Here is a 57,671-nt window from a genome sequence, read left to right as displayed (position 1 = left end):
GAAGTAATCAATAGTATTTTAAGCGGACTTCGTTCGCATGGCAGCTGTGGTATTGTGGGGGTTGCAAAACTACCTTTAGAGCTGGAGATGAATTCTTTTGTTGCAAGAGGCCTTCAGATTAAAGGTATAGTAGAAGGGGATAGTGTACCGGATGATTTTATTCCTGCACTTGTACGCTTGTATCAAAACGGGCAGTTCCCATTTGACAAACTCATTAAAACCTATTCTTTTGAGGATATCAACAGGGCTATCGAAGACTCGGAAAAAGGAATTACCATTAAACCGGTAATTAAGATTGGTGAATATGGCAGATAACAAGCTCCATTTAGATAGGTAAAAAAACGGCGTTTATAAAGTGCCGTCATCTGCAAAGGAGTAGTACTGCTCGGGTGTAATTATTAAGGAATCAATCAGGGTAATATCCAGAAGTTTACCCGCTTCACGGATTTTTCTGGTGATTTGTTTGTCAGCTTCACTAGCTAATGTTCTGCCTGATGGGTGGTTATGGATTATCATTAAACAAGTAGCATTGGCTTTAAGGGCTGCCGAGAAGATAAGTCTAAGATCTACAACGGTACCTGTTATACCGCCTCGGGAAATTTCATAAATTCCTAAGGCTTTATAAGACTGGCTGAGTAAGAGGATTTTAAATTCTTCAAAAAGTTCTATTTTATCCATATCCCAGGTGGAGAGCATAAGCTTATAAGCGTCTTTGGAAGATTTGATTTGAGGTCTGTCAGAGGCTTTTACTTTGGTTTTGTAGATTAATTCAATTTCTGCTACCATTTGCCAGTTTTGATTTGTTGTTTCCATGATTTCTATAGTTTAGATTAAAAATTATAGCACCATCGGAAGGGATAGCGGAGCAAGCGCAAAAAGCAACGCAATAAAGTGCGGTTTTTACCGCACATTTATGGGGGAATTTTTTGAAAGCGAACCGCTCGCTATGCCTTAACTTTGTGATGGAATTTACCGATAAGAAGATAGTATTCCACTGATCGGTTCTGGGACAAACTTAATTTTGAATACTAAAATGGAATTATGGAAAAATCGATTTTACTGCATTGTATTTCCCCGGAGGAATTAAAAGGAATGATTCGTGAAGTTATCAGAACAGAGGTTTTTGAATCTAAAAATCCAGCTGATAGAGTATATTCCGAGATCTTACTAACCCGTTATGAAACGGCAGCTTTGCTCAGAATTAGTTTAACAAGTTTATGGAAGTGGACCAAAGACGAGAAACTGCCCAGTTATGGAATGGGAAATCGTCGGTACTATAAGAAGAGCGAAGTATTACAGTGTCTGAAAGCTTTTTAATTTTTTAGATTTCTACCTAACTTTAAGAATTAAAAGTTTCAGCTTAAAACAATATTAGACAGCTTGTAGGAAGCAGTCTAATTTATTGTGTTACCAGAACTTTAAAGTAATGAGAAAAGCGAAAACAGAAACAATTATTCCGAACATAAAAATATTGTAAGTAACTCTGAGTAAACTGTATTTTCTTTTCAAAACTAATCCATGGTAATATAAATCTTTAACCATAGAATCGTATAAATATTCACTGTCATTGAGCATTTGATGCACGGCCCAATTGTAATCTTCAAAAGAGGTTTTGTAAAAATTGCCGAAAAACAAAAGATTTAGTTTTTTTTTCTCTACTTCCGTTCTGCTGAAACCTGCTTTGGTTATGCTGGGTCTGGTTGTGAGAATAGCAAAAATTATTGAAGTCACACTAAATGTAATTAGAATTAGTGCTGGAATAATTAAATGTGCGTTGGCAGGCCTGCCTAATTTTGGGAAAAGGATAGATAGAGAAACCGAGATAATTATAGTATTGACAGAAAGCAAAATATGAGCTTTATTGTCGGCATAACCACTTAGTTTGTATTGGTTGTTAATTGTTGTTTTGAACATTGTATCAATGCCTTTACCCGGTTTCTCGGTTCTAAAAACTTTATTTTTTTTCTTAGATGCTGCCAGAAGTAATTCTTCTGATTTTTCTTTTTTTGAGCTACTGCTTTTCATTGTGCCACCTGAGTAATTTAATCTCAATTCAATGTTTCATTTAGGTCATCCAAATGGCTGGATAATCTGTATGGGCAGGAGTCTGAATGTAAAACAACTCTCCTTTGAAATCCAGATCAATCTTTTTGGTATTTGTAACCCTTACCGCATCATCTATTTCCAGAAATTGACCATTGATGATTCCTTTACCTTGTAAGATGTAAAATGTATAGCTGCTATTTTGCTCTAACTGCAGATTAACTTTTGTCTGGTTTTCAAAGAGCAGTTTTTTTATTTTTAATCCGGGAGTTCTTGAAATGGCTTTACTGCCATCACCTACATAATTTATCGTGCTGATTTGATTTTCTATTTGAGGAAGAAAATCATCACTTTGATAATCCTTATAAGTAGGCCTTTCATATAATGTTTTATTGAAATCCGGGTCAAACCAGATTTGAAAGCCTCTTGATTTTTCCCCAAGACGTTCCTGGTGCTGAATACCTGAGTTACATTGGAAAATTTGGAAATCCCCTTTTTCCAACGATGTCCATTTCTTAGACTCGGTATCATAATGCGTGATTTCTCCTTCGAGAACAAATGTCATAATTTCAAAACCTTTGTGGGGATGCAGTGGAAATTCACACGGATCAATTGTCACGGCGTGACTGAAATAAAATAAATTTGAATACGGTTCTACCTCGGGAGTTGTTCCGTAGGCTACCGGTTTGTTTGCTATGAAATTGCCGTCATAAAGAACCCTGTTGGATTGTTCTGTTTTTTTTTGAATTTGAATCATTGGTTGTATTTTTTAAAGTATATTTTCTAATATTTATAAAAGTCACCAAACCTGAGCTAGAAGATTTGATGACCTTGACAAACAAAATAAACCTAAGTATTAAGTATCTCCATTTCTGCCTTTGGAATGAGTGACCACACCATATTTACCAGCATAAAAATCATTGTATGCTTCACTGATCTCTTCCTTACTGTTCATGACAAATGGGCCATAGGTTACAATGGGTTCATCATAATGTTCTCCTCCAAAAACTAAAATATCAGTCTCTGCAATACTATTGTTGCTAAAGATAATTTCTGTACCCTCTTTTTCAAAGACTACCAATTCTCCTTCGAGTAATTCCGTATCATTAATTTTTGAATTTCCATTGGGCAGGAATGCTGCATACTCCATAACACTTTCTGTGGGCATGGTAAATGATTTTCCGGCTTTCAAAGTAATATGATATAAAAACTGCTTGGAAAAAGTTTTTACTTTTGAAGTTTCACCGCCATAAGACCCAATAACAATTTTAAAAACTCCACTATCGTCGGACAGGTTTATTTTTGGCAAATCGGCATCCTGAACGGCCATATAGTCGGGTTGTTCTTTTTTTGCATGGGAAGGGAGATTTATCCAAAATTGCAGCCCCAGCAGGAGCCCTCCATTTTTTTGAAATTCCTGTGAAAAATTTTCATCATGGATAATTCCGTTGCCGGCTTTCATCCATTGTCCGCCTCCGTCGTTTACAACACCATACTGATCCCTGGAGTCATAATGTTCAAACTCACCATGAAGCAGGTAGGTAAATGTAGCAATCCCTCTGTGCGGATGCGCGCCATGCCCATCTGGTTTTTGCGGTATCCTTGGAGGATAATTTACTTTAGAGATATAATCTAAAAAAACAAAAGGACCGACAGCTTTTGTTTTTTGATTGGGAAGCATTCGGAAAATAACCATTTCGGCGATGTTTGCACTATGACCACGATAGGTGTATTCAAATTTTTTTTGCATTTTTTTTTAAAATTATAATTTCATAAGTGCATTCCCTGCGGGCCATCATATCCTTCTACAATGACAAGAGCGCCTTCTGAAATAGCCCTACGCATTTTAGCCGCGTTTTGATATTCAATGGAATCATGATAATCTACAGCATCCCGATAGCTAGGAAACTCTACTACAATCTGTTTCGCTCTTGAGCTTCCTTCCTGAATTCTCTGCTGGCCGTGCATTACTAAAAAAACGGCTCCATACTTTGTCATTACTTCTCTGTTGGCATCTCTGTATCTTAACAGACCGTCCATGTCGAAAATATTATTATTTGCGATCCAATATCCTTTTGCCATTTTGTTTATCTTTTAGAATTTAAAAGTGATTTTATACTCTTGCTTAGAAAGTAAATTAAGACGACAGCTGCTATTAAATGCATAGCACATAAAATTAATGCATACCCCACAGTCACATTTGGTATTACAGTAAAGGGGCTTAAAAGGGATAACAGAACTAATATTACCGCTACTATTGTAAAAATTATAAACCCTTTATTTGTGAATTTTTCGATTAGAAAAAAAAGAATACTTCCAATAATTATAGGAATAATAGAAGCCATAATTACAGGAACTACTGTAAGGGGCTCATTGGGATTTGGAAATATATTGTCCGAAATAATCCCGGCACGATGAAAGATAAAAAACAGAATGGCATTAATTATTGCAGCAGCTCCGGCTGCATAAAGTCCTGCTATGATTGACTTTTTGAAATTTAGTTTTGAATTCATTTTATATTTATTTTGTATTTATTTAAAATATTTGATGATTGGTGTCGGATTCTGATGTGTTTTTAAAATTCAACTCCTAAAGCTAACGTTCTGGTACTTTGTCATGATTTTCCAGTTTCTAAAGTTCTCTTTAGTGATCGCGATTATCGGCAGGAGAAATGAAAAGCCTAATAAAAGTAAAGCTTTCCATTTTTTTAAATTCAAGAATTATTGAGCAAAGGCACCAGATGCTATTCCCTCTGCTTTTTGTCCTGCAGGTATAGCCAGATTAGGATACAATTCAAAAAGAACACCAAATGTAGTGGTTATAATTGCTCCCATATCGCGCATACGATCGTAGGTTACCGCATCGGCAAGTGTGGTTGTACTGCCGCTGGCATCTGCTACGACATACACTTTATAACCTGCTTTAATTGCTGATGATACGCTGTGGAACAAACAAACATCAGTAATAAGACCTGCCATGATAAGATTTGGACGTCCGGTATTTTTGACGGCACTTACAAATGCTTTATCATCAAATGCATTTAATGTTCCGGCTCTTTTTATTCTGCTTGCATAAGCTTTCGGAGCCGCTTTTTGTATTTCAACAAAGTTAGTCCCCAAAAAATCCAGGTTCTCGCGTGTACTTGTAATAACCAACGGGATTCCAAGCTCTTCTCCTAATTTTGCAAGCACAGCGGTATTAGTTGTAATTGTTTTTGCCGGAAGGCTACTTGCCATTGCAAGGACTCCTGGTTGATGGTCTACCAATACAATCGCGGCATTAGCAGGGGTAATTTGTTTTTCGGCCTTAGCGTTTTGAGCTGATAGTTGTGTTGAAAATATGATTGCTACAAGTAGCACTGCGATTTGAAATATTTTATTTTTCATTTATAGTATTTTATTAATTTAAAGAAATAAGGGATTATCGAATTGTTATTGGATGGCATATGATGATGCTACACCCTCTGCTTTTTGCCCTTCTTCCGTTGATAAATCAGGATATAATTGGAAAAGAATACCAAAAGTAGTGGTGATAATTGCACCTAAATCTCTCAAACGGTCATAGGTTACTGTGTCACCCAATTGAGAACTTGTTCCTGAAGCATCAGCTATCACGTGTACCTGATAACCTGCTTCTAATGCTGAAACAACACTGTGATACAAACATACATCGGTAAGTAATCCTGACATTACAAGATTTGGACGGTTTGTATTTTTTACCGCTTCAACAAAACTTTTGTCATGAAAAGCGTTTAATGTACCTGCTCTTTTTATTCTATTTGCATACGCTATAGGTGCTGCATTTTGAATTTCAGTAAAATTGGTACCTAAAAATTCGATATTTTCTCTGGTACTTGTGATTACCGTTTTGATTCCAAGTTCTTCACCAAGTTTGGCAAGTGTAGCAGCATTGTTAATTATCGTTTTTGAAGGAAGGCTTGAAGCCATTGCAAGAACCCCGGGTTGATGATCAACTAAAACAATCGCAGTGTTAGAGGGAGTAATTGCAGCATTTTTTTGATTTGATGTGCTCATTTTTTTCGTTTTTAAATAATTAAATTAATTACGCTTTCTTAATTTGTCATTATCTTTTTGATTTTGACATTACAAAATTGCAACTCCCTAAGACTAAAAAACGATGACCTTTGATAAAAAAAAACGTTGACAAATGTCAACGAAAAAAAAATAAAAGGATCTTTTTAAAGCATTTTACCACGAAGTGTTTCTTATTTAGTATTGCCCAATATGAAGTGCTAATCTCTGTTAGCTGCTAGGTAAAATTGGAGATAAACCTAAGTTCTAAAGCTGGGATTAATTAGTATAAATTTGTTCTTAGAAATATACCGTAGTTTTCTTTGAAAAATCTGTCTCTGCCGTAGTAATCCAGATTTGCTGCCAGTCCCATTTGATAATCCTTGTATTCCAGCCCCAGTCTTAACTGCAAGTAGCTTCTCTGGTGTGTGTCTTGTTTTATGTTTTGGTTGTACATGCCTTGAATCCTGCTGTATAATTTCACGCTGGCAGACAATTGTGGCTTATATTCCAACAGTGATAATAATGAAAAGTTTCTGTCATCTGAAAAAATATAAGTAGGGGTAATGGCAAAAAGCCATTTTGGATTTACAAAAACGTATTGGACACCAACTGTAGGTGCAAGCCCTGTAGCCTTGCCTACATTTAGTCCGGCGGTTATTCCAAAACCTTTATAGAGATCATAAGCGAGCTGCGAATTATTGATAAAATCTAAATTTTCGGCATTTTTGGTGTAGTTACTTTCAAAGGTTGAAACTGAAAAAAAAGAAAGTTTTTCACTGTGAGGTAAATGTTTATTAATAACGGATTGCAATCCAAAACGATTATTCCCGATAGTTAATTCAATTGGAATAGGAGGCTGTTTTTTTTCCTGTCCTTTTGCATTTAAAGTTGTTAATAGAATAAGTAAAGCTGATACAATAGTTTTCATTTTCATACTGTTTGGTTATGATCTGCAAATATGTAGTGGGCCAACAATAAAAAACGATGATATTTGATAAAAAAAAACGTTGACATATGTCAACGAGAGAAAATGAAAATTGAAGCTTTTACTTATGTTTTTTTGCGAACACGACTCAGTGTTTCTTTGGTAACACCCAGGAAAGAAGCAATTATATGCTGAGGGAAGCGTTGTAAAAATTCCGGATAACTCTTTTCAAGTTCCATATATCGTTGTTCAGCGGGTAAAGTTGTATAATTTTTTAACCTGTTTAATAGGGCAAATGAATGCTTGTAATTCATATTAATCCTGGCCTCCTGAAATGCCGGAATTGATTCCAGTATTATAGAATCTGCTTTTGAAAGCATAAGTACATCGGTTTCTTCCCAAGCATCAATAAAAAAAGGAGATGTTGTGAGCTGTACAAAACTTTCACGATCTCCGGCCCACCAGTTTTCTATGGTCAGATTAACAATATGTTCAACCCCTTTTTTATCAACAGTATATTGTCTCATAGCGCCTTTTGTAATGAATGCCATATATTTACACACGTCACCTTCCTGCAGGAGGTATTGTCGTTTTCGAAATGTTTTTGGAATAAAGATTTTCTTAATCGTATTTATCTCTTCCTCAGTAAGTGGTGTTACAGAATAATTTTTGAAATATGCCAAAAGCGGTTCGTGCATAATAGTAGATGATATTGGTTGAGCAACTAATCTACAAAGTTATCAATTCTATAAAAAAAAACTAACGATTTATTAACTGTGAAAGATAAAACAGAAAAAAGCCGCCTCCATAATAGAAGCGACTTTTACTAAAAAAAATCTATTTAGAATTTTCCGTTATTATTTTTCCAGTTTTCTTTTGCGGCAATTGGTTCAATTACATCCCAGTGTTCTGCAATTTTTCCATCTTCTACACGGAACAAATCATAAAAAGCATTGTAATCTTTACCAAAGTGCCCTTCACTAACCACAAGAACAAAGTTACCTTCGCCAAGCACCTGATGAATTTTATCGTATTTTAAAAAGATTCCCTGTTTGCCAAGAGCTTCAAGTGTGGCTCCAAGTCCTGATAGCTGGTCAGGAATATTTGGGTTATGCTGAATGTAATTATCTCCATTAAAGTAAGAAGCCAGTTTTTCCATTTTTCCGTTTACCAGAATATCATCAACAAAGTTTTTAACGAGTGCTTTGTTTGCGGCTGTTATGTCAAGGTCTTTAATTTCAGTAGCTCCGTCAATCATAGTATGCCCGCTGGGATTTGGCTTTGCGGTTTCTTGTAAGTTGTCCCAATGTTCAACTATTTTTCCATCTTCAAAACGGAAAATATCAAATCCGATTTTTGGTCCGAAAAAATTATAATCGGTATGTGTAAATACATAATCTCCATCCTGGAATGCTCTTACTGTATTTACTTTTGCTGATTTAGGAGGCAATGCCTGCAATAAATCGCCAAAGCCTGCAAGTCCATCGGCAACACCCAGATTGTGCTGAATGTATTTGTTTGGGTTGATATACCCTACAGGAGCAGCAGCACCTGTTTCGATTGCTTTAAGTAATTCAACTACTTTCTGTTTGTTGGTTATTTCCATTTTTTTATTTTTTTTAGTTTTTGAATTGGTTTTGTTTTGCGCCGTTGCTGATAATGCTGTTATTAAAATTAACGCTGCGCTAAGAATTATTCTTTTCATTTTTACAATTGTTTTAATGTGCCTTTTAGGTTGGTAAAATTGTTATCAGGATCAGTTATGTTGGTATAAACAATACCATTTTCAAAGTCTTCCAAATGTGTTACAGTCGTACCTGATTTTTCTTTCCAATAGATCATATAGACATTGGGTCTGATTTCTGTTTTGGTGATTGATACTGTTTCAAAAGCCCCGAATTCTTCATTGGTCAGCGCTTTCCATGTAAGTTGTGTTTCACTCTCAAAACTTAGTTCGAAGGCAAAATCTGCAAAATTTGCATGGAATTTTTTTCCGATAATTTCAATGGTATTTGACATTGCATTTGTTTTAAATTGACAATGCAAAGCTCAGCCAATTGCTAAAATTGGCAGCGGTAGAAATAATCCTTTATATGATACTTTTAGGCCGAAGTATGGCTTTCCCTAAATTCGACAGGGGTGTTATTGGAGTGTTTTCGGAAATATTTGATAAAATTAGTAGGCTCTTCAAAACCCAGCTCATAGCTGATTTCTTTGACATTTTCATTGGTGTGTGCCAGAAGTCGTTTGGCTTCGAGCATTACCCTGTCATCAATTATTTCTTTGGGTGTCTTGCCTAAAATTTTTGTAGTAGCCTGATTGAGTCTTTTTTCAGTAATAAGCAATTGTTTGGCGTAACTGCTCACTTGTTTTTGTGTTCTGAATGCCGTTTCTAAAAGATCTTTAAAAAGTACCATATAATCAAAATCTGCTCCTTTTTTTATTTGCGTAAAATTTTGTTTCTTAATCTCCCTCTCTGAGAGCAGGAGTAAATTATGGAGGTAGTTTCTCAGGATATCCGATTGATAATTATCTTTTTCTTTTTTGAATTCTGTTTCCAATAATTCAAACAGATCATTAAAATCAGAAGATATTTCCTTGAGTTCAATTTGTGAAACCGAAAGTAAGTTATTGAATAAAAGATTGGATTGCAGGGATTTTGAATCCAGCGGAGTCTTGCAAAAAAAGCTATCGGTAAACAAAAGCACCTTGCCATCGAAATCTCCATTCTTATCAAACTTCTGAACAGCATCTTTGTTTAAAAAAAGTACTGAGTTGGGCTTCACTTTTACGGGATTGAAATCAATAATATGCGTTGGACTCCCTTTTTGAAACCATAGGATATGGTAAAAATTTGTTCGGTGAGGGGCTGTTAACGTATCAACAAATTCACGATAGAGCTCTGCCATGCCAATGATTTCAAACTCTTGAGCGAGTCCTGATTTGAATTCATATTTCTCGATATTTGATGTCATTGGATGGTGGTAAATTGAATTGCAAAGTTATTAAAATTTCGAGTTCTTCTTAGTTTTGTATTTCAAATGACTGTTTTGAGTGGTTTTAGCGTTTTCTGAAAGAAACCTTGTCAGTATTATTTGATAAATTAAACTTTTCCCGAAAATATTTTAATAGTGTGCTTTTTTTATAAACATTTAAAAAAAAAGCCACTTAAAAAAGCAATTTCTGGGAATATCATAATTTGAGTTTTTATATTTATATGGTTTTTCCTGTGAAAATAAAAAACCTTGATTTTTGAGTTTTTTGTGCAATCAAAAATTTAATTACATTAGCACACAGAAAATAGAATTTCTGCTCTTTTTCCTAGCATATTTACTTTTAAAAGTGTGCTGCTGTCCCAATTAATCAAAAGAAAATTATAGAATTCGGATACTTGCAAAGAGGTTAAACTCTGTAGAGTAACTCAAATGGTTTTTTATATTTCTTATTTAGCTGAAAGGTATTTAGATTGTTGAAAATCTAATTTTTAATTGGACTTAAATATAAGGTTTGCTGTTAAGATTTTAAAATAAAATGAACAAAGATCATTCAAATACGGTTTCCGATGATGTGTTATTAAAACACATTTGTTTGCATGATGATCATGGTTCATTTACTATGCTTTATGATCGCTATTGGAATAAAGCTCTCGCCATTGCCTATAATTTAACCAAAGACAAATCAGTTGCTAAGGATATTGTTCAGGATGTGTTTATTAGTTTTTGGAACCGTCGTACAACGCTTGAAATTAATAATTTTGATTCTTATTTGGCCACGTCTTTAAAATTCTCGGTATTTTCTCATTTTGAAAAAGAACGCAGAAGACGAATTATCCGCGAGGAAAAACTGGAGATTAAACAAGAAGCAATTCTCGATGAGCAGATTGAATCGATGTTTACTACTGATTATTTTTCAAATCTCCTGGAGCATCTTCCTGAAAAATGCAAATTAGTGGTGCAGTACAGTCGAATAGAAGACATGAAAAATGCTGAGATTGCCAAGACTATGAATATTTCAGAGAAAACCGTTGAGGGGCATTTAACTAAAGGACTTAAAATTATTCGAAATAAATTCAGATATTAAAAAAGACCGTATTCTTCACATTATCAGGTTTTTTTTTGCTTTCTGGTAATGATTATTTAAATAAAAAATAACTTTTTTTTTACCTGAGCAAGGGTAATAGATCTTCTTAAAGGACTTAACTATAGAAACATGTACAGCATTAGCTTGTACAGTCTAGAGCATTATTATGAGTCCTGAAAATATAGAAGAATTAATTCACAAATATCTTACCGGTAGTGCCACTCTCCAAGAGCGGGAGTTACTGAATGCTTGGTATCAAAAGCAGCAAACTAATTCTCAGGAGTGGATTGCTGATTCTTTTGACGAGGAGCAAATTATCAAGAAAGAAATGTTTGCTGAAATTAATGCTGCAATTGCACCTGCAAAAGTGCGCAGTATTCGTCCTGTATATAAATATATTGCGGCCGCATCAGTAATTCTGTTAGTAGGATCCGTAACTTTTTTTCTCAATACTTCAAAACAGACAATTTCCAATGATGCTGCTGCAGTTGCGGCCACTAGTTTGCCCGGAGGTACAAACGGAGCTGTTTTAACATTGGCTAACGGAGAAAAAGTGCAATTAAGCTCCACTACTTTAAACAAAACCAGTTTAGGAAAAGCACCGGGAATCAGCAGTTATAATGATAGTATTCTAAGGTATAAAGATCTAAAAAATCAGGCAAGCAAAGAAATAGCTTACAACACTTTAACAACACCTTATGGCCGCCAGTTCTCACTGGTTTTATCAGATGGAACTAAAGTGTATATGAATGCAGGTTCAACACTTGAATATCCTGTTGTTTTTCAAGGTTCTGAGCGTTTAGTCAAACTTACAGGAGAAGCCTATTTTGAAGTGGTTCACAACAGTAAGGTTCCTTTTAGGGTCAAGGTGAAAGACCAGATAATTGAAGATATCGGAACGGCGTTTAATGTTAATGCCTATAATGATGAAAGGCTGGCTTCAGTGACCCTTGTAGAGGGAAGTGTAAAAGTCAAAAAGAAGCAAAGCGAAGTTATTATAAATCCAGGCCAGCAGGCTGTCACTAGTGAATCAAATAATGATATAGCCGTAAAAGAGGCTGATTTTGATTCGGCTCTTGCTTGGAAAAATGGTCTGTTTCATTTCAAAGACCTTCAGTTAGATGTAGTGCTCAAACAAATTGCGCGCTGGTATAATCTGGAGATTGAATATCAGGGCGGAATTCCTTCTAAGACTATTAATGGGGAAATTTACAGGAATATGGATGGTGTACAAGTACTGGCTGTTTTGAAAAATTTGGGAGTAAATTATAAACTCGAAGGAAATAAACTAATTGTAAAAAAATAGGGGATAGTAGTTTTTCATTTCGGCATAATGACCTTGAAAATTATGGAAATAGTAGTTGAAGAATATAGTTTGGTCTTAATCGTAATTCAAGTTTTACATCTTGTTTTTTGGGTCTTTGTTATTTACTTTTTAACAAAAATACTACGAAAGAAATTATCAAAAAAAAATAGTAACATAAAATAGCAATTGTATGATATAGAGATTTTTAATTACAGATTAAAACTATTTATAAAAAAGAACCGCAATAGTGTTGGAACCACTATCACGGTTTTCAAATAGGATTAATTAATTTCCTGCAAGAGGAAAAATTATTAACCATAAGTAATCAAAACCAAAATTAATGAAATTTATTTATCAACCTATAATTTATCGGCCTATTTTAGGCGGTAAAATAGTAAGTAATCCTTTTGGGGGCCTCTTAGGAAAGATAGCTTTAATGCTATTTCTGTTTCTGTCCTTTCAAAATTTAAATGCTCAGAATGCTGGAACAATTAATTTGAATTTCAAGAGCAAACCCTTACCAGCAGTACTTAAATCAATTAAGAACCAATCCGGTTATGTCTTTATCACCGGTGATGTCGACTTAAATAAATACTATATTACTGTACAGTTAAAAAATGCGACAATCGAGCAAGCCTTAGATGCCTTTATGGGGAGCCAGGGACTGGACTATAAGATTGTGAATAAAACGATAGTTATTACTAAAGCTCCGGACAGGAATACCAAAATAGATACTAACTCAAATGTTATTCCAACTTTGACCGGACAGGTATTAAGGCCGGATGGTTCAGCATTCCAAGGAGCAACAGCTTCAATTAAAGATACTTATATGGGGGTTGTTACCGATGATGCTGGATTTTTTGTTCTAAATGATGTACCTGTAAATGCAAAAATTGTGATTTCTTTTATGGGGTTTACCGATAAGGAGATTGCTGTGGCAGGCAGATCGGAACTTCCTGTCACAAAACTGGAAGAAAAGGTAAGTGCATTAGATGAAGTTAAAGTACTGGCTTACGGTATTACCACCAGTAATCGATTTGCTACGGGCTCTTCTGTAAAGATCACCAGTAAAGATATTGAAAAACAGCCTGTAGGCAATGTGATGCAGGCCTTGCAGGGAAGAGTGGCAGGCCTTGTGATTAATCAGACCAGCGGATTGCATGGCGCAGACATTAATGTGGAGATTCGAGGACAAAATTCTATGGATGCCGGAGGGATTAATACCAATACGCTCAAGAATGTACCTTTATATATTGTAGACGGGATTGCTTATCCGGGCGCTGCTATCAACCAGCAGTCATCAAGTAAAGATTCGAATGGAAATTATACGTATCTCTCGGGCCCAAATGGAAACGGAAGTCCATTGTCTGCCATCAATCCAAAGGACATTGAAAGTATTGAGATATTGAAAGATGCAAATGCCACTGCAATTTATGGCTCAAGAGGAGCCAATGGTGTTGTCCTGATCACAACCAAGAAAGGAAAAGTCGGAAAACCAACTGTTTCTGTAGATTTCAACAGTGGTATATCAATTGTAAATACCAGTATGGAAGCGCTAAGTTTAAGTGATTACCTGACCCTGCGAAGACAGGCATTTGCCAACGACAATAGAACACCGACAACAGGTAATGCGCCGGATTTAACATTATGGAGCCAGACAGAGGGGCAGGATTTTAAAAAACTTTTAATTGGTGATCCGGCCAAGACCTATTCTACCAATCTTTCAGTATCGGGAGGGAACAATGGATTCACCTTTATGCTTTCGGGTAATTACGGCCGAACAGGTTCTGTTTTTGATGACAACCGCTCCTCAAAGAACTATGGATATCATTTTAACTCCAGTTATACAAGCCCTGATGAGAAGTTTGTGGCCACGCTCTCTTTAATGACGGGTGTTAGTGACAGTAATTTGGCAGGTGCTAATTATTACAGGAATGTATATTCATTACCGCCCAATTTTCCACTATATAATCCCGATGGATCTTTGTATTGGTGGTCAAAAGGCATTCCTAATATTGCAAATCCATTGTCTAATCTTAACAATACCTACGAGAATAAAATTAATTCAAGTAATACCAGTTTGAACTTGAGATATAATATCAATTCGAATTTAAACGTATCGGTCAATGGAGGATTTAACAGGTCACAATCCACTCAGAGCTCTTTAAGTCCGAGTACAGCCGGAAATCCAAGTAACCCTTATTTTAATCCTGGTGCTACGTATTCAGAATCTGTTAATCAAAACATTGTCGTTGAGCCACAAATTAATTACAGCAAAACCTTAGGTAAAGGTTCATTTAGTGCACTGGTAGGGGCAACCTATCAGCAGACAACAAATGAACAGCCCTTTTATGTTGTCGCCTCAGGATTTCCTTCAGATTTATATTTGTCGAATCTTTCCATGGCAACAGATTATACGGTTCGTAATGGAAATAATTCCTATAAGTATGCGTCTGTTTTTGCAAGTGTGAATTATATGTATAAAGAACGTTATATTATTAATGGTAATTTCAGGCGTGATGGCTCGTCTAAGTTTGGATCCAATAATTTATACAGCAACTTTGGATCCGTTGGAGCAGCCTGGATTTATACCAGTGAAAAATTCTTAGCGGATAGACCTGAATGGTTCAGTTTTGGTAAGATTAGAAGCAGCTACGGGGTTGTGGGCAGTGACAATGTAGAGAACTATTCTTTCCTATCCACCTATGTCAATAACTCATCAAGTATTTATTACTCTGGAATTAAAGGTGTGGTTCCTTCAAGGTTAGCAAATCCAGATTACCAATGGGAATTATCAAAAAAGTTAGAAATAGCGGCGGATTTTGGCTTTTTCAAAGATCGTTTGCTGCTTAGCTTTGCTTATTATAACAACAGGACAGGGAATCAGTTGTTAGATTATCCTCTGCCAACACAAACCGGTTTCAACTCTTATGTTGCCAATCTTAATGCCACAGTTGAAAATTCGGGAGTAGAAATCGTTGTAAGCTCTACCAATATAGAAACCAATAAGTTCAAGTGGTCTACTGCAGCCAATATCAGTTTTGTAAAAAATATACTAGTGTCATTCCCTGGACTCGATTCATCACCTTATGCCTATAATTATGTGGTTGGAAGACCAACAAGCTCTTTGAATCTTTTGCACTACACAGGAAATGACGCGAACGGCAGACCTACATTTGAAGATGTAAATAAAGACGGAATCATTACTCCTGCCATAAAAACAGATACAGGTGTTGGAGATCAGGTCTATAAAGGGAAATCAACTCCTGATTTTTATGGTGGACTTGCCAATACCCTTAAATATGATAATTTTCAACTTGACTTTTCTTTTACGTTCACTGTTGGGGCTAAGAGTCTTGGAATATTATCTGAACTGAACACACCTCCGGGAAATCTTGCCAATACGCCAAAAGCAGTAGTGGAGGCTATGAGGGATCTGGGATTGGAAAAATTGTATACCACTAATGCATTTTCCACTGACTATAACCTGCTTAGGAGTTCTGATGCCTTACTGCAGAGTAACTCTTATGCCAGATTAACCAATGTAGCACTGTCCTATAATTTTCCTGAGGAGCTTGCCAAGCGGATGAAAATGTCAGGGATTCGTGCTTATGCACAAGGGCAAAACCTGTTTTTAATAAGTCTTTCGGGAAAAAAGTATTCAGGAGTGGATCCGGAAACCGGCGTGACATCAGTTCCACCGTTGCAGGCTTTTGTTGCAGGATTGCAATTTTCATTTTAATCAATAAAACAACACTAGTATGAGAAATTATAATTTCATTTCATATAAAAACATATGTATTGTCTCACTGCTATTGATGACGGCTTTGCTGTTTGTAAGCTGTGATGATTTGGTGGAGATTGATCCTCCTAAGACAGAGGTACTGGATACTGATGTGTTTAAAACTGATGCAAGTGCAAATTCGGCCTTAGTGGGGATGTACAGTAGTATGGTCACGGATGCCAATATCCTCAATATTGGGTTTGGAGCCAGCCTTTCTGCTGATGAGACTGATCCGGTGAATGCCAATGATTTTATGTACGTTAATTTCGGGACAAACGATTTAACTTCTGCAGATTTTGGAGCTTCAAATTATTGGGACCGTCTGTATAAAGTAATCTACCAGGCCAATAGTATTATCGATAACAGCACAAAATCAACAGGTATGAGTGCTGCAGGAAAATCAAGTCTTATCGCTGAGGCAAAATTTACCAGGGCGCTCAATTACTTTTATCTGGTTAATATGTTTGGTCCGGTGCCGCTGGCTGTAAGTTCAGATGTCAAAGTGACTATGGCCTTAGCTAGAGCTTCCACTGCGGATGTTTATACTCAGATTATTTCTGATTTAACTGATGCCGAAGCAAACCTTCCTAGTGATTATAGCAGTTATGAAGGTAAAAGGGACAGACCTGTTAAAAGTGCGGCCAGCGCTTTACTGGCCAAAGTGTATTTATATACAGGAGACTATGTGAATGCAGAAAAAAAAGCTGCTGAAGTAATCACCAATTCGGGCTTGTATGAATTACTGCCTAAAGAACAGATTGATAATGTTTTTTTAAAAGACAGCAGGGAAAATATTTTCGGATTAAACACAGAGACAGAGACTGGACATTTTCTAACTTATGAGGACTATTATTATCTGTATGGTTCCCTATACAATAGTTCCGGGCCTGTTTATGTTTTGACCTCTTCGCTTGCCGGTGCATTTGAAGCCGGAGATCTCAGAAAAACAGCATGGACAGGTACATTTAATTTTGATGGCACTGACTATTATTACAGTAGTAAATACAAAAGTGCTGACGGAACAAGTTCTGCTTTGGAATATTCGATTGTCCTGCGCTTATCTGAATTATACCTCATAAGAGCAGAGGCCCGGGCAATGCAGAATAATAGTGCAGGTGCCAGAGATGATTTGAATGCCATTCGTAATAGGGCCGGACTGGCGGATAATGAATCTGCTTCCCAGTCGGATCTTCTCGATGCCATTATACAGGAAAAAAGAATTGAATTATTTCTGGAATATGGCAACCGATGGTTTGACTTGAAAAGAACCAAACGTGTTGATGCCGTTATAGGGGCTCTGAAACCAGGCTCCTGGCAATCTACCGATGCATTATATCCTATTCCTCTGGATCAGATTAAAAGGGCCCCCCAATTAACACAGAATGATGGCTACTAGTAAAATTCAGTTCTGAATTTTATTTTTCAAACCCTATAGAGAGTTTAAAGAGAGGTCATGACTAATTGCATAGAATCTTTAGGGATTCTATGCAATGTTCTACAGAAAACTTAAAAAAAAAGAAGGTAGATAAAGCAGCCCAACGGCGTGCAGGTGTATTACTATGGTCTAAATATTACCTTTTTTTTTGGAGTATAACTATTTAATAAAAAATTAAGAAGCAGTAACAATAACCGCTTAAAATATCTTTTGCAAGCAGCTTTAATCAACGTACCGATTCCTGATTTGGACTGGTTCTACCGTTTGATTAAAATTTATTTGCTACAAACAAATTATTATGAAAAATTTCAAAATTAGCCGGAACTTTCTGGTAACCTTACTGTGTATTGTAGGGATCAACAGCACTTTTTCACAGACTGATAAAAAAAGTTCTAAAAAAGAAAAAGCAGGTAAAAATGCCTCTAAAACCGACTCGATTCCGGACTTCAATAAACCACAACCCTATGACAAGGTCATTTCTTCTGACGCCAAACTTTCTAAAGGGGTGTTTGTTGTTGCCAAAGTAAAAGAACGTTATTATTTTGAGATCCCCAATGAGGTCTTAGATCGTGATTTCCAGGTAACCAGCCGCATTGGTAAAGGACCTGCGGTGTTTCAGAAAGTACCGGAGGGATCTGCGGGAAAGCTCTTGGAAAGCACGCAGATTCGTTTTACTAAAGCCCCGAATGATAAATTGTTTGTAAAACGTTTTGTGTATGATCAGGTCGCAACGGACAGTTCTGATAACGGACTTTACAGGACGCTAAAAGTAAATGACCTGCAGCCTGTTATGACGGCATTTGATATTAAAGCCTACGGTAAAAACTCTCTTGTTATTGATGTCACGGATTATATCAATAGCGATTTGGGAATTTTTACCGGTAAATTGAAAGATATATTTCAGACAACTGCGTTTCAGGCAGACCGCTCTTATATCAATAGTATAGAAGCTCTGCCAACAAGTGTGGAAGTATTTACGGTAAAGACTTATGAGGATAACAATAAATCTTATCTGACCACCGAAGTAAACACCTCTTTTTTATTACTGCCAAAAGAAACAATGCGCATCCGCTATTCCGATGAAAGGATCGGATACAGCACCCTTCTCAGAACTGATTTGGACCAAGACCCCCAGAGAATTAAAAAAGTTGAAATCATAAACAGATGGCGCTTAGAACCAAAGGTTGAAGATAAAGAGCGTTATGCTAAGGGTGAACTGGTAGATCCACAAAAACCGATTGTTTTTTATATTAATCCAACAACACCGAAGAAATGGGTGCCTTATATTAAAAGGGCGGTAAGTGACTGGCAGGCGGCTTTTGAAAAGGCGGGTTTTAAAAATGCGATCTATGCCAAAGAAGCCACTATCAGCGACAGCATCTGGAATGCAAAAAACGGAGGTTTCAACACCATTAATTATGCTCCGAATATGGGCAGTGACATATCGCAAAATGTCACCATTGATCCTCGAAGCGGTGAGATACTGCAGGCCAATATCCAAATCAATCACAATGTACTTTTTGCTCTGTACGGCACCTATTTGGTGCAGGCAGGCGCCATTGATAAAAGAGCCCAGAATAGAGCATATAGTGATGATTTGATGGGGGAATTAATGCGTGTAGAGCTTACTGCCCAAGTGGGTAGTACATTGGGTCTGTTAAAAAATGCCGGCGCGGCATCCACTGTTGCCATTGCAAAACTCAGGGATAAACAATGGACTTCCAAACATGGCATCAGCCCTTCGATCATGCAGAATACATTGTTTAATTATGTGGCACAGCCTGAAGATAATATTACAGAAAATGGAATTCTCGGACGCATTGGCGATTATGATAAATGGGCCATTTTCTGGGGATATAAAATTCACCCTGATTTGAAAAATCTAATACAAGAACGTACTTATCTGCGTCAAATACTCACCGACAGCCTTAAGGTAAATCCTCAATTGTATTATGGTGTGCAGCCTAAAGATAATGATCCTGTTACTGATCCAAGAAACCAGACTAACAGTTTAGGTACTAATACTGTTGAATCTAGCAGGTTAGGGATTAAAAATTTAAAAATAATATTGTCTAATCTGCCAAAATGGACCCTGAATAAAGAGGAATTATATGCTCCAACGGGCGGTCAGATTGGATATAGTTACGGATATGTGGTATCCCAGTACCGCACCTATCTGGAGAATGTATCGAATATTTTGGGCACCTACTATTACAATCCTCACGATTCGGGATCAACCCAGAAGACATTCAGCTGTGTGCCTTTAGAGGAGCAGAAAAAAGCGATGACTTTTTTAACAACTGAAATATTTGACAAACAGGGACCACAGTGGCTTATAGATGAGAACATCACCAAATTGACAATTGATATCCCTTATAATAATGATATGTACAGCATTGGTGCAAACCTGCTGGTACAGGTAATGCTTGATTTTAAAAAACTAAAGAAAATAAACATTATTGCAGAACGATTTGGAGCAGAAAACACCTATTCGCTGGTTTCCTATTTAAATGATCTTGACAAGGGAGTTTGGTCGGAATTAAATACCCCGCAAAAGGTAAGCAGTTATCATATGCTTTTACAAAAAATGTACCTAAAGGCAAGCAATGTCATTCTTGATACTCCCCGTGATATAAATAGTGCCACCACTATTGCCATTACAAGAGGTCATCTGCTTGATCTAAAACAGAGGGTTATGGGTACTTTGAAGATCACTACAGATAAAAATTCAAAGACGCACTATTGGGATGTAATAGCAGAGATCAACAAACTGACAAATCCAAAAAGAGTAATTCCAGCGCCTGCCTTACCTGCTAATCCAGAGGCGAAGAAAGCTCTTCATCAAGGGGTAAGTGAACTGGAAAAAGAGTCTGTTGAATATTAAGTTAATCTTGAAACAAATTATTATGTTACGCAAAAATATTTTATACGCGCTTTTAATTCTACTGCCTTTTTATTTATCGGCTCAGGTAATTCCACCGCCTTCATCCCCGGGTAATTTACCTAAGGTAGCTGTAGACCCTGTACCTTTTGAGAAGCTTATCACCCCTGAATCAAAAAGCGTTATGGGGATGATAAATGTTTATACAGTAAAGGACCGTTATTATTTTGAAATCAAAGACTCCATTTTAAACAGGCCTATATTGGTATTGAATCGTATTGTGCAATCTTCTGCTGCCATAGACAAAGCAAAAGAAGGCTATGCCGGCGAGGAGATGGGAGAAAACACGATAATGTTTCGCAAAGGAAATGATAAAAAGATTTTTATAACTTCTTTTATCACCAATGACCGTTCATTGGATTCCAGCGAAAATGGATTAAAAAGAGAATTGGACCTTAATAACACGCCGGGGATTTTAATGTCTTTTGATGTCAAGGCCTATGGGGCAAAAAAAAACTCGACTCTTATTGATGTAACAGATTTATTATCGGGGAACAGCCGGATTATATCAGGCGCGTCTTTTAATGAAAAAGCGTTTCAGCCTGATAAATCCTATGTGGATAAAATCCAGTCTTTTCCCATCAATACAGAAATCCAGGGATACAAAACTTATGGAATAGGGTCAAAAGACAGTACTATGACTGTTGTTTTAAATACTTCATTTTTGCTTTTACCAAAAAAGGCAATGCACGAGCGTTATAATGACCCAAGGGTAGGATACTTCAGCCCCTTTAATTTTGACTATGATAAAGATCCGAAATTTGCTTCTATGGTCGCTAAAATTTCACGCTGGAGATTAGAGCCAAAACCACAGGATATTGAAAAATATAAACGGGGAGAACTGGTCGAGCCAATAAAACCAATCCTTTTCTATATAGATCCGGCTACACCTAAAAGGTGGGTACCTTATCTGATAGCAGGTGTTAATGACTGGCAGGCTGCGTTTGAAAAAGCGGGTTTTAAAAATGCTATCAAAGCAATCGAAGTTTCCCAAAACGATACGGACTGGAATATGAATGATGCGCGTTACAGTGTCATTGTCTATATGCCTTCGCTTGATGCCAATGCTATGGGGCCATCTGTTATGGATGTTCGAAGCGGTGAGATAATTGCCTCACATGTGAGCTGGTACCACAATGTTATGACCCTTTTGCATGATTGGTATTTTTTGCAAGCCGGTACCATTGATAAAAATGCGCAGCATCAGGAATTCAGTGAGGAACTCATGGGACAGCTGATCCGTTTTGTATCCTCGCACGAGATAGGGCATACATTGGGGCTCGCTCATAATTTTGGTTCTTCTTCAACTGTTCCCGTTGAAAAGCTTCGCGATAAAAAATGGGTTGAAGAGAATGGTCATACCCCTTCGATAATGGATTATGCCCGATTCAATTATGTGGCACAACCCGAAGATAATATCTCTCAAAAGGGAATTTTCCCCAGGATAGGGGACTATGATAAATGGGCTGTTGAGTGGGGCTATCGTGTGTACCCTGATTTGAAGGATAAGAGGGAGGAAGCGAAATTACTTTTCAAAAAAATTACAGATACCCTTAAGGTAAATCCAAGACTGTACTTTGGTTCGCAAGAAATTTTTGGGATAACCGATCCGCGTCGTCAAAATGAAGATTTGAGCGATAATGTCATGGTCGCTAATTCTTATGGGATTAAAAATCTTAAAAGGATACTGCCTAATTTGCCTGAATGGTCTAAAATGCCTACAGATCAGTTTGGTGAAAGATCGGGGAACGGTTTAAAAAGAAGCTATTCCGCTTTACTGTCTCAACTCTCATTGTACCATTCCCATGTTGTCAATACCATAGGTAAAGGATATTCCACTTATACGGCAGTTGGTGATACAACAAAGGTTTTTAGTCTTGTTCCCAAAAGCAAGCAGAGAGAAGCACTGGCTTATTTAAACAAGCAGGTTTTCCATGAGGAACCAATCTGGCTGCAGCCCGATAATGTCCTTGATCAGGTTTGGATGCCGACAAAGGGTAAATTAACACAAAATATTGCCGGTAACATACTGCGTGATGTTTTAGACATGCAAAAAATGATGAATCTTGAAAGTGCTGCATTACTATATGGTGATAAAACCTATACACCACAAGATCTTTTTAAAGATTTGGACTATGGGGTATGGCCCGAACTTTCAACAGGTACAACGGTAGGCAATTATCATATGGCCTTACAGCAGCAATATATTTCATCATTGTTACTCGCCGTAACTACCCCTGCAGTGAATAATATTCCACTAAGCGGGGTGATCAGAGAACAATTATTGTCTTTAAAAAATAAAATTAAAATGACTTTACCAAAAATTAAGGACACCGCGACAAAATACCACTACAATGACATTTTGTTGCAAATCGCTTCTGTAGAAGAGGAAAGCATTAATTAAGATATTATGAAATTCGGATTTTTCATGGTTTTAGATTTTTTTGAATTAGTAAAAAGAAAAAGAAAAGACTTGTAGATAGTAATGGAAATCCTAAAAGAGCTGTTCGTAAGGACAGCTCTTTTTAATTTTCTATTAAGAGTTTATGTTTCACTATTTAGAGCTGAAAATTTGTGTTTTTAGTAAGATTTTAGTTAATATTGTAAGGGCCCTAGGATATTGCAGAGCTATAAATTAATTTAATTCCTGCTGCATTACTTTGAGTGTGCTTGCTTATTTATTAAGACTCTTTATAAGTGATTGAAAATTAGATCCTGAGGAAAACCTTGAACCAAAAACAATTTTAACCAATAGTTTTATAACAACCGATTAAGACTATCTAAAGCATTATTGCATCATTATTACTATGTCTAATTTTAAACTTATAGCCATCAGAGCACTGAATGGATGTGATAAAAATTTCAGGAAAAATCTCCAGGAAGGGGAATTCTATAAATTCTATAATCAGTATGAATTCTTAAACGACAGTAAAAAGCCACTGAAAAAAGGAGAAACTGTTGTGGAGGTGATTTCAAAAGAAGATCATCAATCGGATTTATATTATGTTGAAACACTTGATAAAAGAGAAATAGCTCTAAATATTTCAGCAGTTGCTGGAAGAAACGGCTCTGGTAAAAGTACACTGGCTGAGCTTTTCTTTGCTGCTATCTACATCTTTTCCCTGCGTACTAAAATTATGAATCATAACACAGATAACCTCAATTACCAATTGGAGGAATTGGAAAAAGAGCGTAAAAAGTTGAGTACAGAAAGTCCAGGTCAGAGTATTAACGAAGAAATTCAGAAGCTATTAAAAAACGACAAAGAAAAACTTCCCAACTTTGAATTTTTAAAATCCCGTTTCTTAGCTTATGAAGAAGAGCGGAGGTTATATGATGATAAAAAACAAGCACTGAATGATAAGGAGTTCCAGATCAATTCAGAACTTAAGGAAATTCAAAGAGTCAGCAGTCAATTAAAAGCGGAGATTATATTTCAGGCATCACATACTATATTTTCTTTAGTTGTCAATGATAAACTTAACAATGGTTTTGAGATTTCTCTGGTGGGAAGTGTGGGAGAGGAAACGGATCCTGCTGTGAAAACAGTGATACGACAAATAAAAATAGGGAAGATATTTGATATTAATGTTCTTATTTCAAAACTGTTTTTTTACACTATTGCTATAAATTATTCCAATTATTCTTTAAATTCTAATGTCATAGGAGGCTGGATCACTTCGTTATTTCATAAAAATGACGGGTACAAGACCCCTGTTGTTATTAATCCTATGAGAACCGATGGTCGATTTGATGTTAATGAAGAAAATCACTTTGCTAAATATCGTCTGCTTTCCAATCTCTTAAGCAGCTGCAAGCAGAGTACAGACGGTAAAGATCTCCCGTTAACAGAAATACAGTTTGTAAAATCCATTCACTTTCGATTAAATGAAAAAAAGATCGAGAAGTATAGAATTGTTGATACCGGAAATTTTTTAAAAGGGAAAGATGTAGAGCTTGAATTGATTAATCAGGTTTATGAGCAATTTATTCCAGGTCAAAAGATTGGTACGATCAGAACAGATTTAGATGAGGGAATATTTACTTTGATCAGTAATTACCTTCTTCAAAAAATGGTTAAGATTTGCAAAACCTATGATGGTTTTGTTTATCCAACTTCGATAAAAGAGGCAGGTGTTTTAGCAGAAAAAATTAAAGAAGATGACACTCATATAACCTTTAAGATAAGACAGGCAATCCATTTTATCATTCATACTTATGATAGGAAAGGCAGTCCCAAAAACTTTTTGGATTCAGATAATAAACTTGTAGAATCAGTAGTATTTTCTCCCAAAGAACTATTAGAGTGGATGGAATCTCCTGATTATGGAGATATTATCAATCATCTTCCTTCGTCAATGTTTTTGATTGATATCGAATTGAAAAGTAAAACAGGTGAACCTTCCTTTTTTGATCTTATGAGTTCAGGTGAACAGCAGTTTATTCATGTTGTACAGAGTGTGGTTTATCATATCATTAATCTTCAGTCGATCTCTAATTCAGAAGAGAGATTATCTTATACGGCGGTGAATATTTTATTTGATGAAGTCGAACTTTATTTTCATCCGGACCTGCAGCGCAAATTTATTAATGAGTTAAGGAATTCGATTGGCAATCTGTATTTGAAAGGGAAAGGAGGGATTTCATCGATTAATATATTGTTTCTAACGCATTCACCTTTTATTTTATCAGATATTCCTTCGAGTAATGTTCTGCTTCTTGATCGCGATGCGGAAGGAAAAACTATAGTAAAAGAGAATGAAAGTGAGACTTTTGCTGCGAACATAAACGATTTATTGGCTGATAATTTTTTCATGGATGACACTCTTATTGGTGCATTTGCGGAGAAAAAAATAGAGCTCCTTATTCAAAAAATAAAAGAAGAAAAGTATAAAAAAGATGTCGACGGAGTACTTGTGGATCTTATCGGCGATCAATATTTAAAAGCATCAATCCTTAATTTTATAGAGAATCATGATTAAGTTAACTATTGATAAAGTTAAAGAGAAGGAGAAGAAAAAGGAGTATCTAAAGGCAACAAAAGACGAGGTTGTTAACAGAATTAATTTTTTAAAAATCAGCTTGGAACACTTACAAGGAAAAGACATTGATCTTGAATTGAATATTGCCAGTTTTAAAGTTGTGACCAGAAATGCGATTAAAATAATCTATCAAAAGAAATTCAAAGAAGAAGTCGATTATGATAAACCCAATTATAAAAAAACAATAGGGGAATATTTAGCTTTAGGCTCGACAAACCACTTGGGTTCCGTGAATGTTCAGGGGATTATTGATCTTCTGCAACATCTATTAAAAGATGATGGAAAAGAAATGGGGGAACTATTAATTTGCCCGGCGGAAGAATTATTTTTAAGAAATCAAAAGTTGATGTCAATGATGCTGCCTTCTTCGGAGAAGGAATTAAAGCTTATCAAATTAGTTTTTGATTACGGATTTGTTAGAGAACCTATAAAAAATTTTTTTAATGAGAGCAATTTTGTGATCTACTGCCCTTATTGTAATTTAGAAAATGTTGAGATTATGCCATTAGATGATGAGCAGGATGCTATGTCAACAGATAATGAGCCAGATGCTATTCAAATAGATAAAAAGCAAGATGCTACAGCCCATCAATTGGATCATTTCTTCAGCCAAACTACTTATCCTCTATTATCGTTTAGTATGTTTAACTTGGTTCCAAGTGGATCAACCTGCAATTCTACAAATAAAGGATCTATTACTTTTACAGACGAATTTCATCTCAATCCTTATATTGATGGCTTTGGAAAAAGTGCCAGATTTATTCCTGTTAAGGATGAAAAAAATAAGATAAAAGGTATTGATTTAAGATTCAACTGCGAAACTGATTCCGCAAGATTCAAACAACTTGTTGGAGAAAGAGACAAAATAGATGAAAGGCATGATAAGGGTAACATCAACGTTTTTAAATTAAAGCGAAAGTATTCAGATGCTGAACATTTAAAAAATGCAAATAGAATTTTCAGGAATCTCAATAAAACTCATAACGGGATTAGATCTATTGGAAAGTTTTTTGACATGATGACAACATCAGATCCTATTAATATTCATCTAAAATGGTATGATGATCAAATTGGAACTCCCTTTTACAGTGAAGGATTTAGTAAGGAGAAAAATTCGAAGTTCCATAGGGATTTACATGATCACTATTTTGCAGAGCACAAGTTTTTAAATAAATACTTTGTAAATATGTTTCGTTTTTTGGAGAAATATTAGAAAGAAGCAAAATGAAATTCCGGCTTTGTGAGGAATTTATAATACTTAAAACATTGTAAACTTCAAGTGTCTGCTCGCACCAGAACAGGGATTTATAGATATCAATCCCTGTTTTTTTAATTTAGAATACTACTACATTTATGTAAAAATCAGGATAGAGATTAAAAACTTTCTGTAATTTAAGCTGTGTACTGCCATCAAGCAGGATAGTTTCATTATAAAATTAAATGTCAAATACATTAGAGTAGATATTGCAGCAATACTCCTCAAAGCAAAGCCAGCACATAAAGGTATAATGAGGGCTTTTATAACGGTTTACTATAGGCTCTGCATAAGAATCTTCCAGATCATTTTTTATGTTTTCTAAATCTTCCAGATGTTTGATGTAAAAGACTTTGCAGTCATTGTGATAGATAAATTCCCCGATCATACCGCTGATGCAACCGCTGTTTTGCAGATATTCTAAAAAAGATTTTAACTGCTGTTTCTTCTTGCCGTCATAACTTTCTATGCTGCTTAAAATAATAGTATTAAATTCTGTGCTTACCTCATATTCTCGGTAGTCTGATTTTTTAAAGGCTTTCATAACAGTGATTTTTTGGCGTTGATGTTTAATGAACTGTAATATTAAAGTTCCATCTGATCTGAGATTATTTTCAAAAGAAAAAACGGAAAAAAAGAAAGCAAAATAAGGCAGTGACTCCGAAAGGGAGGGCTATAAGTCCCGAAGGGCGGCAGGTAAATACCGGCCGTTATGCGCATGCACTGCAAGGAGCGCTGCTATCTTAGCTGCCCTTTTAATCCGTTTCGTATTGAAAATTTAAAACAGCATTAAAACGCCACGTTTATTTAGTAAAGAAGATTTGAGAGAGAATTTTTTTTGTAAATTGCAAGGAGTAGTTTTTGAGAAGAAAGACAGTAAACTACCAAAATCTTATATTAATTTTTAAAACCACACATTTAATGAAAATTGAGGATCTATCTATTACTGAGCTGAAAGCGGCTTATGACTTTGTTTTAATTGATTTAAAGGATCTGGAGGCTGCTGCAAAAGATAAAGGACTTTCAGTTGACCGTATACCTGCCTATAGGGAGGTTAAGGACATAGAAAACCGTCTATATCACAAATTGTTAAACATTACCCGTGATTTAGAATAAGACATTCGGGATTATAGCATTTAATCTGTTGGGGCTTGCTTCTTAATGATTAAATGCTGTAATGCTGGATTATTGATAAGCCTTTCCATTTCAGCCTGAAGTACCTCCTGTATATCCTGTTTTACCTGCAGGTAATTTTGCTGTACGATACTATTGTTTATTTTTCGAACAGGGGCAATATCCTGATATGAATTCTCTTCTTTTTTAAGTGAATCATGATCGTTTATAATTTCTGAATTAAAGGTTTTAAGTTCAATCTTGCAGTCAGGATTATCCGCTACGATGCCCACAAATTCGCCGGAACTCAAAGAAGAAATCTTTGAGACAGGGACGGCAAATTCCAATTGTTTTGACCTGCTGATTGAAGTGTCTGCGCTATTGATTGACAGGCTTTCGCGGTCCTGCATGATCTTTCCAAATCGCTCTGAAAGCTGTTTAGCCGTATCTCCGTTGACCTGACCGCTTATGATATTGCCGGTAATATTCAGGATCACATCCGCCTGCTCGCGTCCATAGTCTTTTCGAAGCTGACTAAAATCCTGAATCCCTAAACAGGTGGCTACTTTATTGCTTCTTGCCGTTGCAATAAGACTGTCCATATTATTGAGATAAATAGTTGGAAATTCATCAAAGATCAGACTGCTTTTTAGCTTTCCTTTTTGATTGACCTGTTTGATCAAACGACTTACATATAAAGATAATACAGCACCATAGGTCTGAATTTTTTGAGGATTATTTCCCATACAGACAATTTTAGGCTCCAGAGGATTATTGATGTCTAAAGTAAAATCATTTCCGGAAAGCACATAATATAGCTGCGCAGAAGAAAGCCTGGCCATGGATATTTTGGCAGATGCAATCTGACCTTCAAGCTGCTCCATTACGTCATTAAGATAGGCGGGGTCAATGCAGAGGATCAATGATCGCGAGAATAAAGATCAGAAACAAAGCGAGTCTGAAGGAAAATTAACAAACAAAGAAGTAAAGCAGAATCAGGATGTTAATTCTGAATCTTCTGAATCCGGGAAGAAAAACACAAAAAAAAAGAAGCAGGGTAACTCAATTTAAATGTGATGGATAATTTAAAACCCTTGTCAGCTTTTTTTCTAGCCATTGAAAAAGACTTTCGTATAAGTACGACACATATAGCTATATATGCTGCTTTGCTTCAATTCCGATTGGATAAGGGTTTTGTTAATCCGGTACAGGCTTACAGCATAGAAATTCAAAATATCGCTAAAATAGCTTCTCCCAAGACGTATCATAAGTGTATGCGGGAATTAGATGCTTATGGATATGTTATTTATCTACCAACAAAAAATAAAAATAAAAGAAGTAAAGTTTATTTTCATTTGGAATAATGAGGTATTAAAATACACTATTTATGAAAAAAACTAAAATATTTGAATCTTTTGATGCCTGTTTTAATCTGGAGGCCAGATTGAAATTTTTAGAAAACTTATTAAAAATAGATGATCCTGTTAGTTGTTCAAAAATGATATTGAAATCCGCTAAATCACAGGAAAAATGTAAGTCGTCTTATAGTAAAATTGAACTAGCGCATTTATTTTATATCTTAATGGATGAAGGTTTTTTATTTTTTGACTCAGTAGATAAAAAAATCAATCGAAATAAATTTCAGAAGTTCGTTATAAATAACTTTACCTATTGTGGAATTCAGGGCATTCAAATTAACATGAGCTCAATTAATAAACAGTTCTCAGAGTGCAAGGGGTATACTTATAAAGAAAAACAAGTTAAATTCTTAGAAGAATTGATCACTAGAATGCAGTATAGAAAAAAGCGACTGGAGGATTGGTAATTGATTCAGAGAAGTATATAATTAGTTTTATTATAAACTTAAAATTTAGTTATGACAAAGAGTATTAAAGAAAAAAAACTCTCTTTTATAATGAGAGTAAAACAACTGATAGATACTGTAATGATGAAGTTAGATACAATTGATTCGAAGCTAAGTATTGGCGATAAAGCAGTCAGGCCGATGTATTATAGAAATGAAGATTTGAAAAAGATATTTGGTTTGTCTAATAATACCATCATAAAATACAGACAAACCGGGATTCTTCCTTATACCAAATTAGGAGATATATTTCTGTATGAAGCTACTAAAATCGATGATATTCTAAATGAGAATGAAGAAGTAAAAAAGAGGTAATATTTATTATTAAGGCTACAAGATTTCATAATTAGAAATTTTGTGAGAGTGATAACAGGGAATTGCTGTCGAATTCCCATTTTTTAGTAACCCTATTTTTCCTTAAAAAATACAAAAATGATTAGGTTACTAATTTAGGTTACCGTTTTTTGATAAAACATGTACTTTTTGAAAAGTATGTAAAAATGAAAAAGCCTTTAAACATTAGTGTTTAAAGGCTTTTAACTTTTAAAGTTTCTTTTGAAACTTTATCTAGCGGAGGAAGAGGGATTCGAACCCCCGGACCTGTTACAGTCAACAGTTTTCAAGACTGCCGCATTCGACCGCTCTGCCATTCCTCCAGTAAGACGCAATCATTTTCTCATTGCGGGTGCAAAGATAAAATGTTTTTCCGATTGCAGAAATTTTTTTGATACTATTTTTTAGATATTGCGTTTGATTTGTCAGTACCTAAAAAATGTTCCTTGTTCATAGGCGATGTCTGGTTAAAGAAATTATTATCTTTATTTTTGTTATTTATTGACTTTTACTCTATTTTCGAAATATAAGAGTTTTATTAATATAAAATTTTTGCATTCCTTAGCTTTTTTACAAAAAAAAACGGTCAGTTCATTCTAATTTCTAATGTTTTTAGATTTGTTATTACATATAACTAAATAAACTTGATATGATGAAAATTAAAGTTAAATACAAAGAAAAATATCTGACACTTGGTTATGTATCAATAACAAAAAATACTATTGTGGTGTGGTATACTCCCCAGGCTATTGTAGGCAGTTTAGTAGCCGGGAATATGCTGGATCTTGATTTGCATGCTACTTATCCAATGAATGGGGATTTTCATTACTCCTATAAATTTATGAATTCAGATGATAATCTGGATTACGATAAAAAAATCTATCACGACAGAATTGTTATTGTAAAATATTTAAATGGAGAATTTGTCGATAAGATAAGATCAGAGCGGGATGGGAGTGATTTTTTGGAGCACATGGTTCCCGATACAATGTGTGATCCACTGGACAATCCGGAGTTCAATATGTTTGTCTATCCCCAAGGCGCAATTAGTATGGTGAAAAAAAATCTAAGCATGATAACTGAAGAATCAAAACCTAAAGATTCAGATATAATTCTGAAAGTTGACGGCCTTGAAGATTCTATTTTAAATTTTGGATTTAGCATTTACAATAAATCCAGAGAAAAATTGTATCAGCATGGGGAAGTAAAAAGAATTTTGTGCTTTGAAAATGTGTATGTTGAAGCTTTTCTCAGGGTGGTGAAGACACCGGGATAAAGCAGGTAAATTTTAAACTTTTTAAATTTACACATTATCTATTGCAGTGGTTTAATTTAACTGCGCAAAATCACTGCGTACTGCGTAAATATCTTTGAGTTGTTAACCAGTAAAAATATAGAATTATGGACAAATCAATAACCTATATGGAAAAGTTGTTCAACGGATATGCACTTATAGACCTTGGCTATCGGGATTATATTGCAGCCCGTTTTCTGCTTAATAACCATTTTATAGTTCAGGGCCTCACGCTTGCAAGTACTGCGGTGGAAAAATATTTAAAAGCAGTGATTGTTTTTAATCTTGAAGAAAGAGAAAGATACAATTTTCATTTTGATAGATTTATTTATCTTAAGAATCTGCTCTCAAGGGTGAACCAGGATGTAACGGAAGGCTTTGATCCACTTTTCTTAGAAATACTAGGAGATGCCTTTAAGATCCGATACTACGATAAAATAGAAAGTCCGATTTATATGGGTTTTTATATCAATCAGTTTATAGGAGAACTGGACTGGACTATTGATTTTATTGAAAATTTTATAGCAAAAACCCAAAGCGGCGGACAGTCTATATCGCCGTACACTAAAGCAGTTCAAAGCAGGGATCCACATCTTTATACAAATAATTTTGTTTTACATAAAGAGAATAAAAAAGATTTTATGGAAAAGCCTGATGTAGGGTTTTCGATTTACATTAGTATTGGATCTTCAGTGCATCGGGAGAATGTGGTTAAAGGCGGAAGCACCAGAAATAAGTATGAGGGCCGGATAGCAGAATTTACTGAATTTGGTCCAGACTATCTATATAGATAATCTACCACCGCGCAAAACAAATTACTAGAACATTGGTTTATGTTATAAACAAAATCTTATGAAAGAACATTTAGAAGAAATAGAGAAAGTTTTTACTTTTCGATCAACATTGAATAAGGAGACAGATAGAGGTTGTGCGCTAATGGCGGCATCATTTTTAGAAAGTGAACTAACTGACTTACTGAAGGAAAAGTTAGTTGGTACTAAAAGCGAACTGAACAAATTATTTGAATTTAATGGCCCTTTAGGAACTTTCTCTTCAAAAATTAAAATTTGCCATAGTTTAGGATTTATAAATAAAACTACTATGAATGATCTCGAGTTGATAAGGAAAGTAAGAAATGAATTTGGACATGATCATAATCCAATTGATTTTTCAACTGAAGCTATCAAAAATAGAATTAATAATTTACGAAGTAATTTTTTTGTTCCAGGAGAAGTTAGACCGAGATTTATATTTACAAATTCTGTAGTTGGAATATTAGGTACATTAATCGGGTCTAAAAGATTAATTAAACCATTTAAAGAATTTGCTCTAAAAGAACCATCTGAAGAACTTAAAAAAGCGACTAAGGAAATGGTTTTTAAGTACGCGGATGAGGTAATACAAAAAATAGAAAATGATAGAAAAAAAGTTACGTAAAAGAAACTGAAAATAGTGTTATTTGCAGATACGACACATTTTTTAGTTTTTGTTAGTTAGTTAGTTAGTTAGTTAGTTAGTTAGTTTTGATTTTTGACGACGACAGAGGAGACTGGCTAAAAAGGTTTTTCATTAAGTAGGGAAGATATTTAATCTGGTAATAATTATTTTTTAACTGCGCAAAATTACTGCGTACTGCTTAAGTATCTTTGATCTTGTTTAGTAATCATATCTAAATTTGATGCCATAATTATTAATGCTTTCTTGTGAGGCTTTAAAATAATAACTTATATGAAAGAAATAAATTATTTAGAACCTGATGAAATCTGGGAAATATTTAATGTAAAATCTGAACATGACTTTAGAGAAAAGTATTTACTAAAAGGGAAATTCCATTCTTTAGTTCCTGAGGAGATAATTAATGATTACAAAGTAGTTGAAAGACTTATGTATTACAGCTATTTTAATTATCCATTAATAGATGAAGCATTTTCAAAATCGACACGAATTTTTGAAGCAAGTGTTACCTTAAAACTCGAAATTTTAGGTTTAAAAAGAGAAGGCTTTGAATCATTGCATTCAAAACTTACACGATTAAAAATATTAGTTTCGAATGATTTATTTGAACAATGGAAAATAGCAAAAAAGTTCAGAAATGATTTTGCGCATCGTGAAGCTGGTGCTCTAATGGGGATTATTCTGATGAATGCCTTTAAGCATAACTTGAACCTAATAAACTCAATTTTTCTTGAATCTTCAACTATTTTAAATAAAGAAAACAATCTTAAATATATGCTTCAACAGAGCGAGCATTTAGTAAAAGGATTATTTATTTTAGATTACAAAAACACAAAAATATTACTATCTGGAGCAAGCCCTTTTTCAACTGGAATTATAAATAACTCGGGTAAATCTCTATGGGTTTTTATTCCTATTACAGGTGATAAGATTATACAACAGGTAAATGATTTTCCTCCTTCATTAATTTTAAAATTAGAAAATTTAGAGATTAATGAGATAGGGTTAAAGGCGATAGATGCGGAAACGAAAGAAGTAATTCAACTTACAATAACGGACAATGCTGAAAATGTTGAAAAATTCAATCTGCACAATAAACGAATTGCAGAAATCGAAAAGATTTCACCAGATATTAGTTTAGAGTATATGTCAATGTTAAAACAAAAAACAACGAAAGAAATTGCAGATTTTCTATATAAAGATTGGTAAATGTATTACAGCTAACAGCTTCTACAATGGATTTAGCCAATTGACTTAATTGAAAATAGTAGAAGCTTAAATTCTATCCAATTCAATTATGTCCGCGGTGCGGACACAATTGGAAATGTTTAGTAAAATTTTCGATACTAATTTAATTGGCGGTATGAAAGCCCAGTTTTGTACTTAGGCCTGTAATTCTTCTGCAAGATATTTAATTAAGTAAGTGACATAGTTCGCTCTTTCTTTTCCCTGCAGTTCAATTAGTAAATATAAACGTGTTTAAACTAGTATATTCGCTTGTGTTAAAATTAGTAAACATGGCCAGTTAAAAATGAATATGCTTTTGCGTCCATGTCAATTGCGTCCGCACTGCGGACGCAATTGGAAATGTTGATAAAGAATAGATTTATTCAATTTGTAAATTGCTGTTGAATAATTCATGGATTTTTTGCTGGAGTATATTTTTATCTGGTAGGTGCGTTTTATATTCAGCTACCATAGTAGGAGAAAGACTTCGACTCAAAGCATATTCTACAACTTCACTATCCTTGTCTTTACAAAGTAAAATTCCGATACTTGAATTTTCGTTCTCTTTTTTTACATCTCTGTCAAGGGCTTCTAGATAAAAATTTATTTGACCTAAATGTTCTGGCTTAAACTTATCTGCTTTCAATTCAAAAGCCACAAGGCACTGTAGTACCCTGTGGTAAAATAATAAATCAATATAGAAGTCACTGTTACCGACCTGAACTTTATATTCTTCGCCTACATACAGAAAGTCTTTACCCAGCTCAAGAATAAAATCTTTCATCTGTTTGATCAGCCCTTTCTTGAGATCTTTTTCATTGTGAGGCTCAGAGAGATTTAAAAAATCAAAAATGTAGCTGTCTTTGAGTGAATTGATTATTTTAGGGTGTATTTCTCTCAACGCTGTTGAGAGTTTTGCATTTCCGAGCATGGTACGTTCAAAAAGACTGGAGGAAATTTGCCTCTCAAGTTCTCTAAAGCTGTAGTTTTCCTCTTTAGTAATTCTAAGGTAGAACTCCTTTTCTTCTATACTTTTACATCTGGAAAAAATAGCAAGATTGTGTGACCAGCTAATTTCTCTCAACAGTGTTGAGAGATTTGGATAATCTTTATATTGCTGATAGAATTGTTTCATTCTCCAAATATTTTTATTTGAAAATCCTTTTAACGTCGGTTCATTTATAAGTAGATAATTTGATAATTCATCAACAACAGAAAGACCCCATTCTTCAGATTCTAATCTTTGACTGATGTATTCCCCAACGTTCCAATAAAGGTCTATTAATTCTGTATTGACTGCTTTTAAAGCTTTGAATCTTGATTTCTTAATAAGATTTAAGATATCTATAAATTGGTTTTGAAGCATAGCATGAAATTTAAAGTTACTACCTAAATTTAGATTTCAGCTTCTCCATATCTTCCATAATGTTTACATCCAAAACTTTTGCATAATGCTGTGTCTGCTTGGTATTGGTATGTCCCATCATAGCTGATACGTTCTCCAGTCTTACTCCGTTTCCTAGAGTGACCGTGGTAGCAAATGTATGTCTGGCAACATACCAAGTAAGGTGTTTATTTATGCCACAGACATCAGCGATTTCCTTAAGATAAGCATTCATTTTCTGATTGGAAATTTTCGGGATAAGACCTTTTTGCTGGTTTTTATATTTAGAAATAATTTTATCAACGGTAGGTAGTACCGGGACATTGGCTCTAATTGCAGTTTTGGCTCTGCTGGTCATAATCCATAAATTTCCAGTGGAATCTTCGGATAAGTTTCTTTCAGTCAGTTCCAAAGCATCGACAGGTGCATATCCTGTATAGCAGCTGAAAAGAAATATATCCTTGACCTTTTCCAGACGGGGCGTTGAGAATATTTTATTCTCGATTGTATTCAGTTCCTGCTGTGTCAGGAAAACGGCATCTTTTACGCTGAGTCTGCCGTCATAAATATTGAATGGGTTTTTTATGATCAAATCCATCTTAATGGCGTAATTGCATGCAGTTTTATACATTTTCATATATTTTACCACCGAATTGTTTTTGATACCTGTCTGCTCTTTAAAACTGCTCTCATACTTAAGGAACTGTTCCAGTTTAAATACAAATGAGCTTGATAGTTCAGATGCTGGCATATCTTCCTTTTTATAGTTGCTATTGATGAAACTTAAAAGCAGGTCTTTTGCTCTTTTATACTTCTGTAAAGAAGCTGGTGCGCGCTCTCCTGAGTTAACTCTTTTAGTAAAAAATATAGTATATGTGTCCATAAGATCAATTATGGTAGGACCTTGTGGCTGGTCTATTTTGGTTTTACCTGTAATTTCAGCTTTTAATAATTGAAGATCAACCTCAGGGTCAATTCTGAAGAGTTCAGTAAATTTTTTGGCTGCATTAAGCTGGAAAAGATCAAGTAGATTTTTGATTACTATTTCTTTTTCAATTTTAAGCTGGTTTCTAAGATTATTAGTGCTCGCCCATCTTTCTTTTGAAATCGCTTGCCCGGTTGACATTGAAATTTGTTTGTTATTGTAACTCAAACGGGCATAGATAGGAGATTCGCCGTTCTTGTTTAATTTGTCGGATTTCTGGTAGAAAAGTACTTTTAACATGTTATCTAGTTTTAAAATTAATAATCAAATTGAATTAAAAATTTTAAGAGAGCCCATTGACAGCAGGGAATTCCCGGGGAATTCTTTCTTTTTAGTTACCCTTTTTTGAGAAAAATGACTCTAAAAAAAACGGGGTAACTAATAGGGTAACCATTCTTTGATAAAACATGTGCTTTTTGAAAAGTCTGCAAAAACGAAAAAGCCTTTAAACACTAGTGTTTAAAGGCTTTTGACTTTTAAAGTTTCTTTTGAAACTTCTACTGGCGGAGAAAGAGGTTCCGCTGATTTTATGTCAATTCCAGTAAATATAAGGATTGCGATACATTATTTAAGCAGGGGTCACCTATAGGGTCACTTAACTTACAGCGTATTAAATAAATACAATGTCAAAGATAAGGAATAAACAATTGTTGTGGCAATTATCGACCCAGAATAAATCCGTATTACTACTTAATTTTATATGTATTAAATAAAAGTTGTCCACAATCTTGCACAAAAAATATGATACTAATTGATTCAAGTCGTTTATAAAAAAACATAAAAGAATCAATAAGATTAATTATTTTCTACTATTTATTAAATGCCTTTATTTGGCTGCTTTTGCATCACAAAATATTTTAAAAAGAGCTGGCTACAAGTTTCAAATCTTCTAATAAAAAGTTCGAATTTTGTCCTAATAAGGCTTACTGCACAAGAAAAAAATACTTCAAACTGACTCAAAATTTTGGACTTCCAAAAATCAGGTAAAAGTACTCGCAGATATTTGTGAAAAAATGATGTAATTTAAGTGATTGATTTTCAGTGCTAAAAATATAAACTTTAATAAACTTTCACCATGAAAAAAATTTACATTTTATTTGCAGCCTTAACACTTTTGTCTTGCAAGTCGACAGAAGACATTTTAAAAAATGGCAAACCTTACGAAAACTTTAGAGGTTTTGAACCGGTCGATCCCACTGAGCATGAAGATGAAGTGGATATTGTTGTAGAGGAAAACGGTATTAAAAAAATTGTTCCTAAATACATAAAATTGCTCTCCCGCGAGGAAACGTTGTCATTTCTTAACAATGAAACATCAATTGTTTCTATCGGACAGATAGATATTCAGGGAGGGATCACTTATTTGCCAATAAACATATCTGCTAAACACAGCAGTTATAAAATCACCATGGATTACATGAAATCCACTACTATTGGGCAGGAAGACCAAAACGGACCTTACGGATACAAAAGGGTTGGTGTTGGACTTCGACTGATTGCAATGATAACAACTTCTAAAGCAAATCTGAATATTGGCGATATCTCCACTATAGGGGCAGCAGTTATGAGCGGTGAGGCACATGGAACATTAATGGCAGAATGTATAGGTATCAAATCAAAAGAAGTCACCGCTCTTTTTCCATGGCCTTCCGAAATCAACCAGACCACTGTACAGAATGCGGCAATGGCACTGGCGACAATAAAATCAAAAATTTATGATAGCGAGACGGAACTTTTCCCCCAGGTAGTTGCTGTGAAGACTCTCTTTGATAACTGTAATTGCGACAAGGTTAAAATTGAAAAACTTAAAGATTCTATTTTAACTACCAATACCATTGCTAAATCTACTCAGATGGCAGATAAGATAAAACTGCAATTTGAGAACAACAAAATAAATCCGAAAACGTCTCTTGCCACTGGATATGAATCCGATGGCTTTGCGATGTTGTTAGCTAAGAATATTGATGAATCTTTAATTGCTTTTAAAAACTGCTACAGCATTTATCCCACTTTTCACAATTGTGATGAAATAAAACAGTTGTTACAAGCCAATAAAAATGTTTTAAAAGATCCAACTAATAGTAAATGGAAAGATATTTATAAAGATATTATTACACATTTTAGTTCTGGACTTAGTCCAAAGCTAATAAATCAGTTGCGAACAGCATCTCAGTAATCACTAAGTAGTATATGTTTTTTTGATATATATATACCTATTTAAAACCTTGTCTTACTTTTTGATTCCCATATCATAATATGTGGTTTACAATGCAACAGTATATTACGAAAAACTTTCTTGGAGATTAGGCTTGAAGTTTAATAATCTCAGCAATAAAAAATTTTGAGATTTCTGAGGTTCATTTCAAGCTCCAACTGATATGCTGGCTAACTTAACTATTAAATTTCTAAAAAAAATAAGGGTGCATTTTTGCACCCTTATTTTTTTTAGAAAATCTCTTTTTTAAAGAGGTGAACGATCTTTATCATTCGTATTAATTTTTTGTAACAGAAAAGGTATCAAGTCCAGAAACTAGAATTTTATAAAATTAAAAGTTTAGCATAGGTCTTGTAAAATTTGTCCGCTTTTTTGTTGCAAGTCCAATTCCGATGCTCTCGCATGTACAGAACATTTATACTATTATCTTCTTTTGAATATTGTATTTTTAGGAATGATGTGCTGAGGGCTGCATTTAAATCGATCGATTCTCTTGATTCTTTTGTAGAAATGTTTTGTATTACTATTCTGGAATTCTTTTTTACCATAATTTATAACTGTTGAATTTCAGTTCTTTTTCATTAAAGTCCGTAGGGCTGCTTCTGATAGATTAAATTGATACTTTATTACATCAAAAGTAGTTTTTGTCTTCCCTGTCCATTTCAATTATCCGGTCGAGCTGTATCAATGAAAAATTACTGTCTTCTCTTTTGACAGCATAAAGTTAGTTTGTTTCGTTTATTAGTGTGCATAGATTATAAATATTAACAACAGTTTAAAAAATACAATTTAAAGGATTTATAATGAGAAACATATAGCTAAGATAATAAAGGGAAATTTATTTTGTTTAACTTTTGTATGAATTTGTTAAACAATTTGTATCTTTAACAGTTGTTAGTTGAAAAATTAAATAACGATCAAAAATCAATAAATTGGATCTTTTAATTAAAATCGAGTTTCATTGAGTGACAATTACAGTAATAGTTTAGAAAGACGTTTTTTTATAAAGTCAAAGAAATGAATAAGATTGTAATTATTGGCGGAAGTAAGGGGATTGGAAATGCTATTTTGCTACAGCAATTAGAACATCATTATGTCTACAATATCAGTAGGACAGATCCTAATGTCTTGCACTCGAATTTGACTCATTTTCAAGCTGATGTGCTACAGGATGTATTGCCTGAAATTGAAAGTATTGATGCACTTATTTATTGTCCGGGTTCTATAAATTTAAAACCCATTTTAAGTTTAGGTATTGAGGATTTTAGAAATGATTTGGAAATTAATGTAATAGGAGCCGTGAGGGTTATTCAGCATTTTCTGCCTGTTTTAAAAAAAGCAGAACATCCATCTATTATTTTGTTCAGTACAGTTGCTGCAAAACTTGGTATGCCATTTCATGCCAGTATTGCTACTGCCAAAGCAGCTGTGGAGGGTTTGGTGAGGTCTTTAGGGGCTGAATTGGCTCCTGTTATACGCATCAATGCAATTGCACCAACAATAACTGAGACTTCTTTGTCGGCTTCTATTTTACGAAATGACCGTCTGAAAGAAAATATGATGGAGCGACATCCTATGAAAAACTACTTAAAACCACAGGAAGTTGCCCAAATGGTCAATTACCTGATTTCAAAAGAGGCTGGATCGATATCGGGCCAGGTTTTTCAAATGGATTACGGCATTGTCACTTTTAAAATATAAACTCCTATAAAATGAAAATTCTCTTAACAGGTGCAACAGGTTATATTGGCAAGCGTCTTTTACCTCTCTTACTGGACAGGGGGCATGAAGTAATATGTTGTGTAAGGGATAAAAACAGGTTTTACTATGACCAAGAATTTGAAAAAAGTATAAAAGTTATAGAAGTCGATTTTTTGAATCCCAAAAGTTTGGAAAATATCCCAGATGATATTGATGTTGCCTATTATTTAATCCACTCTATGTCGGGTTCCGCTTCTAATTATGATGAACTCGAAAGTATTTCAGCACATTATTTTATTGATAAATTAAATAAAACTAATGCCCGGCAGATTATTTATCTCAGTGGTATTGTTAATGACAGGTCTTTGTCCAAACATTTATCGTCAAGAAAGGCTGTTGAAGAAATTTTAAAAATGGCGGTAATGGCAAGTACAACCCTGAGGGCTGGTATTATTGTGGGTTCGGGAAGTGCTTCCTTTGAAATCATACGCGATTTAGTGGATAAGCTCCCGGTTATGATTACCCCTAAATGGCTTAATACCAAATGCCAGCCCATTGCCGTTAGTGATGTTCTAGAATTTTTACTTCGATCCTTGTCAAATCCTCTAACTTATAATCAGAGTTTTGATATAGGAGGCCCTGATGTGCTTAGTTATAGAGAGATGCTTTTAGAGTTTGCCCAAGCAAAAAAACTTAAAAGATATATTTTTACCCTACCTGTTATGACCCCAAAATTATCCTCTTACTGGCTTTATTTTGTAACCTCGACCTCCTTTAAATTGGCATCAGCCCTAGTAAGTAGTATGAAAGTGGAAGTGATCTGCAGTGAGAGTCGAATTAATAACCTTTTGGAAATAAACCCAATACCTTATAAAAAGGCGCTTGAGAGGGCTTTGATAAAGATTAATGAAGATGCCATAGTTTCAAGCTGGAAGGATTCTTTAGTAAGCGGGCAATTTAGAGGAAATGTTGCCAGTTTTCTTAAAGCCCCAAAAAAAGACTGTTTTATTGATCGAAGAAAGAGGCACATCATAAACCGAGACTATACCATTTCTAAGATTTGGTCTATTGGTGGAGACAATGGATGGTATTATGCAGACTGGCTTTGGGGTTTACGTGGCTTTATTGATAAGATTTTCGGAGGCGTAGGTGCCAGACGCGGAAGAACCCATAAAGAGGAAATACATGTTGGTGATGTACTAGATTTCTGGCGGGTCGTCTATGCCAATAAAGCGGAAGGGAAATTGATTTTATACGCCGAAATGAGGCTTCCCGGTGAAGCCTGGCTCGAATTTAAAATTATCAACACCACCTTATATCAGGCTGCTACCTTTAAACCAAGGGGTATAACGGGCAAATTATACTGGTATGCTGTGCTGCCATTTCATGGTTTTATTTTTAAGGGAATGATAAATAAGCTTATTGGCTAAAAAATTTGACCATTAAAATAAAATGGACTGCTGAACTTGGTTTAAGAGCTGAATAAAAATGTAAAATTGAGTATTAATTTTTGGTCTAATCGGCCAAGAAAGGGCATTAATCGAGACTATGTCTCATTCGGTATAAAAGATAGGCAGGATATAAAATATTGTAATTAAATTGTAGTGTATGATTTTTATATTCAATTAATTAACACAAAAAAAGATGAAAAAATTAATCTTTGCAGGTCTGTTTTTGATCACTGTTTTTAGTAATGCTCAAGTTTTAAGCCAAAAAAAGGCTGTTTCCCGACCAGGCTGGGGACCGATAACCAATGTCGAATTTAGGTACTATTATTTACCGGATATCGATATTTATTACGATACTGATAAAAATGAGTTTATTTATGACAAAAAAGGTAAATGGATCCGTGATAAATTCCTGCCTTCGCGTTCTAAAGAATATGATCTTTATGACGGATACACTGTTATTATAACGGATTATAATGGTAAGAAACCTTATGTGTATCACCAAAAACACCTTGCCCTTTTTCCTAAGGAAAATAGGGTTAGTGAGAGGGAATTTTTAAACAATCAAAGCAGTAGAAGTACTAAAACCCTTATTGGGCAGGAGGGCCGGCCTGGTGTTGGTGCTACTAAGTCAATTCCAGCTACCAGAGATACCCCGAATGAAAAACGATTTTAAGGATTAAATGTTACTTAGAGTCTTTATAAGCTGGGCTAATCCCAGAGATGCTAATCTTTGGGATTGGTTCTATAAAAGCCCTAGTGATAAAATTGAAGATATTTTTTTAGTCAAGGGTATAGTTTTAGAGTTATTTATATGGCGGATTTCTAGTTGTAGCATTTTTTTAGTTATTAGATTTTAAATAAATAATTTTAATATTATAATGGAAGAGAAAATATACAATACAGAAGGTAAATTAAGTAGGTTTATCAGTTATTTTTATGTTGCCTCAATTGGAGAAGACCAGCCAGGGCAAACCAAGTTTCTGGTTCCTAATCTTGAAATGATTTTAATTTTGAATTTCGGTCCGCCGTTGGATGTCTGTTTTGGTGGTGATTGTAAATGGTCGCATCAGATCCTTAATTTTGGTATTATCGGGCCTTTGCGAAAGCAACTCAATTACAGGATGCCGCCTGGATCGAGTTTTATAGCTGCCAATTTTACATTGGATGGTTTCTACAAAATTTATAAGGTGTCGCTGGACCACATAAAAGGACAGGAGATATTGGATCCCGATGTAATCTCAAAGTCAGACAAATGCGCTGAGTTAGTCAAGAAACTGGTAGCATGTTCCCATATGGATCAAAAAATTGAACTTTTAAAAAGTCATTTCATCCAATTAATGAAACAGACCAAGGTAAGTTCTAAATTTATACGCTCTTGTACCCAGGAGGATACTGTTATTATTTTTGACGCGGCCAAAATTGCTTCTTCAAAAATGAATACATCAGAGCGTAATGCACAACTTTTGTATAAAAAGCATTTGGGATATTCCTCTAGGGAGAAATTCACGCATGTCCGATTTAAGGAATTGATTAAACATCTGATTAAAATCAAGACCAGTCAAATCAACTGGATTGAAATTGCGGCGGATTTTGGATATTATGACCAGAGCCATATGATTCGGGATTTTAAGAAATTTTTGGATATAACCCCACAATACTTTCTTTCAGAGATTGATACTTTTTGTTTAACACAAGATTTTATTTCTCTGCCTAAAATTAAAAAAAAGTAATCATTTGATTTTATTGGAACTAATTGTAGAATATTCTTTTTTTGTCATTTGGTATTTTATTTTAATTTCGGGAATTGTGGCTGAAAATCCATTTTTTGTTTGGGTTGTGGAATAAAAAAATCCCTGAATTTTATATCAGGGATTTAAAAAATAATCAACAATCTATTAAAATTAAGTCATGTTTATTGTGGAACTTTTATCTCAAAAGTGTTTATAATAGCACAAACCGAAAGGTCAATCCAATTAAGACAACAATGTTGAACAAGGTTTTATTATCAAAATGTTTTTGTGCCTGGTGGTAGGTTATTGAGTCGATTTGATGACTCTTTAGGAGATCCCGTGTAAACCTGTATATTATTTCTTCCTTTGGTTGGTAGCGGTCTCTGAACAGGTGAGGGTGAGTAGGAATCTTTTTGTTTTTGGACATCCAGGGCTAGTCCATAGAATTCTAGATACCAGCTTTCGAAATCACTAGGTGCAATGCGTGTTGTGATATTAAGCATTTCGACTATATCGACACCATGATAGGGGGCAGTACCAAGCCATCGGAGTAAATTAAAGTGAAAGGATTTATCAGAACTTAGTACCATGGTGTTGATTGTAAAAAATTAATAATAATTGGAGGGTTATTTTTTTACGTATTATTTTGGGATTCCACTCCCTTTATAAGAAGAGAGCCCTTTTACAAGCAGGGAGAGCTCTTTATCATTTTCAAATCTTTTGGCGTGTATTTCTTCTATTTTATTTTTAATTTGTGGATCAGGATCATCTGTAAGATCCTGCGAGATCATATTTTTAACTAAGGGAAGTCCTAGGCTGTCCATTTGCCTGTGAATGGGATTGTGCATATAATCCTTATAGTCCTCTATATTGTTTAGGGCAAAGATGGCGCCCATTTCAAATTCACCACCTATATCTTTTCCTACACCATAAAAATTAACGGACTTAATTTCATTTCCCATCTGATGGAATTTTAGTGCAACTTCTTGTTTTTGTTCTTCGGTGACCTCTTTAAGAAAACCAACACGAATAGTATGATAAATCATAATTTTTGTTTTAAGTGGTTCATAATGCAGACAAATATATAAGTCGTAATTATAAAGTCATAGTACAAATACGAAGGGTATGAAAGTGCATTTTAAGATTTGTATTTCTTTTTAAAGCCTGTTAAAAAGGTATTGAATTAAGATGATCTGCATCCTGGCTTTAAATTTTGGGGAGTACCATAGGGGGAGGTAGACTTCTAAAGGCAACCCTGATCAAATACCGGACTATTTATCATTTATGGCATAGAGCTCTAAGTAATACTCTTAAGATGAAATAGCTTGTAGGTGGTGTACTCAATCAGGACGTTGCCTAGAAAAGTTGTCAAAAGACTATTTCCAGGCCATAAAGCCTTGGTACGCAAAGTACAGTACAATTACATATAGGGCGTATTTTAGAATTTTTACTACCATTTGCCATTTTTTTGATTTATTAGGCACTTCTTTTTCATCGTGCTGGTCTTTGTCTTTTCTCATTTTATATCGATTTTAGTTTATTTTATCGTCTGATAATTTTGATTTTCTGCTGTTCAAATTCGTAAAGGATAAGATCCTTTAAAGGATTGCCTTTTTTACGTTTTCGAAACAAAAGTAGAGAACCGATATTTTCTGCCATTGTATGAATACGAAAGGTATTTCGTTAAAATGAATGAAAATACATATGGTAAATCATTGTTTAAGTTTTTTAACCCTTAAAAGACCTTAAAACGATTTTGGGCTTCATTAAGGGGCTCGCTCACTTGCAATTACATTTATGGTAGATCCTTTGCTTTTGCATTGCCAAAAGGATTACCATTAGGTTTGAATTGTTTTATTACTACCATTTATCAGGCTTTTTTTGTACCCTATGGAAGTCAGAAGTTTATTGGCGTTTTTCGTTTTTGTACAATCGTTCCGTTTGCTATTTTTCTAAGTTTGTCTCGCAAAGAAACAGATCAGCAAATAAGAACAGTCTTTGCCAATTAAAACAATAGAAATGGAATAGTTTTTTAATATCGCAAGGAAATCCAGCTTACTATTTAAGTTATACAATACCTGATGTGCTTTTTAATACTCTTATGATTGTGCTGCTTTTCTAAAGTGAGCTTTAACGAGCGTGCCATGATGTTGTACTAAAAGAAGAGCATTCAGTGGTGATCCTTTTGAACCGTCGTCTAGGATGGTTAAAATATTTAAAAAATAGAGGTGTTTAAAGTCTTAAAATAGGAAATATGGAAGGTTATAATAGTTATCGTATGGCAGTTCCTTCAGGTTTTCAAGAAGTGTTCTCTCATTTTTATTTTGCAAAAAATGCCACTAGAGAGGCTATTGATAAAAGCTTTTTACCGCATTATCAAACCATAATGATCTTTAGTTTTGGTACCCCGCCATTGATTTTTAGAGGTGATTATAAAATTATAGTAGAGAGTTGCATTGTCCTTGGTCCTATTAAAAGCTCTTTCGAATATACTCTGCCTGCTGGGGCTGATATCTTTGTGTGCAACTTTATTGATGATGCTTTTTACCGATTCTTTGGCAATGCGGATATTGCCTCTACCAGGGCGATGCATCCTGATACTGTTTTAAATCAAAATTGTTTTACCATTTTGTGGGAGGTGCTAAGTAAGATAAGTTGCAGTGAAGGCAGAGTAGCTACTCTGCTTGATTTTTGTCAGGATTATTTGGGAAATAGAAATGGGATTGCAGAGCAGCTTGCCAATTGTGAGAGTAAAGTTTTAAGTCCTATAAAGGAAATATCGATGCGCAACAATCTATCAGAGCGCGCCGTTCAGGTCAACCACAAAAAACATTTTGGCTATACGGCCAAAGAAATCTATCGTCATGAACGATTTTTACAGGCCATCAAAATGATCCAGCGGGCATCGTTGGAGAGTTCCAGGATTGACTGGTTTGAGATAATAGCCCAATGCGGTTATTACGACCAGAGCCAGCTTATCCGTGATTTCAATCACTACCTAAATCTAAGCCCTCTGAAATACATCAAATTCCAACAGCTGATCTGCAATGCCAATCCTTAGAGAGTATTTTGCAACTTAGGTCTTTTAAATCTTTACTACCAGTTTACATTCGTGTGTCCTTTTTACTGCCATGGATTTTTACAGGTCTATTTGGAGTAGTTCTTCCCAGATACTCTTTAAAATAAGAAACCGAATGAACTGCTTCGTTTTGATACAATTTTTTGAGTTGGGTTCACCGCAATTTTACACTGTAATCAAAAGCGAAAATTTATGACAATTAAAACAACATTGAGCATCTTCGTAGTGATGCTTCTGATGGGTTCGGCTGCCAAAGCCCAGTCGGGAAATCTAGATTCTTATATCCAGGAAGCCTTTAAAGGCAATGAGAGTTTAAAGCAGCGTTTCCTTGAACTGGAAAAATCCCTTTATGCATTAAAGGAAGCCAAAACGCTGTTTTTGCCCACTACAAATTTCGGTGCTAATTACAGCCTGGCCAAAGGCGGAAGATCCATTGAGCTTCCTTTGGGGGATCTTATGAATCCGGTTTACAATACGCTCAATACACTCACACAAAACGATCAGTTTAAAAACCTTTCCAACACTAAAGTAACATTGAACCCGAACAATTTTTATGATGTGCGCCTGCATACTTCAATGGATTTGTACAACAGGGAGACGGTTATCAATGAAAGAATAAAGCAAGGGCAGATCACTTTGGAGAAATCAAAGATTTCAATTTACAAGCGTGAACTAGTTAAAGAAGTAAAAACAGCCTGGTTTGAATATCAGCAGCTTCTGGAGGAAAAAGGCAATTATCAAAGTGATTTGGAGATGATAAATGAGTCACTGCGCATAAATGAGGCTCTTTTAAAAAACGGCAAAATTTATCCCACGCTGGTTCTTCGTTCTCAAACGTATAAAAAAGGAATTGAAAATTCGATTATAGCACTGCAGGCCAGAATTATAAATGCACAGGCGTATTTCAATTTTCTTCTTAACAAACCCTTTGATAGCGCTATTATTGTTGCGCAATGGCCGTCTGAACCCCTTGTGTCTGCTGTTTCTGAAATGGAAGATTCAAAACCTTCGGAGGAACTTGATGCAGCGAGAACGAGCTCCTTAATATCGGGTCTTCAGAACAAGATGGACAGGTCGGCCATGCTCCCTAGGGTGAGTACTTTCATTGATTTGGGCCTTCAGGACTTTGCGTGGAAAGTAAAAGACGGCTCACCCTATTACATTGCTGGGGTGAACATGAAGTGGGAGTTGTTTGCTTTTGGTAGAAACAGGTACAAAACGGCACAATCCTCACTTGGTATGCAGCAGGCTGAATCCCAGTATCAATTAACCGGGCAACGCATTGCCCTTGAAGAAAAACAGGCTGAGAATTTATGTCAGACGGCTTCAAAAAATTATAACAATACGCTTTATCAGGTCGAGCTGGCGGAGCAGTATTATGCTGACCAGCTTAAAATTTACAAGCAAGGGAGGCTCCTGTACATCGAACTGCTCGATGCGCAGACACAACTTACCCAGATCAGGGTAAGGCGTTCGATAGACTACATGGGCTATCAGATTGCCTATGCAGCACTAGAGCGTCTTAAAGCACTATATAAAATCGACTAATCCAATTATAAAAACAGAAATTTTATGAAAACAATACATGTATTATATGCTGCATCTTTTGGGCTGGCAGTTATTTCCTGTGGTCAAAACAAAGTGGAGTCAAAGCCGGCAACTCAGGGGATCCCTGTATCTGTACTGACTCTGAATCCGGGGGAGGGTAATATGCCAATTACAGCCTCAGCCACCCTTACCACAGATGATAATGTAGCTTTAAGCTTTACTACCAGCGGTATTGTTAGTAGTATTTTGGTCAAGGAAGGGGATGCGGTGATCAAAGGACAGTTACTGGCTACTTTAAATGCTACTGATGTAAAGGCCAAAGAGCAGCAGGCACTTCTTGCAAAAGAAATGGCGCTAAGAAATCTCAAGCGCACCGCCAATCTGTATCTGGATAATGTTGCCAGCTTGGAGCAGTACCAAAATGATAAAACAGCATTAGAGATGGCTAACCAGCGATGGATGACCGCCAGTTTTGACCTTGAGAACACGCGTATAAGAGCCGTTAGAAACGGTTACATACTTCAAAAACTAACGGAAGCCGGTTCACAGTCAGCAGCAGGGAGTCCGATACTTACCATGTTTGGAGGCCAGCGGTCGGGGCAGTGGATTGCAAAGACCCAGGTCAATGATAGGGATTGGATTCGCGTCAAGGTAGGGTATAAGGCAGAGGTAAGCATCGGTAGTACATCGGATAAGATACAGGGGGAGGTTATTAGAAAATCGCAGGCTTCAAGTCCTGGAAGCGGTTCGTACCTTGTGGAAGTGCTTCTTAAGGGGCAGGATAACGGGGAGATTGCCCAGGGGATGTTTGCAAAGGTTAGTATTACCGCTGTGGCAAAAGAAGCTGCTGATTCACCGCTGATCAGGATTCCTTATCAGGCCCTTCTTGATGCAGACGGTAGCACTGGATTTGTTTTTATCCCGGGTTCTGATCATAAAGCTAAAAAGGTGAGGGTGGTAATCGATGGAATTAGAAATGACGAGGTGGTAATCAGTAAAGGACTTGAAGGGGTTCAGCAGATTATCCTCGCCGGCAGCGCCTATCTTAAAGAGGGCAGTTATTACACCATTACTAAAAGCAGTACATCACTTAACTAAAGAAACAACGATATGAAAATTTCAGAATTTGCTATAAAGAATAAGCCCTTCACGTTGATTATATTTTCCATGATTGCCGTACTGGGTCTCTCTACGCTTTTTACAATGCCAAGGGCTGAGGATCCGGATTTGCAGAAACCTTCCTTTCCTGTTGTCATTATTTATCCTGGGGCAAGTCCTGAGGATATGGAGAAACTGGTTGTTGATCCACTGGAGAAAGAAATATCGGCACTGGATGATATCAATAAAGTACGTACCACTATAGGTAACGGTATGGCTGTTATTATGGCTGAGTATGATTACAAGTGCGACGTTGAAACCAAGTACCAGGAAATGGTGCGTGTTGTGAATAGCAAAAGGAAAGAGCTGCCCGGGGATATTGCCAGTATTGAGGTAAAGAAAATACTTGCTTCTGATACTAATGTATTTCAGTTGGCCCTTATTTCGGGCTCTGCGCCCAGGGAAAAGATTCGACTATATGCCAAAAGGCTTCAGGACGAGCTAGAAAAAATAAAATCCCTTAAGAAGGTTGAGATACATGGCCTGCCTGATCATCAGGTACGAGTTGAGCTTGATATAGAGAAAATGGCACAACAGCATATATCGCCACTACTAGTTACAGAGAATATCAGAAGTAATATGGAAAATATCCCTGGCGGGGTTATTGAGGCAGGGACTAACAGTTTCAATGTTAAGACCAGCGGAAATTTCAAAGATATAGATGATGTTCGCAATGCCTTAGTATGGAAAGATGCCAATCGAAACATCTATTTAAAAGACATTGCCAAGGTATATTATGGCTATGAAGATGACAATTACCTAACAAGACTTAATGGTAACAGGAGTGTCTTTGTGGTTGCGGCGCAGAAGGACGGGAAAAATATTACCCAAACCCAAAAGCAATACCTGTTTGTGATCGAAAAATTTGCAAAAACGCTTCCTAAAGACATCCAGCTCGTTAAAAACTTTGACCTTGGGGTTGATGTCAACAAACGTCTCTCGGGTCTTGGAGAAGATTTTATTATAGCTATACTTCTTGTTTCAATTACACTTCTGCCCCTGGGATGGAGGGCTGCTGTTATTGTTATGATTTCAATACCCTTATCCCTTGCTATTGCAGTGATCATGCTCAATGTATTTGGATACAGCCTCAATCAGCTGAGCATTGTTGGACTAGTTGTGGCCCTGGGTCTTTTGGTGGATGACAGTATAGTGGTGGTGGAGAATATTGAACGCTGGATATTGGAAGGTCACAGTCCTATGGATGCTGCTCTTAAAGGTACCAAACAAATAGGTCTTGCTATATTAGGCTGTACGGCTTCGCTTATTATTGCCTTTCTGCCTATTGTATTTCTGCCTGAGGCTGCGGGTGATTTTATCAGGGGCTTACCAATGGCAGTAATTTTCAGTGTACTTGCTTCGATGTTAGTGGCTTTAACCATTATACCATTACTGGCTACTAAGCTGTTAAAATCTCATGTAGGACATCCCGATGGAAATATTTTCATGCGCGCTCTGAAAAAAGTAATTCATGGGAGTTATGCCAAATGGCTGGACCAGGCCTTGAGACGACCTGTATTATCACTGTGCCTTACAGCGGTATTGTTTATTGGTTCGCTGTTTTTGTTTAATGTTATTGGATTTATGCTATTCCCCTCCTCGGAAAAACCGCAATTCCTTGTCAATATTACTACGCCGCCACAGTCTTCCTTTGTGTATACCAGTAAAGTGGTATCGGATGTGGAGGCAGTGCTCGGAAAAGAGAGTAAGGTAAGGTTTACGTCTGCCAATATAGGTAAGGGCAACCCGCAGATTTATTACAATGAGATCCCCGAAAATCTGCGTCAGGACTATGGACAGGTATTTGTGCAGCTTGAAGAAACAACCTCAGTGAAAGAAAAGCTTTTATTGATGCAGGAGCTCAGGGTTAAATTCAATTCTTATGCAGGAGCAAAAATAGAGGTTAAGGATTTTGAACAAGGTCCGCCTATTACTGCTCCTATAGAGGTTAAATTATTTGGAGACAACCTGGATTCCTTAAAGGTACTTGCGCAAAGAACCGAGCAGATGCTTAAAAAGACCAAGGGTACCATGTATGTAACCAATCCGATGGGATATGAGAAATCGGACTTTAAGGCGGTAATCAACAAAGAAAAAGCGCTGCTTCTGGGTATTAGCCCAATAGAGATTGACAAGACAATCCGCCTGGCGGTGTCGGGCTTTGACCTGGGAGAGTATCCTGATAAAAACCAAAGTGAGTATAATGTTTTGGTGACCCGTAACAAGGAAGGAAGACCCAAACTAGATGTACTTGAGGGCGTATTTGTTTTTAATGCGAAAGGGGATGCCATAGCGCTTGATCAGGTTGTTGAAATCCAACCGCAGCTTTCTCCGGTTAGCATTAGTCACCAGGAGAAAATAAGAACAGTTTCGGTAAAAGCATTTGTAGAGCAGGGATTTCTAGCTGACAGGGTTTTAACAAAGGTGATCTCTAAAATGGATCATTTTAAATTGCCTCTGGGTTATACATACTCTATGGGTGGTGAAATAGAGACTAGGGAAAATTCTTTTGATGGTTTTTTAAATATCCTTATCGCCACACTGTTTTTATTTATAGCAGTTCTAGTGCTGGAGTTCGGTACCTTAAAGAGTACTGTAATTGTCTTATCAGTAATCCCTCTAGGTGTAATTGGTGCTGTAACTGCACTTTGGATTACAGGCTACCCTTTGTCATTTATAGCGGTAATTGGTATTATTGCCCTGGCAGGTATTGAAGTTAAAAATACCATTTTACTGGTGGATTACACCAACAACTTAAGGAGAGAGGGAATGGGTATCGAAAATGCCATCCGTGAAGCCGGAGAGGTACGATTCCTGCCTATTGTTCTGACCTCACTTACGGCAATAGGGGGGTTGATTCCCATTGCATTATCGAGTAGTCCTTTGATCTCGCCATTGGCCATTGTAATTATAGGGGGGCTGATCAGCTCCACACTCTTATCGAGAATTGTCACACCGGTTGTCTATAAACTAATCCCGCCTGCTGTGGAGCCCGAATCGAAAAAGGACAGCTAAGAGTGAATAATTTTAGAGTAGCCTGTTGGTTTTATAATTATTACCGTAGGTTAAAATTTGAAGTATAAAGATCTATTTATGAAACAGAAAAAACTTTTAATTGCTGGTGGTACGGGAAGTATAGGTACGCAATTGATAAAAAATTTAGTACAGCTGGATATCCATTTCAGGGTTCTTGTTCGTACAAAAGAGCAGGGTGATCTCATGAAGGAGATGTCACAGGCTGAAATCGCAGTAGGGGATTTATCGGATATAGCGAGTTTAATAGGTGTATTCGAAGGGATCGAAAAGGCATTTTTGCTTACGGAGCATTGTGAATCCTCAGTAGAACTGCAGTTAAATTTTGTAACTGCATCTCATAGGGCAGGTGTAGGTCATATTGTCAAGATCTCGCAATTGGCTGCCGATGCAGGCTCTGAGGTCTGCTCTTTGCGGTATCATGGAATTGTAGAGAAGAGGATTAGGGATCTTGGGATGGTTTACACCTTTCTTCGCTACAATATCTTTATGCAGGGGCTGATCCTTTTTGACCATTTTATCAAATATGAGGGTAAATTTTTTGGCGCGATGGGAGATGCCCTTATCAGTGTAGTGGATATCAGAGATATTGCAGCTGTAGCGTCTAAAATACTGACGGAGTACGGGCACGAAAATAAAATCTATACTATTACCGGAGCAGAAGCCCTTAGCCATTATCAAATGGCTGAGGTACTCTCGAGAGTATTGGGAAAAGAGGTGGTCTATATCAATCTTAGCACGGAAGAGATGCGCGGAGCCTTAACTTTGGAGGGATATCCTGAGCAGCAGACCATTGGTCTTATAGGGGATTTTGTTCATCATTGCCGAGCGGAAGCGGCCCAAATTAACAATACGGTGCATACAATCACCGGAGCGCCCGCGATCAGTTTTGAGAAGTTTGTCCGTGATTATGCGATGTTCTTTAAATAAGTGAGCAAAAAATAAGATGGAATGATAAAAATGAAAACATTTTTTTTAGGTGTGGTATTCCTAATTTTATTGGGCACCTTAATCATATTATGTGCAACTCTGTCGGGTTCTTAGCAGTAAGAGGCTTATTAGATAGTGACTGGCGTTGCTATAATTGTACGAACGATGACAGCCTTGCTATTGAGGTTAATGCTTATGGCAATTCTATGTGACCGTTGCACTTCGAATTATTGTTTAGCCTATAAATAGAACCCCCATTATCAATTGTTATAAGGGGGGTATTATGAAAATTTTACCTAAAAAGGATCTGTTTGAAAAAACGCACACAGAGGTCCGCATCACTTTATGACACAAAAATAAGACAAATGAATATTGAGATCATTAAATCAGAAATAGAAATCTACAAGCCTGTCTCAGAGGTGTTTTATCAAATATTTAGTATGGATCTTTTGGCTTTTTTCAGGGACCTACCCCATATACCGCCTCACACCTACCATGTGGGAAGTACAGTGCATCTAAGGCCCGGATTTGAACATCTGATATATTTTGTAAATGGCGATACTGCCCGTCGCAGGCTTAGTACCTATATCCCTGAGACCTCTTTCTCAGGAATTATCGACCAATTTAATATCCTGTATTACCCTGGGCTTTGTGAAATCGAGTACCAGTTCCATTTCCAGGAGGATATAGGTAAAGAGTCGGTCACTCAGCTTAGGTGTGAATACCAGTTCAAATTTCATTCGCGTCTTATGGCATTTCTTTTTACTGTCAATGCGCTGAAGTATGCGCAGCAACATACAGAGAATTACCTGAATGAAATTGGAAAAAAATTCACATAACGCCCTTAGATTTTTCTTGTTTGTTGCAGGATAACAAAGTTAATTGACGAATTTAAAAAAAATAAGTAAATGAAAGATAAAGTGACTAAAATAATCCCTATTTGGAGTAATAGGAGTAACGTAGCTTTACAATATGATAGGGCTTCCACGGTTTGTAAAGCCTCAAGGGAAGAGCTCATTAAGGCTGAATTTCGTGTAATCCACCATAGGCTGGAACAGTACGTGAGTAATAAAAATGATGTTGGGAAGGTTTTAAAAGTTAGTGATTTTGTTAAAATGTATCTCAGAGTACTTGCCATTAGCCAGAATGCGCTTGCATTTCATTTTAAAATGAAATGCAGTACTCTTGATCAACACCTTTCCGGCGAAAGAAAACTCAGCGCAGCGCTGATTTTGAAACTTAGTGTACTTACCCATGTCAGACCCGAGCTGTGGCATGGGGTTGAGATAAAAAATGAGCAGACGCAACTCCATGCAGAAAAAAACAACTGGGAGTTGTATGAGCAATTCGATTACCGGAATTTAATTACAGGGGGTTAAAGTTTTGTCTGTTTTTATCTTGCATTTTATTTAGGCAAAAAAATCCTTGGTGTTTTATCCTAAGCACATCTGATAAATGGCTCCTGATACATGTTTTCGCTGTATCAGTGCCCATTATTCTTCTCTTGATTATTCTCTTCTGGGCGCAGGTAAATATAGTTTAGATTATTTGATTGGTCAGCAGATCAAAATATAAGAACTAATTTAAATAGCTTTTATATTATAAGTTAAGTAATGAGTTTTTGAAGTCCACTCTTAAAATGGCCATTTTTCCCTGAAGTTATATTTTTATTCACAAGAATAGTTCATTGTTTTTTCAAATGATTTATTAATTGGACTCTTGATAATAAGTGGTACACCAAACTGAGTTGGTTCAGAACGATAAGTCTCACTTTTAAGATCTCCTTTCTGTACAGTTGGAAATCCATTACTATCGTACTGATAAGAATAGTCAATAGTAGTGGTGCCTCGAGTGTCGGTATGATTCGAAGTAACTTCTATCTTTTTCAACATATTCATGTTTTTAAATGTCTCCTGTGCATAAAATATTTGTGTAAAATATTCCTTAGGAAGATATTGCAAAGATGGACTATCATTTAAATTAGCAATAAAGCATTGGATATGAAAACAAAAAGTAGAGAAAAAGTTAAGCTACATTTTTGTAATTATTTAATTTATTAAATAGTTTTATAGTTCAAAGCAGAGTGCTTTCTTTTTTTATTTTACCAAATTTCGATGTGTTTATATCCATATTTATAAAAAGTGTGAACAATCTATTCTTTAGATTCAGCAGTCGGAATAATTTAAAAACTAAAGATAAATGTTATTCTTAAATGTGACAGAACCATTATTTCGAGGAATATGATATTAATACTTTTTGAGTAAATCTTTCGTTATCTACCGTTAAAAATTCGGCAATATAAGCGCCATAACTTAAGCCATTAGTTGAAAAAACATAATTCAGATCGCTTCCAATTGCTTTCTTATACAAAACCAATTTACCTGACATATCATATAATTTAAATGATTTTATAGTTAAATTATTAGGATTTGAAACGTTTAGATTGGCATGGCTATTATCCTGACGGATAATAAACTGTTCTTTATTTTCAGAGGGCATTCCTAGTGTTTGATTTGCAAATGCTATTTTAAATCGGTCGGAATATACTCCCGGAGCAACAATAACCTGATAGGTTCCGTTTTTGATATCATGATAGGATTGATCTAAAGTATCGTATAAATAAATAGGCTGCGAAGAATCGAAGTTTATGACTTCCGGAACATAAAACTTAAATGTTGAAGCTACAGCCGCTTTTACTGTTAGTGGTATTTTTTTGGTCTGGTCAAAAGCAATTCCCTGAATTACATAATTATCATTGTTTAGCAGGAAAGTGACATCATTAGGAAGATCCCCATTCATATCTAATGCATCAATACCAATATCTACATTATCAGTTGCTTCGGGAAGAAAAGCTAAAGCCAGCTGTCTTGTAAATTGATTATTGATAATAGTATTTAATTTAAAATGAGAAACGTCGGTTACAGCTGATGCATTTTTTTCTATCTTTTTTATTTGTGCCTTATGTTTTTCAAATTGAGATAAACCACTACCCTCTCTATAAAACAAACGATGCGAATTTTTGAAAATAGCCGTTCCGTTTACGGTGCCATTAAGTATAAATCCCTGACCAATTGCAGCAAATTTACGTTGTATTGAAAGGCCTGATGATAATCCGGTCGTATTTAATGAGCCATCAGCCTTATAAGAACTAAATGCTGCTGCTGCATATAAACCGCCGGAATTTACAGCGATGGGAGAGTATGTTCCATAACCGCCTCTATAATCCGTAAGAAAATGAGAATTCACGGTTTTATCCTGTTCCCAAAAATACGCAATGCCTCCAGTAGCAGTGTTGTCCGGATCTAAAAGAAATGCATTTAAATGTAAAGCCGACGGATAAGGATTACCTGTTAAAGTTGCATTATTAGCTCCCAGTGTTATAATAATCGTGCCGTCATTAGGTTTTCCTCTAAAATCATATCTTTGGGCACTTCCAGGATTATTTACAAGACCGGTTCCTTCAGGATCTGTAGCATCTGTTCCGCTTGTTCCTTTCATAGTAAAACCTTCGCCAGGTGCTATTGCGGTTGTTCCACCAACAAATACCCATTGCGAATAATTGTTTGCATTTACTAATTTATAAATCCATCTGGATGCTATAGATAGTGGATTAGAAACTCCATCAAGTATACCTGTTGGCAATATTAAAGCAGGAGTAGAAATAGTCGGCGATGTTGGGCGATTTAACATGGTAATTCCAAAACTTTCATTACCTGTTAAAGCAGTAGCATTCCCAATGGGAGAACACCAATAATTATAATCAAAATTATCTGTTGTTCCTTCTTGGTATACTGATAGTGTACCTAATCCTGAATTGCCTGAAAAACTGGTAGTTCCTTGAATTAATTGAGAATTATTCCTTAAATACAAATTTGAATTCGCATCTAAATTAATATTTTGCTCTACATATAATAAAACTCCTTTTACATACATATTAGCATTGGGAGCAAAATAAATTTGCGAAATACATTTTGTAGTAGCCAGTACCAAAAAAAGTAATATTGTTCTTTTCATAGTTTTTACTTTTAATATATAAACAATTGTTTATCCGTTTTTTTAATTTGAATAATAACCGCATTATTGTTTTTTAATTTTCTTCTTTTCCTAATAAAAAAAATACCTAATAAAATACCGCTTACCATTAATTTCGAAATGTCGCTGTTTATTGGTAGTCCTGGAGGCGGAGGTAGTCCTGGAGGTGGAGGCGCTGGAGGTGCACTCGTGCTAAGAGAAATATAAAAGAATAAAATAGTAAGCAATTTTAATGTTATAATTTTCATATATTATAAATCATTAGTTAGATGTAATAGTAAGCAGAAGTAAAAT

The 57,671-nt window shown here is 35.6% G+C and carries 53 protein-coding genes and 1 tRNA gene (1 of these 54 running past the window's edge); 31 read left to right on the top strand and 23 right to left on the bottom strand.

Features of this window, described 5'->3' with window-relative positions; all coding sequences use genetic code 11:
- Window positions 1-315, top strand: the end of a protein-coding gene (locus B0A64_RS13800) for an NAD(P)-dependent alcohol dehydrogenase (RefSeq protein WP_208863538.1). Its footprint begins 738 nt before the window's first position; only the last 315 of its 1,053 coding nucleotides appear in the window; its start codon lies off the left edge, out of view; it ends in the stop codon at window positions 313-315.
- 33 nt (window positions 316-348) lie between these two features.
- On the opposite strand, the gene B0A64_RS13795 is transcribed toward B0A64_RS13800, so the two are convergent.
- A complete protein-coding gene (locus B0A64_RS13795; RefSeq protein ID WP_089480106.1) occupies window positions 349-813 on the bottom strand; it encodes a JAB domain-containing protein in 465 nt (154 codons plus the stop codon).
- Between the two features lie 228 nt (window positions 814-1,041).
- Between B0A64_RS13795 and B0A64_RS13790 the strand changes: the two genes are divergently transcribed.
- Window positions 1,042-1,317, top strand: a complete 276-nt coding sequence (locus B0A64_RS13790) for a helix-turn-helix domain-containing protein (protein ID WP_089480105.1) — start codon at window positions 1,042-1,044, stop codon at window positions 1,315-1,317.
- A 90-nt stretch (window positions 1,318-1,407) separates the two neighbouring features.
- Here B0A64_RS13790 and B0A64_RS13785 read toward each other — a convergent pair whose 3' ends face one another.
- The 12 genes from B0A64_RS13785 to B0A64_RS13730 all read right to left on the bottom strand — a co-directional run bounded on the left by B0A64_RS13785 (window position 1,408) and on the right by B0A64_RS13730 (window position 9,977).
- Window positions 1,408-2,052, bottom strand: coding sequence for a Pycsar system effector family protein (locus B0A64_RS13785; RefSeq protein WP_123875921.1), 645 nt, complete (start codon window positions 2,050-2,052; stop codon window positions 1,408-1,410).
- A 13-nt stretch (window positions 2,053-2,065) separates the two neighbouring features.
- Window positions 2,066-2,800 carry a pirin family protein gene (locus B0A64_RS13780; protein WP_089480103.1) on the bottom strand — a complete coding sequence of 245 codons (735 nt, stop codon included), beginning with the start codon at window positions 2,798-2,800 and terminating at the stop codon, window positions 2,066-2,068.
- A gap of 99 nt (window positions 2,801-2,899) precedes the next feature.
- Window positions 2,900-3,793 carry a pirin family protein gene (locus tag B0A64_RS13775; protein ID WP_089480102.1) on the bottom strand — a complete coding sequence of 298 codons (894 nt, stop codon included), beginning with the start codon at window positions 3,791-3,793 and terminating at the stop codon, window positions 2,900-2,902.
- A gap of 20 nt (window positions 3,794-3,813) precedes the next feature.
- Entirely contained in the window at window positions 3,814-4,125 is a 312-nt protein-coding gene (locus B0A64_RS13770) for a DUF1330 domain-containing protein (RefSeq protein ID WP_089480101.1), read from the bottom strand.
- 5 nt (window positions 4,126-4,130) lie between these two features.
- Window positions 4,131-4,556: a DUF6069 family protein gene (locus tag B0A64_RS13765; protein ID WP_089480100.1), complete on the bottom strand. Its 426-nt coding sequence runs from the start codon at window positions 4,554-4,556 to the stop codon at window positions 4,131-4,133.
- A 207-nt stretch (window positions 4,557-4,763) separates the two neighbouring features.
- Window positions 4,764-5,402, bottom strand: coding sequence for an isochorismatase family protein (locus B0A64_RS13760; protein ID WP_165769816.1), 639 nt, complete (start codon window positions 5,400-5,402; stop codon window positions 4,764-4,766).
- A gap of 72 nt (window positions 5,403-5,474) precedes the next feature.
- Window positions 5,475-6,077 carry an isochorismatase family protein gene (locus B0A64_RS13755; RefSeq protein ID WP_089480098.1) on the bottom strand — a complete coding sequence of 201 codons (603 nt, stop codon included), beginning with the start codon at window positions 6,075-6,077 and terminating at the stop codon, window positions 5,475-5,477.
- 280 nt (window positions 6,078-6,357) lie between these two features.
- The gene (locus B0A64_RS13750; RefSeq protein ID WP_123875920.1) at window positions 6,358-7,005 is read right to left on the bottom strand and encodes a hypothetical protein; all 648 of its coding nucleotides are present in this window, start codon (window positions 7,003-7,005) and stop codon (window positions 6,358-6,360) included.
- Window positions 7,006-7,127: 122 nt separating this feature from the next.
- Window positions 7,128-7,700, bottom strand: coding sequence for a Crp/Fnr family transcriptional regulator (locus B0A64_RS13745; protein ID WP_089480096.1), 573 nt, complete (start codon window positions 7,698-7,700; stop codon window positions 7,128-7,130).
- A 143-nt stretch (window positions 7,701-7,843) separates the two neighbouring features.
- On the bottom strand, window positions 7,844-8,707 hold the full coding sequence (locus tag B0A64_RS13740) for a nuclear transport factor 2 family protein (RefSeq protein WP_089480095.1): 864 nt from the start codon (window positions 8,705-8,707) through the stop codon (window positions 7,844-7,846).
- A 2-nt stretch (window positions 8,708-8,709) separates the two neighbouring features.
- Window positions 8,710-9,048, bottom strand: a complete 339-nt coding sequence (locus B0A64_RS13735; protein ID WP_262495539.1) for a MoaF-related domain-containing protein — start codon at window positions 9,046-9,048, stop codon at window positions 8,710-8,712.
- Window positions 9,049-9,104: 56 nt separating this feature from the next.
- The gene (locus B0A64_RS13730) at window positions 9,105-9,977 is read right to left on the bottom strand and encodes a helix-turn-helix domain-containing protein (RefSeq protein WP_089480093.1); all 873 of its coding nucleotides are present in this window, start codon (window positions 9,975-9,977) and stop codon (window positions 9,105-9,107) included.
- A gap of 556 nt (window positions 9,978-10,533) precedes the next feature.
- Here B0A64_RS13730 and B0A64_RS13725 point away from each other — a divergent pair.
- The 8 genes from B0A64_RS13725 (at window position 10,534) to B0A64_RS13690 (ending at window position 26,803) form a co-directional block, all read left to right on the top strand.
- The gene (locus B0A64_RS13725; RefSeq protein WP_089480092.1) at window positions 10,534-11,082 is read left to right on the top strand and encodes an RNA polymerase sigma-70 factor; all 549 of its coding nucleotides are present in this window, start codon (window positions 10,534-10,536) and stop codon (window positions 11,080-11,082) included.
- A 166-nt stretch (window positions 11,083-11,248) separates the two neighbouring features.
- Window positions 11,249-12,388 carry a FecR family protein gene (locus tag B0A64_RS13720; protein WP_089480091.1) on the top strand — a complete coding sequence of 380 codons (1,140 nt, stop codon included), beginning with the start codon at window positions 11,249-11,251 and terminating at the stop codon, window positions 12,386-12,388.
- A gap of 340 nt (window positions 12,389-12,728) precedes the next feature.
- Window positions 12,729-16,130 carry a SusC/RagA family TonB-linked outer membrane protein gene (locus B0A64_RS13715; RefSeq protein ID WP_089480090.1) on the top strand — a complete coding sequence of 1,134 codons (3,402 nt, stop codon included), beginning with the start codon at window positions 12,729-12,731 and terminating at the stop codon, window positions 16,128-16,130.
- A 76-nt stretch (window positions 16,131-16,206) separates the two neighbouring features.
- Window positions 16,207-17,568: a RagB/SusD family nutrient uptake outer membrane protein gene (locus B0A64_RS13710; RefSeq protein WP_165769815.1), complete on the top strand. Its 1,362-nt coding sequence runs from the start codon at window positions 16,207-16,209 to the stop codon at window positions 17,566-17,568.
- A 337-nt stretch (window positions 17,569-17,905) separates the two neighbouring features.
- Window positions 17,906-20,491: a zinc-dependent metalloprotease gene (locus B0A64_RS13705; protein WP_089480088.1), complete on the top strand. Its 2,586-nt coding sequence runs from the start codon at window positions 17,906-17,908 to the stop codon at window positions 20,489-20,491.
- A gap of 22 nt (window positions 20,492-20,513) precedes the next feature.
- Window positions 20,514-22,952 (top strand): zinc-dependent metalloprotease, encoded by a 2,439-nt coding sequence (locus tag B0A64_RS13700; protein ID WP_123875919.1) that lies wholly within the window; start codon window positions 20,514-20,516, stop codon window positions 22,950-22,952.
- A 403-nt stretch (window positions 22,953-23,355) separates the two neighbouring features.
- Window positions 23,356-25,530 carry an ATP-binding protein gene (locus B0A64_RS13695; protein ID WP_089480086.1) on the top strand — a complete coding sequence of 725 codons (2,175 nt, stop codon included), beginning with the start codon at window positions 23,356-23,358 and terminating at the stop codon, window positions 25,528-25,530.
- The gene (locus B0A64_RS13690) at window positions 25,523-26,803 is read left to right on the top strand and encodes a hypothetical protein (RefSeq protein ID WP_089480085.1); all 1,281 of its coding nucleotides are present in this window, start codon (window positions 25,523-25,525) and stop codon (window positions 26,801-26,803) included. Before B0A64_RS13695 ends, B0A64_RS13690 begins: the two co-directional genes overlap by 8 nt.
- 223 nt (window positions 26,804-27,026) lie before the next feature.
- On the opposite strand, the gene B0A64_RS13685 is transcribed toward B0A64_RS13690, so the two are convergent.
- Entirely contained in the window at window positions 27,027-27,389 is a 363-nt protein-coding gene (locus B0A64_RS13685; RefSeq protein ID WP_089480084.1) for a DUF7222 domain-containing protein, read from the bottom strand.
- A 377-nt stretch (window positions 27,390-27,766) separates the two neighbouring features.
- On the opposite strand from B0A64_RS13685, the gene B0A64_RS13680 reads away from it, so the two are divergent.
- Window positions 27,767-27,961, top strand: a complete 195-nt coding sequence (locus tag B0A64_RS13680) for a hypothetical protein (RefSeq protein WP_089480083.1) — start codon at window positions 27,767-27,769, stop codon at window positions 27,959-27,961.
- A gap of 20 nt (window positions 27,962-27,981) precedes the next feature.
- On the opposite strand, the gene B0A64_RS13675 is transcribed toward B0A64_RS13680, so the two are convergent.
- Window positions 27,982-28,842, bottom strand: coding sequence for a TraM recognition domain-containing protein (locus tag B0A64_RS13675; protein ID WP_089480082.1), 861 nt, complete (start codon window positions 28,840-28,842; stop codon window positions 27,982-27,984).
- A gap of 25 nt (window positions 28,843-28,867) precedes the next feature.
- On the opposite strand from B0A64_RS13675, the gene B0A64_RS25195 reads away from it, so the two are divergent.
- Genes B0A64_RS25195 through B0A64_RS13660 form a run of 4 tightly spaced genes read left to right on the top strand, consistent with a single transcriptional unit; the run spans window position 28,868 to window position 30,137 of the window.
- On the top strand, window positions 28,868-29,029 hold the full coding sequence (locus tag B0A64_RS25195) for a hypothetical protein (protein ID WP_165769814.1): 162 nt from the start codon (window positions 28,868-28,870) through the stop codon (window positions 29,027-29,029).
- A 5-nt stretch (window positions 29,030-29,034) separates the two neighbouring features.
- A complete protein-coding gene (locus B0A64_RS13670) occupies window positions 29,035-29,322 on the top strand; it encodes a hypothetical protein (protein WP_089480081.1) in 288 nt (95 codons plus the stop codon).
- 23 nt (window positions 29,323-29,345) lie between these two features.
- A complete protein-coding gene (locus B0A64_RS13665; RefSeq protein WP_089480080.1) occupies window positions 29,346-29,783 on the top strand; it encodes a hypothetical protein in 438 nt (145 codons plus the stop codon).
- A gap of 51 nt (window positions 29,784-29,834) precedes the next feature.
- On the top strand, window positions 29,835-30,137 hold the full coding sequence (locus B0A64_RS13660; protein ID WP_089480079.1) for a MerR family transcriptional regulator: 303 nt from the start codon (window positions 29,835-29,837) through the stop codon (window positions 30,135-30,137).
- 256 nt (window positions 30,138-30,393) lie between these two features.
- On the opposite strand, the gene B0A64_RS13655 is transcribed toward B0A64_RS13660, so the two are convergent.
- Window positions 30,394-30,478, bottom strand: a tRNA-Ser gene (locus B0A64_RS13655).
- Window positions 30,479-30,807: 329 nt separating this feature from the next.
- Between B0A64_RS13655 and B0A64_RS13650 the strand changes: the two genes are divergently transcribed.
- The 4 genes from B0A64_RS13650 (at window position 30,808) to B0A64_RS13635 (ending at window position 34,113) form a co-directional block, all read left to right on the top strand.
- Window positions 30,808-31,431, top strand: a complete 624-nt coding sequence (locus B0A64_RS13650) for a hypothetical protein (RefSeq protein WP_089480078.1) — start codon at window positions 30,808-30,810, stop codon at window positions 31,429-31,431.
- A 125-nt stretch (window positions 31,432-31,556) separates the two neighbouring features.
- A complete protein-coding gene (locus B0A64_RS13645; RefSeq protein ID WP_089480077.1) occupies window positions 31,557-32,243 on the top strand; it encodes a hypothetical protein in 687 nt (228 codons plus the stop codon).
- A 58-nt stretch (window positions 32,244-32,301) separates the two neighbouring features.
- The gene (locus B0A64_RS13640) at window positions 32,302-32,886 is read left to right on the top strand and encodes an MltR family transcriptional regulator (protein ID WP_089480076.1); all 585 of its coding nucleotides are present in this window, start codon (window positions 32,302-32,304) and stop codon (window positions 32,884-32,886) included.
- A 291-nt stretch (window positions 32,887-33,177) separates the two neighbouring features.
- Window positions 33,178-34,113, top strand: a complete 936-nt coding sequence (locus B0A64_RS13635) for a hypothetical protein (protein ID WP_089480075.1) — start codon at window positions 33,178-33,180, stop codon at window positions 34,111-34,113.
- A gap of 397 nt (window positions 34,114-34,510) precedes the next feature.
- Here B0A64_RS13635 and B0A64_RS13630 read toward each other — a convergent pair whose 3' ends face one another.
- Together B0A64_RS13630 and B0A64_RS13625 are read right to left on the bottom strand one after the other, a co-directional pair.
- Complete coding sequence (locus B0A64_RS13630; RefSeq protein WP_089480074.1) at window positions 34,511-35,497, bottom strand: PDDEXK nuclease domain-containing protein; 987 nt, start codon at window positions 35,495-35,497, stop codon at window positions 34,511-34,513.
- A 19-nt stretch (window positions 35,498-35,516) separates the two neighbouring features.
- Window positions 35,517-36,740 (bottom strand): site-specific integrase, encoded by a 1,224-nt coding sequence (locus tag B0A64_RS13625; RefSeq protein WP_089480073.1) that lies wholly within the window; start codon window positions 36,738-36,740, stop codon window positions 35,517-35,519.
- Between the two features lie 835 nt (window positions 36,741-37,575).
- On the opposite strand from B0A64_RS13625, the gene B0A64_RS13620 reads away from it, so the two are divergent.
- A complete protein-coding gene (locus B0A64_RS13620) occupies window positions 37,576-38,676 on the top strand; it encodes a hypothetical protein (protein ID WP_089480072.1) in 1,101 nt (366 codons plus the stop codon).
- Window positions 38,677-39,282: 606 nt separating this feature from the next.
- On the opposite strand, the gene B0A64_RS25760 is transcribed toward B0A64_RS13620, so the two are convergent.
- Entirely contained in the window at window positions 39,283-39,381 is a 99-nt protein-coding gene (locus B0A64_RS25760; protein WP_089480071.1) for a DUF2805 domain-containing protein, read from the bottom strand.
- A 351-nt stretch (window positions 39,382-39,732) separates the two neighbouring features.
- Here B0A64_RS25760 and B0A64_RS13610 point away from each other — a divergent pair, with 351 nt between their 5' ends.
- The 4 genes from B0A64_RS13610 to B0A64_RS13595 all read left to right on the top strand — a co-directional run bounded on the left by B0A64_RS13610 (window position 39,733) and on the right by B0A64_RS13595 (window position 43,597).
- Window positions 39,733-40,416 (top strand): SDR family NAD(P)-dependent oxidoreductase, encoded by a 684-nt coding sequence (locus tag B0A64_RS13610; RefSeq protein ID WP_089480070.1) that lies wholly within the window; start codon window positions 39,733-39,735, stop codon window positions 40,414-40,416.
- A gap of 11 nt (window positions 40,417-40,427) precedes the next feature.
- Window positions 40,428-41,846, top strand: coding sequence for an SDR family oxidoreductase (locus B0A64_RS13605; RefSeq protein WP_089480069.1), 1,419 nt, complete (start codon window positions 40,428-40,430; stop codon window positions 41,844-41,846).
- A 214-nt stretch (window positions 41,847-42,060) separates the two neighbouring features.
- A complete protein-coding gene (locus B0A64_RS13600; protein ID WP_089480068.1) occupies window positions 42,061-42,540 on the top strand; it encodes a hypothetical protein in 480 nt (159 codons plus the stop codon).
- Between the two features lie 205 nt (window positions 42,541-42,745).
- Window positions 42,746-43,597: a helix-turn-helix domain-containing protein gene (locus tag B0A64_RS13595; RefSeq protein WP_089480067.1), complete on the top strand. Its 852-nt coding sequence runs from the start codon at window positions 42,746-42,748 to the stop codon at window positions 43,595-43,597.
- Between the two features lie 641 nt (window positions 43,598-44,238).
- On the opposite strand, the gene B0A64_RS13585 is transcribed toward B0A64_RS13595, so the two are convergent.
- Together B0A64_RS13585 and B0A64_RS25190 are read right to left on the bottom strand one after the other, a co-directional pair.
- Window positions 44,239-44,643, bottom strand: coding sequence for a Dabb family protein (locus B0A64_RS13585; protein WP_089480065.1), 405 nt, complete (start codon window positions 44,641-44,643; stop codon window positions 44,239-44,241).
- 330 nt (window positions 44,644-44,973) lie between these two features.
- Window positions 44,974-45,117, bottom strand: a complete 144-nt coding sequence (locus B0A64_RS25190) for a hypothetical protein (RefSeq protein ID WP_165769813.1) — start codon at window positions 45,115-45,117, stop codon at window positions 44,974-44,976.
- Window positions 45,118-45,851: 734 nt separating this feature from the next.
- Here B0A64_RS25190 and B0A64_RS13575 point away from each other — a divergent pair.
- The 7 genes from B0A64_RS13575 to B0A64_RS13545 all read left to right on the top strand — a co-directional run bounded on the left by B0A64_RS13575 (window position 45,852) and on the right by B0A64_RS13545 (window position 54,724).
- The gene (locus B0A64_RS13575) at window positions 45,852-46,658 is read left to right on the top strand and encodes a helix-turn-helix domain-containing protein (RefSeq protein ID WP_089480063.1); all 807 of its coding nucleotides are present in this window, start codon (window positions 45,852-45,854) and stop codon (window positions 46,656-46,658) included.
- Between the two features lie 210 nt (window positions 46,659-46,868).
- Window positions 46,869-48,224 carry a TolC family protein gene (locus B0A64_RS13570; RefSeq protein WP_089480062.1) on the top strand — a complete coding sequence of 452 codons (1,356 nt, stop codon included), beginning with the start codon at window positions 46,869-46,871 and terminating at the stop codon, window positions 48,222-48,224.
- A 24-nt stretch (window positions 48,225-48,248) separates the two neighbouring features.
- Entirely contained in the window at window positions 48,249-49,322 is a 1,074-nt protein-coding gene (locus tag B0A64_RS13565) for an efflux RND transporter periplasmic adaptor subunit (protein ID WP_089480061.1), read from the top strand.
- Between the two features lie 12 nt (window positions 49,323-49,334).
- The gene (locus B0A64_RS13560; protein WP_089480060.1) at window positions 49,335-52,397 is read left to right on the top strand and encodes an efflux RND transporter permease subunit; all 3,063 of its coding nucleotides are present in this window, start codon (window positions 49,335-49,337) and stop codon (window positions 52,395-52,397) included.
- 78 nt (window positions 52,398-52,475) lie between these two features.
- The gene (locus B0A64_RS13555; protein ID WP_089480059.1) at window positions 52,476-53,345 is read left to right on the top strand and encodes an SDR family oxidoreductase; all 870 of its coding nucleotides are present in this window, start codon (window positions 52,476-52,478) and stop codon (window positions 53,343-53,345) included.
- Between the two features lie 365 nt (window positions 53,346-53,710).
- Entirely contained in the window at window positions 53,711-54,184 is a 474-nt protein-coding gene (locus B0A64_RS13550; protein ID WP_089480058.1) for a hypothetical protein, read from the top strand.
- Between the two features lie 69 nt (window positions 54,185-54,253).
- Complete coding sequence (locus tag B0A64_RS13545; protein WP_089480057.1) at window positions 54,254-54,724, top strand: helix-turn-helix domain-containing protein; 471 nt, start codon at window positions 54,254-54,256, stop codon at window positions 54,722-54,724.
- 288 nt (window positions 54,725-55,012) lie between these two features.
- Here the strand turns inward: B0A64_RS13545 and B0A64_RS13540 are convergent, their stop codons facing one another.
- Both B0A64_RS13540 and B0A64_RS13535 read right to left on the bottom strand, forming a co-directional pair.
- Window positions 55,013-55,306 carry a hypothetical protein gene (locus B0A64_RS13540; RefSeq protein WP_089480056.1) on the bottom strand — a complete coding sequence of 98 codons (294 nt, stop codon included), beginning with the start codon at window positions 55,304-55,306 and terminating at the stop codon, window positions 55,013-55,015.
- Between the two features lie 265 nt (window positions 55,307-55,571).
- Window positions 55,572-57,359: a T9SS type A sorting domain-containing protein gene (locus B0A64_RS13535; protein ID WP_089480055.1), complete on the bottom strand. Its 1,788-nt coding sequence runs from the start codon at window positions 57,357-57,359 to the stop codon at window positions 55,572-55,574.
- Window positions 57,360-57,671: the final 312 nt, after the last annotated feature.

Source organism: Flavobacterium araucananum, from assembly GCF_002222055.1.
Taxonomy (GTDB): Bacteria; Bacteroidota; Bacteroidia; order Flavobacteriales; family Flavobacteriaceae; genus Flavobacterium; species Flavobacterium araucananum.
The sequence above is the reverse complement of the archived record's forward strand: the minus strand, read 5'-3'. Positions and strand labels throughout refer to the sequence as shown.

Excerpts from the sequence above, each read along its gene's own strand:
- B0A64_RS13795 (WP_089480106.1), bottom strand. The coding sequence starts at position 813 with ATGGAAACAACAAATCAAAACTGGCAAATGGTAGCAGAAATTGAATTA.
- B0A64_RS13790 (WP_089480105.1), top strand. The coding sequence starts at position 1,042 with ATGGAAAAATCGATTTTACTGCATTGTATTTCCCCGGAGGAATTAAAA.
- B0A64_RS13780 (WP_089480103.1), bottom strand. The coding sequence starts at position 2,800 with ATGATTCAAATTCAAAAAAAAACAGAACAATCCAACAGGGTTCTTTAT.
- B0A64_RS13775 (WP_089480102.1), bottom strand. The coding sequence starts at position 3,793 with ATGCAAAAAAAATTTGAATACACCTATCGTGGTCATAGTGCAAACATC.
- B0A64_RS13770 (WP_089480101.1), bottom strand. The coding sequence starts at position 4,125 with ATGGCAAAAGGATATTGGATCGCAAATAATAATATTTTCGACATGGAC.
- B0A64_RS13765 (WP_089480100.1), bottom strand. The coding sequence starts at position 4,556 with ATGAATTCAAAACTAAATTTCAAAAAGTCAATCATAGCAGGACTTTAT.
- B0A64_RS13755 (WP_089480098.1), bottom strand. The coding sequence starts at position 6,077 with ATGAGCACATCAAATCAAAAAAATGCTGCAATTACTCCCTCTAACACT.
- B0A64_RS13750 (WP_123875920.1), bottom strand. The coding sequence starts at position 7,005 with ATGAAAACTATTGTATCAGCTTTACTTATTCTATTAACAACTTTAAAT.
- B0A64_RS13745 (WP_089480096.1), bottom strand. The coding sequence starts at position 7,700 with ATGCACGAACCGCTTTTGGCATATTTCAAAAATTATTCTGTAACACCA.
- B0A64_RS13740 (WP_089480095.1), bottom strand. The coding sequence starts at position 8,707 with ATGAAAAGAATAATTCTTAGCGCAGCGTTAATTTTAATAACAGCATTA.
- B0A64_RS13730 (WP_089480093.1), bottom strand. The coding sequence starts at position 9,977 with ATGACATCAAATATCGAGAAATATGAATTCAAATCAGGACTCGCTCAA.
- B0A64_RS13725 (WP_089480092.1), top strand. The coding sequence starts at position 10,534 with ATGAACAAAGATCATTCAAATACGGTTTCCGATGATGTGTTATTAAAA.
- B0A64_RS13720 (WP_089480091.1), top strand. The coding sequence starts at position 11,249 with ATGAGTCCTGAAAATATAGAAGAATTAATTCACAAATATCTTACCGGT.
- B0A64_RS13715 (WP_089480090.1), top strand. The coding sequence starts at position 12,729 with ATGAAATTTATTTATCAACCTATAATTTATCGGCCTATTTTAGGCGGT.
- B0A64_RS13710 (WP_165769815.1), top strand. The coding sequence starts at position 16,207 with ATGACGGCTTTGCTGTTTGTAAGCTGTGATGATTTGGTGGAGATTGAT.
- B0A64_RS13705 (WP_089480088.1), top strand. The coding sequence starts at position 17,906 with ATGAAAAATTTCAAAATTAGCCGGAACTTTCTGGTAACCTTACTGTGT.
- B0A64_RS13700 (WP_123875919.1), top strand. The coding sequence starts at position 20,514 with ATGTTACGCAAAAATATTTTATACGCGCTTTTAATTCTACTGCCTTTT.
- B0A64_RS13695 (WP_089480086.1), top strand. The coding sequence starts at position 23,356 with ATGTCTAATTTTAAACTTATAGCCATCAGAGCACTGAATGGATGTGAT.
- B0A64_RS13690 (WP_089480085.1), top strand. The coding sequence starts at position 25,523 with ATGATTAAGTTAACTATTGATAAAGTTAAAGAGAAGGAGAAGAAAAAG.
- B0A64_RS13685 (WP_089480084.1), bottom strand. The coding sequence starts at position 27,389 with ATGAAAGCCTTTAAAAAATCAGACTACCGAGAATATGAGGTAAGCACA.
- B0A64_RS13680 (WP_089480083.1), top strand. The coding sequence starts at position 27,767 with ATGAAAATTGAGGATCTATCTATTACTGAGCTGAAAGCGGCTTATGAC.
- B0A64_RS13675 (WP_089480082.1), bottom strand. The coding sequence starts at position 28,842 with ATGGAGCAGCTTGAAGGTCAGATTGCATCTGCCAAAATATCCATGGCC.
- B0A64_RS25195 (WP_165769814.1), top strand. The coding sequence starts at position 28,868 with ATGCAGAGGATCAATGATCGCGAGAATAAAGATCAGAAACAAAGCGAG.
- B0A64_RS13670 (WP_089480081.1), top strand. The coding sequence starts at position 29,035 with ATGGATAATTTAAAACCCTTGTCAGCTTTTTTTCTAGCCATTGAAAAA.
- B0A64_RS13665 (WP_089480080.1), top strand. The coding sequence starts at position 29,346 with ATGAAAAAAACTAAAATATTTGAATCTTTTGATGCCTGTTTTAATCTG.
- B0A64_RS13660 (WP_089480079.1), top strand. The coding sequence starts at position 29,835 with ATGACAAAGAGTATTAAAGAAAAAAAACTCTCTTTTATAATGAGAGTA.
- B0A64_RS13650 (WP_089480078.1), top strand. The coding sequence starts at position 30,808 with ATGAAAATTAAAGTTAAATACAAAGAAAAATATCTGACACTTGGTTAT.
- B0A64_RS13645 (WP_089480077.1), top strand. The coding sequence starts at position 31,557 with ATGGACAAATCAATAACCTATATGGAAAAGTTGTTCAACGGATATGCA.
- B0A64_RS13640 (WP_089480076.1), top strand. The coding sequence starts at position 32,302 with ATGAAAGAACATTTAGAAGAAATAGAGAAAGTTTTTACTTTTCGATCA.
- B0A64_RS13635 (WP_089480075.1), top strand. The coding sequence starts at position 33,178 with ATGAAAGAAATAAATTATTTAGAACCTGATGAAATCTGGGAAATATTT.
- B0A64_RS13630 (WP_089480074.1), bottom strand. The coding sequence starts at position 35,497 with ATGCTTCAAAACCAATTTATAGATATCTTAAATCTTATTAAGAAATCA.
- B0A64_RS13625 (WP_089480073.1), bottom strand. The coding sequence starts at position 36,740 with ATGTTAAAAGTACTTTTCTACCAGAAATCCGACAAATTAAACAAGAAC.
- B0A64_RS13620 (WP_089480072.1), top strand. The coding sequence starts at position 37,576 with ATGAAAAAAATTTACATTTTATTTGCAGCCTTAACACTTTTGTCTTGC.
- B0A64_RS13610 (WP_089480070.1), top strand. The coding sequence starts at position 39,733 with ATGAATAAGATTGTAATTATTGGCGGAAGTAAGGGGATTGGAAATGCT.
- B0A64_RS13605 (WP_089480069.1), top strand. The coding sequence starts at position 40,428 with ATGAAAATTCTCTTAACAGGTGCAACAGGTTATATTGGCAAGCGTCTT.
- B0A64_RS13600 (WP_089480068.1), top strand. The coding sequence starts at position 42,061 with ATGAAAAAATTAATCTTTGCAGGTCTGTTTTTGATCACTGTTTTTAGT.
- B0A64_RS13595 (WP_089480067.1), top strand. The coding sequence starts at position 42,746 with ATGGAAGAGAAAATATACAATACAGAAGGTAAATTAAGTAGGTTTATC.
- B0A64_RS13585 (WP_089480065.1), bottom strand. The coding sequence starts at position 44,643 with ATGATTTATCATACTATTCGTGTTGGTTTTCTTAAAGAGGTCACCGAA.
- B0A64_RS25190 (WP_165769813.1), bottom strand. The coding sequence starts at position 45,117 with ATGAGAAAAGACAAAGACCAGCACGATGAAAAAGAAGTGCCTAATAAA.
- B0A64_RS13575 (WP_089480063.1), top strand. The coding sequence starts at position 45,852 with ATGGAAGGTTATAATAGTTATCGTATGGCAGTTCCTTCAGGTTTTCAA.
- B0A64_RS13570 (WP_089480062.1), top strand. The coding sequence starts at position 46,869 with ATGACAATTAAAACAACATTGAGCATCTTCGTAGTGATGCTTCTGATG.
- B0A64_RS13565 (WP_089480061.1), top strand. The coding sequence starts at position 48,249 with ATGAAAACAATACATGTATTATATGCTGCATCTTTTGGGCTGGCAGTT.
- B0A64_RS13560 (WP_089480060.1), top strand. The coding sequence starts at position 49,335 with ATGAAAATTTCAGAATTTGCTATAAAGAATAAGCCCTTCACGTTGATT.
- B0A64_RS13555 (WP_089480059.1), top strand. The coding sequence starts at position 52,476 with ATGAAACAGAAAAAACTTTTAATTGCTGGTGGTACGGGAAGTATAGGT.
- B0A64_RS13550 (WP_089480058.1), top strand. The coding sequence starts at position 53,711 with ATGAATATTGAGATCATTAAATCAGAAATAGAAATCTACAAGCCTGTC.
- B0A64_RS13545 (WP_089480057.1), top strand. The coding sequence starts at position 54,254 with ATGAAAGATAAAGTGACTAAAATAATCCCTATTTGGAGTAATAGGAGT.
- B0A64_RS13535 (WP_089480055.1), bottom strand. The coding sequence starts at position 57,359 with ATGAAAAGAACAATATTACTTTTTTTGGTACTGGCTACTACAAAATGT.